Genomic DNA, 54,776 nt, shown 5'->3' with positions numbered 1-54,776 from the left:
GGCGCGCAGGCGGCGGTCCTGCTCGTGCAGGTCCAGCCTTTCGCGGGCGACGGCAAAGGCGGTCTCGATGCGCTCGACCAGATGCGCCTGGCGGAAGGGCTTTTCCAGGAAATCGACGGCGCCGGCCTTGATCGCCTGCACCGATTCCGGCACCCCGCCATGGCCGGTGATGAAGATCACCGGAATGGTCGCGCCAAGCACGTTCAGGTGCCGCTGCAGCTCCAGCCCGTTCATCCCGGGCATGCCATAGTCGAGCAGCAGGCAGCCCTGCCGCGCCGGATCATAGGCCGCCAGGAACGACGCGGCCGAGGCATGGCTCTCGACCGCGTAGCCGCGTTTTTCCAGCGCCCGCTGCAAGGAGCGGCGGATGCCCTCGTCGTCGTCGATCAGAAAGACGGTCAGCGGGGAATCGGTCATGGCGGGCCTGCCTGCAAGAACGGAATACCGGGGGAGGGCCTGGCCATCACGCCACCTTCTGGCTGACGGGCAGGGTAAAGACGAAGCGCGCGCCGCCGCTCGGCCGGCTTTCGTGCCACAGCGCGCCGCCGTTCGCGGCCAGCATCGAGCGGCAGATCGACAGGCCAAGGCCCATGCCGCCGGGCTTGCTGGTCTCGAACTGCGAAAACAGGCTGATGCCGGGGGCGATGCCGGGGCCGGTGTCCTCGATGCTGATGCGCACCTGCCCGTCGTCGCGCCGGGCGGCCAGCAGGACGCGGCGGTCGGTGGCGGGATGGTCGGCCAGCGCCTCGATGGCGTTGCGCAGCAGGTTGACGATGACCTGGGCGATCTGGACGCGGTTGGCGCGCACCGGCGGCAGGCCGGGGGCCAGGTCGATCTGCACCAGCACTCGCGCCTCGGCGGCCTCGGCCTGGATCAGGTGCAGGGTCTGCTGCACCAGGTCCGACAGATCGAAGCTGGTGGCGGCGCCCTCGTCCTTGCTGATGAAGCTGCGCAGGGCGCGGATGATCTCGCCCGCGCGCAGCGACTGGCCCTCGATCTCGATCAGGACGTCGCGCAGCTCGGGGTCCTTGGCCGCCATCTGGTCCAGGATCAGCAGCGCGGTATCGGCGTTCTGGGCGATGGCGGCCAAGGGCTGGTTCAGCTCATGCGCCAGGCCCGCGGCCATCTCGCCCATGGTATTGCCGCGCGCCAGGTGCGACAGGTCGCGGTTCAGCTGCACGATCTGCGCCTCAGCGCGCTTGCCCTGGGTGATGTCGTCCATGGTCAGCACCGAATGCAGCGGCTTGCCGCTTTCGTCGCGGATCAGGATCTCGTTCAGGGTGATCCAGATGGTGCTGCCGTCCTTGCGGATGCAGCGCATCTCGCGGTTGACCGAGAAATCGCCGGCCGGGCTGTGGAAGAATGCGCCGACGAAGGTCGGGTCCTCGGGATGGACCAGGTCCGACAGCCGCATGCGCGACAGCTCGGCGGCGCTGTAGCCGGTGATGTGGCAGATGCTGGCGTTCACGCGGATGAAGCGGCCGCTGTCGGGCGCGATCTGCGCCATCCCGCGCGAGGACATGTCGAAGGTCTGGCCGTATTCGCGTTCGGTCTTGCGCCGCGCCACGATCTGCTGGACCAGCGCGTCATTGGCGCGCTCCAGCTCCTTGTAGGTCCTGGGCAGCGGCGCGTCCGGGTCCAGCTCGCCCTGCGAGACCAGCGCGGTGCGCACGGCAAAGGCCCGCACCGGGCGATAGATCGCGTCGGCTAGCGCCAGCCCCAAGAGCCCGGTCAGCCCCGCGACCAGCGCCGCGAGCCAGATGTTCAGCATGCGGTTGCGCTTCAGCGCGCCGGTGAAATCGTCCTCGGGGGCATAGACCGCGATGGTCCAGGGCAGCTTGTCGCTGATCACCGGCATGATGGTCGAGACATAGGAGGCGCCGTCATGCAGGAACTCGCCCGGCGTCTCCTGCGCCACCGGCAGGGCGCCGGCCAGCGCGGCGGGGCCGAAGGCGGCGCGGGCGATCGGGTCGCCGATCTCGCTGATGGCGGCGAAGCGCAGGCTGCCGTCGGCGTTGCGTGCCCGGATCAGGCTGCTGTCGGGATGGGCGATCACGTCGCCGTTGCGGTTGATGATCAGCGCCCGGCCGTGCTGGCCGATGTTCAGCCGCGCCAGGAATTCCGAGATCATGCTGATCTCGATATCGACGCCCACCACGCCGCGCAGCCCGCCGCCCGGCTGCTGCACCGGCGCGGCCAGCGTGATCCCCGGCTGGTGCGACGAGAAGAAGATATAGGGGTCGGTCCAGATCGTCGCGCGCTCGGCCTTGGCCTTGACATACCAGGGCCGCGCGCGCGGGTCATAGCGGTCGGCGGGATCCTCGCTGCGGGCGACCGGGGTGAAGTCGTGGTCGCGCCAGATGAACTCGACCCGGCGCTGGCCGTCGCGGACCGAGATGATCTTGCTGCGGAAATCGCCGCGCGCGCCGGGGGTGCGCATGACATAGACGAAGCTGCCGTCCTCGCGCCCGTAATAGAGCCCGGCGAATTGCGGCGCGATCTTCAGCTGCTGGAACAGGAGCTGCTCCAGCAGCGGCGTATCCTCGCTGGCGATGACGCTGTTCTGCGCCAGCTGCGCCGCCAGTTCCGCCGCGCCCTGCGCCGGGCTGAGGAAGCCGCGCGAATGCTCGATGGTGTTGATGCCGACGTCGCGCAAAAGGTCGCGGGCATGGCGGATCAGCGCCCGCTCGGAGGTCAGATAGGACGAAAACACCACCAGCAGGATGGCGAGGAATTGCAGCCCCGCCAGTCCCAGCGCCAGCGATGCGCCCAGCGATTTCTTCATCGCGGCCCGCCCGTTGCCGGACCGCCGCCCGCGCTGAGCGTCCTGATCATGCCCAAGGGCCCCCGAATCCCGGAACGCGGCCTGGCGCCGCGCCGGTGTTCCATACAACCGAAGCCCGCCCGGCAACAGCCGGGCCGGCATTTTTGCCACGGCGGCGTTGCAGCGGCGCCCTAGGCAATATTGCCTAGGCAAACACGGCCATTTCCGCGGGCCCCGCCCGGTGCGATACCCGCAGAAGGAGAAGGCGGTGTTTGCCTTTCCCGTTTCATGGTCCCGAGTTCGTCCGGTCTGGACACAGGCGCATTGACCAGCCCCGCGGAGAAATCCGTGGGGCTGGTCATTTTCAGCCGCTGGCGGCGCGGAAATCGGCCGGCCGGATGCCGTGCCGGGTCAGCTTGTCATAGAAGGTCTTGCGCGGCAGTTTCAGCCGCGCCATCGCCTGGGTCGCGTTGCCCTCGGCCATGCGCAGCGCGTCGCGGATCAGCTCGGCCTCGTAATCGGCGACCAGATCGGCCAGGCCCGGCGGCGCGGCATCGCCCCCCGCGCCGTCGAAGGCGGACAGCCCCAGCGCATGGCTTTCGGCGAATTGCTGCAATTCGCTGAGATTGCCCGGCCAGCCATAGCCGGCGAGCCGCGCCTTGACCGCTCCCGTCACCGGCGCCACCGGCAGGTTCAGCCGCTGGCAGGCCTGCAGCAGGAACTGCCGGAACAGCGCCGCCACGTCCTCGCGCCGCTGCGCCAGCGCCGGCATCTGCAGGGTCGCGGCCGAGAGGCGATAGTAGAGGTCGCCGCGGAACGTCCCCGCCTCGACCATCTGGCCCAAGTCGGCCCGGGTCGAGGCGATCAGCCGCAGGTCCAGCGGGCGCGGCGCCGCGGCGCCGGCAGGCCAGATCTCGCCCGCGTCGAGGATCGCCTGCAAGCGGGCCTGCAGGGCCGGGGCCAGCGCCTCGATCTCGTCCAGGAACAGCGTGCCGCGATGGGTCTTTTCCAGCTTGCCGGGCTGGCGCGGCTGGCGCGAGCCGGCGGGTTCCTGGCCGATGAACTCGGATTCGAACCGCGCCTCGTCCAGCGCCGCGCAAGTGATGCGGGTGAAGGCACGGCCCCGGCGCGGGCTTTGCCGGTGGATCGCCCGCGCCGCCGTGCGCTTGCCCGAGCCCTGGGGGCCGATGATCAGCACGTCGCCGCCCCGCTCGGCCAGCCGCGCGATGCTGTCGCGCAGGTGGACCATGACGGGCGAGGCGCCGGAAAGGCCGATCTCGGTCGCGGGCTCTTCGGCGGGGCGGGCGCGCAGGGCGCGGTTTTCCAGCACCAGCGCCCGCGCGGATGCGGCCCGGGCCAGCGCCGCCGCCAGGGGGCCGCCGCCGATCGGCTTGGTCAGGAAGTCATAGACGCCCTGCTTCAGCGCCGCGACCGCCATCGGCACATCGCCATGCCCGGTCAGCAGGATCACCGGCAGTTCCGGGTCCAGCGCATGGATGCGCTCGAACAGCTGGAAGCCGTCCAGCCCCGGCATCCGCACGTCCGACAGCACCACGCCGGGCCAGTCGGGGCCAAGGCCGTGCAGCGCCTCGGCCGGGTCGTCGAAGGTTTCGGCCCGGAAGCCGGCCAGCTTCAGCGCCTGCGCCTGCGCGGCCAGAAGGTCGGGGTCGTCGTCGACCAGGCGGACAAGCGGGGCCTCGGTCATGGCATCCTCGGCAGGTCGAGGTGGAAGCTGGCGCCCTGCCCCGGCTTGGAGGGCGCGGCCGTCAGCTCGCCGCCGAAGTCGCGGGCGATCTCGCGCGAGATCACCAGCCCCAGCCCCAGCCCGCTGGGCTTCGAGGTGGCGAAGGGGGTGAAAAGCGTCGCCGCGATGCCGGGCGCCAGCCCCGGCCCGTTGTCGCGGATGCTCAGCCGCACGCGGTCGGGCTGCTGGTCCAGGTCGATGCGCAATTCGGCGTCCGGGCGGCCCGAGAGCGCCTCTTGCGCGTTCTGGATCAGGTTGACGAGGATCTGCTCCAGCCGCACCCGCTCGGCCCGCACGGTCAGGCCGGGCGGGATCTGCGGCAGCAGCACGCGGATGCCCTCGGCCCGGCGGCGGCTGGCGACCAGCAGCAGCGCCGCGTCCAGCGCGTCCTTCAGCGCCACGGGCCCAAGCTCGCCGGTGGCCTTGCGGGCAAAGCCGCGCAGCTCGGTGGTGATCTGGGCGATGCGGTCGGACATGCGCAGGATCTGGTCCAGGTTGCCCGCCACATCCGGCGCCGCGCCCTCGGGCAGCATCTGTCGGCCGTTCTCGGCCAGAAGGCGGATGGTGGCGAGCGGCGTGTTCACCTCATGCGCGACGCCGGCGGTGATCTGGCCCAGCGTCGCCAGCTTGTTGGCCTGGACCATCTCGCCCTGCAACTGCGCCAGCCGCTGCTCGGCGGCGCGACGCTCGCGCATCTCGGCGGTCAGGTCGCGGGTGCGTTCGTCCACGGCACGCTCCAAGTCGGCGCGGTAACGCCGCTCGGCCTCGGCGCGGCGGGCGGCGCGGGTGCGGGCGCGCGCGGCCCAGATGCCGGCACCCAGCAGCAGCGACAAAAGGAATCCCACCGTGCCGGTCGCCAGCGCCGCCGCCTGGGCGGCCGGGGCCGAGGGCGCGCGGATCACCAGCCGCCAATCCGCCCCCGGCACCGGCAGTTCGGCCCCGACCTCGCCCGCCGCCTGCGCCGGCAGCGGGCCGAAGCGCAGCGCCGGCCGGCTCGACAGGATCACCTGCCCGGTCGCATCGGTGACCATGATCCGTTCGCCGGCCTGGGCCCAGTTCTGCTCGGTGCGGTCGAACTCGACCTTGACCACGATGACCCCGCGCGGCTGGCCGTTCACCGCCACATCATGCGACAGATACAGGCCCGGCCGCTTGCTGACCGTGCCAAGCGCGAATTGCGTCGCCTCGCCGCGCAGCAGGGCTTGGCTGAAATAGTCGCGAAAGCCGTAGTTCGAGCCGACGAAGCTGGCCGGCTGGTCCCAGTTCGAGGCGGCGATGGCCAGCCCCTCGCGGTCCAGGAGATAGATCACCGCGCTGTCGGTATCGGCGCGCAGCCGTTCCAGCTTGCGCGAGGCGCGCGCCACGGTCCCGGCGCCCGGCGCGGCCAGGGCGTCCCGCATCAGGCTGTCGTCGGCCAGCACCGCGGCCACCGCCCGCTGCTTGGCGAGCACGCTTTCCAGCGCCTGCACCCGGCTGCGCGCCGTCACCTCGAGCTGCTGGTGCAGCTCGCGCGGCGCATTGTCGCGCACCGTGACGAAGGTCAGCGCCAGAACCGCCAGCGCCGCCGCCAGAACGGCAAGCGCCAGCGCCAGCCGCCGCATCCGCGCCGAATCAGCCATGCCCGCCTTCCTCCCCGCCTTTGTGTGGAATTCCACACTAGCACGGCGGACCTATGCGGAAAACCACACATATTGCAACCCCGAACGCCGTCAAAAACCCATGATTACAACGCATTGCTGTCATGCGCCCGGCTTTTGGGCGCCGGCGCCCGCCGCCTTATCATGGCTGTCACATACCCGTCATTCGCAGGTCGGAGGAGGCCCCATGCAAATCGACACCTCGGCAGCGCCGGTCGTTCACGCGCCGCGCCCGTTCTATCGCCACCTGTATTTCCAGGTGCTGATCGCCATCGCCGCCGGCGCGCTGATCGGCCATTTCTACCCCCAGACCGGCGAGGCGCTGAAGCCCCTGGGCGACGCCTTCATCAAGCTGGTCAAGATGATCATCGCCCCGGTCATCTTCCTGACCATCGTCACCGGCCTTGCGGGCATGGGCACGCTCAGGGGCGTGGGCTCGGTCGTGGGCAAGGCCTTCGGCTATTTCCTGACCTTCTCGACCTTGGCGCTGATCGTCGGGCTGATCACCGCGAACGTCATCCAGCCGGGCGCCGGCATGAACATCGACCCGGCGACGCTGGATGCCAGCAAGGTCGCCGACTATGCCGCCAAGGCGCATGAATCGACGCTGACCGGCTTCGTCATGGACATCATCCCCACCACGATGACCTCGGCCTTCGTCGAGGGCAACATCCTGCAGGTGCTGTTCATCGCCATCCTGTTCGGCATCGGCCTGATCCTGATCGGCGACAAGGGCAAGCCGGTCGTCGCGCTGTTCGAGGCGATCAGCCATGCCGTGTTCCGCATGGTGGACATCCTGATGAAGGCCGCGCCGATCGGGGCCTTCGGCGCCTTCGCCTTCACCATCGGCAAATACGGCATCGCCTCGGTGGTGAACCTGGCGGCGCTGGTCGGCACCTTCTACCTGACCGCGGCGCTGTTCATCGTGGTGATCCTGGGCACGGTCTGCCTGCTGAACGGCTTCTCGATCTTCCGGCTGATCTCCTATCTCAAGACCGAACTGCTGCTGGTGCTGGGCACCTCGTCCTCGGAATCGGCGCTGCCCTCGCTGATGGAGAAGATGGAGAAGGCCGGCTGCAAGCGCTCGGTCGTCGGCTTGGTCGTGCCGACCGGCTACAGCTTCAACCTGGACGGCACCAACATCTACATGACGCTGGCGGCGCTGTTCATCGCCCAGGCCACCAACACCGACCTGTCGCTGCAACAGCAGGTGCTGCTCTTGCTGGTCGCCATGCTGTCCTCGAAAGGCGCGGCAGGCGTGACCGGGGCGGGCTTCATCACGCTCGCTGCGACGCTGTCGGTGGTGCCCACGGTGCCGGTCGCCGGCATGGCGCTGATCCTGGGCGTGGACCGCTTCATGTCGGAATGCCGCTCGATCACCAACTTCATCGGCAATGCCGTCGCCACCGTCGTCGTCAGCCGCTGGGAAGGCGCCCTGGACCGCGAGCAGTTCGACCGCGCCCTGAACGGCGAGGCCACCGGCGCGGCCCGTCCGATCCGCGACCTGCATCCGGCCCCCGCCGGCCTGCAACTGAACGAGGCCAGCGCCGACTGAAGGCGCCAGGACCAAGGCCGGGCCGGCGTGCTGGAGACGGCGCGCCGGCCTTTCCCTGTTCTCAGCCGTGCAGAAGGCGGTGGGCGGCCTCGCGCAGCACGCCCGCCACCTCGGGATGCACCACCGCCGCCCGGTCCTGATAGGCGCGCGCCGTCTCATGCTCGCGCCCGGGCCGCAACAGCGGCGTGCTGAGCAGCAGGTCCATCAGAAAGGCCCGCATCGCATCCCTGTCGCCGTCTTCCGCCTTCATCGCTTCCTCCCATGCCTGCGCCCCATCCTGACCCGGTCCGGCGGCGATGGGCAGGCAAAGAAACCGCAAGGCTATTTCAAGCGTTGCTGCACAATCGCCGGTTCCCGGGGCGCTGACCAAGGCGCTGGCCCTGCCGGCCGGTCTGCGGCAGCATCGCCGCCACGCAAGAACGGGGAAACAGCCATGACCAAGACCATTCTCGGCCTCAGCGGCAGCCTGCGCCGCGCCTCCTTCAACAGCGGGCTGCTGCGCGCCGCCGCCGATGCCGCGCCCGAGGGCACGACCATCCGGATCGGCTCGATCCGCGAGGTGCCGCTCTACGACGGCGACCTGGAAGCCGCCGCGGGCCTGCCGGGCGCGGTGCAGGCGCTTCAGGCCCAGCTTGCCGCCGCCGACGGGCTGCTGCTGGTGACGCCGGAATACAACAACGGCGTGCCGGGCGTGTTCAAGAACGCCATCGACTGGATGTCGCGCGGCGACGGGCTGGGCCTGTTCGTCGGCAAGCCGGTGGCGCTGATCGGCGCCTCGCCCGGCGGTTTCGGCACGATCCTGGCGCAGAGCCACTGGTTGCCGGTGCTGCGCACGCTGAAGACGCGGCTGTGGACCGAGGGCCGGCTGATGGTGTCGCGCGCGGGCAGCGTCTTCGACGACCAGGGCAACCTGACCGACGACAAGACGCGCGGGCAGCTGCGCGACTATCTGGCCGGCTTCGCGTCCAGCCTCTAGGGGTCCTCGCCGGGCTTCGTGGTGAACAGCGGCGCCCATTCGGGATGCCGGGCATATTGGCCGCGCACGAAGGGGCAGCGCGGGACGATGCGAAAGCCGTGCGCGCGCGCGTCCTGCAGCATGAAGTCCAGCAGCGCCCGCGCCACGCCCTTGCCGGCCATGCTGTCCGGAACGCCGGTATGGTCGGCGCTGATGACGCCCGGCCCTTCGACGGTGAAGGTGATCTCGCCCTCGCCCGCGATACCGGGAATGCGAGCGACATAGCGGCCCGGCTCCTTGCCCAGTTCGATCCCGTCGGCGCCGCTCATCCCGATACCCCGGGGGCGAAGGTCTTGCGGAACCAGTCCTGGATCAGCAGCTTGTCATGGACGAAGCGGCGGCTGTCGCCCTTGCCGCGCGGGTCCCACAGGTAGTTCATGTCGTGAAGCCGCGCGTCGCCCTGGCGGATCACCTTGCCGCCCTGTTCCAGCTGCCAGCGCATGTGGATGCGCGGCGGCGTGGTGTCGCGCAGGAAGCGCACGTCCTGCCAGCCGGTGCGCCACGGCTCGAAATCGCCGGCAAGGTCCATCTCCAGCACCTCGATCCGCAGGCTCTGCCCGCTGGGCAGGTAGCGCGCGCCCAGTTCGGCAAACCAGCGATCAAACTCGGCGAGGGCCGAGGCGCGGCTGCGCGCCTGTCGGAACTCGCGGTCCCGGAACGTCTCGGGCGCGACATAGGTCACGCCGACCGGTCCCGCCGCCATGGCCTCCACTGGCGCGGCCATGGCCAGCATCATCGTCAATCCCAGGGTTTTCGCGACTGCGCCGCGCATGGCTCGTCCTCCGCATATCCAAGCCCCATGCGCAAGGATATGGGCAGGCCGGGACACGAAGTCAAAGCATCGCCCGGCTGCGCCGGTGGCGCCGTTCCAGCAGATCGGTCATGCGCGCCACCAGATCGTCCGCCGCACCACCGGATTCCCAGGCGTAAAGCGCCACCACCATGGCCGGCTCGGTCCCGAAGGCGGCGCAGCGCCGCAGCCCGGCGCCTTCGGCCGCGGCCAGGGGCAGCAGGGTGATGCCCAGCCCGCGCTCGACGCCCAGCAGCACGCTGTGCAGGCTGCTGCCGGAAAAGGCGACATACCAGCGCCGACCCTCGCGTTCGATGCGCTGGAACATTACGTCGCGGTAAAGCCCGCCGGGCGGGAACACCACCAGCGGCACCGGATCGGCCCAGTCCCGCGCCAGCATGGCACTTTCGAACCAGCCCATCGCCTCGGCAAAGCTGGCGCGGCAGTCGCGGGCGGCGGCCTGTTCCTTGACGACCACGATGTCGAGCTCGCCCGCGCGATAGCGCCGCATCAGCTCGCGGCTGAGACCCACCGTCACGTCCAGCCGGATTTGCGGGCAGCGCGCGGCGAAGTCGCGAAAGATGTCGCACATCGCCGGGTTGAAGATGTCCTCGGGCAGGCCCAGCCGCAGGGCGCTGCTGCCGGCGGGATCGCCAAGCGCCACCGCCGCCGCCTCGTGCAGTGCCAGGATGCGGCGGGCATAGCCCAAGAGCCGCTCGCCCTGCGGCGTCGGCAGCACCGGCCGCGCCTCGCGCGCGACCAGCGGCTGGCCCGCGGCCTGTTCCAGCCGCGACAGCTGCTGGCTGATCGTCGATTGCGTCATGTTCAACTGGCCGGCGGCGCGGGTGAAGCTGCCGGTCTCGACGATGGCGACGAAGGCGCGCAGCAGGCGGGGATCGAGCATGGATTCCTCATTCGATTTCGAAATGATTATCATGCCGACATTTAATTTCCAGATGATAGGCCCCGGCCCTATCCTCCGAGGCGACCCGATTCCTGACCGGAGATCCCCATGCAGCCCCTGTCCCACCCAAGCCGCCGCACCTTCCTGGGCGCCGGCGGCGGAATGCTCGCCGCCTCGTCCCTGTTGGGCGCCGGCGCCGCCGCGGCCGCCACGCCCGAAGCCACCGCGACCGCCATCGACAACCCGCATTACCACCTGACCGAGGTCCGGCTCGAGGACGGCTTCACGCATGAGGGCGAGTATGTCGCCGCCACCCGCACGGCGCTTTACACGCTGGAGATCCGCGACGGCGCCATTGTCGCGATCCACGCGACGGATGCCGCGCTGGATGCCTCGGTCCCGCGCTATTCGGCGGGCGGCGCGCTGGCGCTGCCGGCCTTTCGCGATATGCATATCCACCTGGACAAGACCTTCTACGGCGGGCCCTGGCAGGCGCCGCTGCCGCGCCAGGGCAAGACGATCATGGATATGATTGCGCGCGAGGAGGTGCTGCTGCCGAAACTGCTGCCGACCTCGCAGCAGCGGGCCGAGGCGCTGATCGAGTTGCTGTTGTCGCAGGGCACCACCATGGCGCGCAGCCATTGCAACATCGACCCGGTCAGCGGGCTGAAAAGCCTCGAGCACCTGCAGGCCGCGCTGCAGAAGAACCGCGACCGCTTCGACTGCGAGATCGTGGCCTTTCCGCAGCACGGGCTGCTGCATTCCAAGGTCGACGGGCTGATGCGCGAGGCCATGGCCCTGGGCATCGATTTCGTCGGCGGGCTGGACCCGACCAATGTCGACGGCGACATGAAGGCCTCGATCGATGCGATGTTCGCCATCGCGCTGGACCACGGCAAGGGCGTGGACATCCATATCCACGAAACCACACCGGCCGGCGCCGAGGCGATCCGCTACATGGTCGAGACGGTCGCGCGCACGCCCGAGCTGAAGGGCAAGCTGAACCTCAGCCACGCCTTTGCCCTGGCCACCCTGCCCGAGTCCGAGCTGGACCCGCTGGCCGAGCGCATGGCCGAGCATGGCGTCACGGTGATCTCGACCGTGCCCATCGGGTCGCTGGTCATGCCGCTGCCCCGGCTGCGCGAGAAGGGCGTGACGCTGATGTCGGGCACCGACAGCGTCATCGACCACTGGTCGCCCTTCGGCACAGGCGACATGCTGGAAAAGGCCAACCTGCTGGCCCAAGTCTATGGCGGGCGGGACGAATTCGCCCTGACCCGGGCGCTGGCCATCGCCACCGGCGACGTGCTGCCGCTGGACCAGGACGGCAATCGCGCCTGGCCCCGGCCCGGCGACGCGGCGGAATTCGCGCTGGCTGATTGCAGTTGCTCGGCCGAGGCGGTGGCGCGGCGTTCGCCCCGGGTCGCGACCTTCCACAAGGGCCGGCTGGTGCATGGCGCGGTCGCCCGCGCCTGACCCTGTGCAAGTGCCGGGCGCGCGGCTATGCTGCCGCCCGGACAATGCAAGGAGCAGGCGATGGAACAGCGCAAACTGGGCGCGACGCTGACGGTCTCGGCCATCGGGCTGGGCTGCATGGGGCTGAGCCAGGCCTATGGCCACCAGGACGAATCCGCCTCGGTCGCGACGCTGGAGCGCGCGGTCGATCTGGGCGTGACCTTCTTCGACACCGCCGAGGTCTATGGCGTGCATCACAACGAGCAGCTGCTGGGCCGGGCGCTGAAGCCGTTCCGCGACCGGCTGGTGATCGCGACGAAGTTCGGTTTCACCTACAGCCGCGACGCCAACGGCTTTGGCGAGATCACCGGCACCGACGGCACGCCGAAGAATGCCCGCGCCGTGGCCGAGGCCTCGCTGAAGCGGCTGCAGACCGATGTGATCGACCTTTACTACCTGCACCGCGCCGACCCGGCCGTGCCGATCGAGGACACCGTCGGCGCCATGGCCGCGCTGGTGGCCGAAGGGAAAGTCCGCGCGCTCGGCCTGTCCGAGGTCTCGGCCGAGACGCTGCGCCGCGCCCATGCCACGCATCCGATCACCGCGCTGCAAAGCGAATATTCGCTGTGGACGCGGGACGTGGAAACCAACGGCGTGCTGGCCGCCTGCCGCGAGCTGGGCGTGGGCTTCGTGCCCTTCAGCCCGCTGGGCCGCGGCTTCCTGACCGGCCAGGTGCAGACCGAAACCCTGGGCCAGGACGATTTCCGCCGCCGCCTGCCGCGCTTCCAGCCCGAACATGCCGAGACGAACCGCAAGCTGGTCGCGGTGGTCGAGGGCGTCGCCCAGGCCAAGGGCGTCAGCGCGGCGCAGGTGGCGCTGGCCTGGGTGCTGGCGCAGGGCCAGGACATCGTGCCGATCCCCGGCGCCAAGCGCATCCCCAACCTGGAGCAGAACGTCGCCGCGACCGGCATCACCCTGACCGCGGCCGAGCGCGAGACGCTGGAACGCGCCTTTGCGCCCGAAAACGTCTCGGGCGGGCGCTATCCGGCCAGCTTCTCGGCCATGTCGGAACGCTAGTCCGGCGGCTTGCCGGCCGGGCGGCGATCCGCTAGCCCTTTGCGGCGCAACAGGACGAAGCCGATGCCGACCACGACCGAACCCCGCCCGCTGCTGGCCGCCGCCTGGATGATGGGCGCGGTCGCGGCCTTCACGCTGATGGCCGTGGCCGGGCGCATGGTCCAGGGTGAGCTCGACACGTTCGAGATCCTGGCCTGGCGCTCGCTGATCGGGATGGCGATCATCGCCGCCGTGCTGAGCCTGCGGGGCGACTGGGGTGCGGTAAACCTGCGCCGGCCCGGGCTGCACCTGGCGCGCAACGTCACGCATTTCGTCGCGCAGAACCTGTGGTTCCACGCCCTGTTCACCATCCCGCTGGCGCAGGTCTTTGCGCTGGAATTCACCGCGCCCCTGTGGGTGCTGATCCTGGCGCCGTTTCTTCTGGGCGAGCGCCTGACGCGGGCGCGGGCGCTGTCGGCGGGCCTGGGTTTCCTTGGCATCCTGGTGATCGTGCAGCCGGGCGCGGCCGGGATCTCGGCCGGGGCTTTGGCCGGGGTCGGGGCGGCGGCGCTGGCGGCGGTGGGCTTCGGGCTGACCTATGTCTGCACCAAGATGCTGACCGGCGTGGCCGGGGCGTCCTGCATCCTGTGGTGGATGTCGCTCAGCCAGGCGCTGATGGGGCTGGCCTGCGCCGGGCTCGACGGCGGCATCGCCCTGCCTTCGGCGGCGGCGGCGCCCTGGGTGCTGGTGCTAGGCCTGACCGGGCTCGGGGCGCATTTCTGCATCACCAGGGCGCTGGGGCTGGCGCCGGCGACGCTGGTCATGCCCTTCGACTTCCTGCGCCTGCCGGTGATCGCCGTGGTCGGGCTGCTGCTTTACGCCGAGCCGGTCGGGCTGGCCGTGGTCCTCGGCTCGGCGCTGATCCTGGCCGGCAACTATCTCAACATCCGTGCCGCCGGCCGGCCCGCCGCCGAGGCTCCCGCATGAGCACCGCCACCCCCGCGACCCGCTTCCTGCAAGCCAAGGGCGTCGGCTTTCGCCCGGTCGAATACCGCTATGACCCCGGCTCGGACCGGGTGGCGCTGCAGGCGGCCGAGGCCATCGGCCTGCCGCCCGAGCGCCTGCTCAAGACGCTGATGGTCGAGGTGGACGGCCGGCCCGCCTGCGCCGTGGTGCCGGGCGACCGGGTGCTGTCGATGAAGCGCGTGGCCGCGGCCTTTGGTGGCAAGTCGGCGGCGATGATGCCGCCCGCCAAGGCCGAGCGGCTGACCGGCTATCACACCGGCGGCATCAGCCCCTTCGGCCAGCGCCGCCCCGCGCCGGTGCTTTTCGAGGCCGCCGCCCTGACCACGCCCGAGGTCGCGATCAACGGCGGCAAGCGCGGGCTGTTGCTGCTGCTGGACCCGCAGGCGGCCATGGCGGCGCTGGAGGCCGGGGCCGCGGCGCTCTGCGCCGACTAGCCCGACCGACCGGGGCCGGGCCCATGGTCCCGGCATGGGAAAACGGCGGCCGAGCATCCCGACCGCCGCCTTATTGATGCGTTCCCGGTGCTTTCAGCGCGCCCGGACCGGCGCGACGACCGAAACAATGCGGTGGCTTTTCTTGTCCACCAGCACCAGATGGTCGGCGATCACGCGGTATTCCTGCCCCCGGGGCGCCTTCGCCATGCGGCTGTCGCGCGGCGGCGTCCAGGGTCGGCCGGCGCGGGCATCCTCGCCGACATGCGGCGCCGGGCGACCGTCGCGGCGGGTCTCGTTCCGGGCCTCGCGGCGGTGCTCGGGCTTGGCCTGCTTGTCCTGCGGCGGCGGGGCGGGGCATTTGCGATCCTGCTGCCGGCATGCGGGCGGCTGGCCCTCGGGACGGCTCTCGGCCAGGGCGCCCTGCGCGGACAGGACCAGGGCGGCCATGGCGCCCATCATCAGAAGACGACGCATCGCGTTATCCTTTCGGTTTCGTGGAAATTCGAGGGGATCAGCCGGCGCGGTCCGGCCGCTCGGGGCCCTGCGGCCCGGGTTGGCTTTCGACCAGCCGTGCCAGTTGCTCGGGCTGCAAGGCGCCACGCAGGGCGGTGGTCGCCACCAGCAGCGCCTGCGCCTTGTCGGCCCGGGCCAGCACCGCCTGCGCCATGCGCTCGGCCATGAGCTGGCCGGCCTCGGGTCCGGGCGGCGGTTCGGGCTGCATGAAGCCGATCAGCGCCTGGCAATAATCGCGCCAAGGTTCTTGTTGTTCAGGGGTGATGCCGAGATAGGTCTCGGTGGCCGACAGATGCGCGGCAAGGTCCAGCCCGCCCGCCATCCGCCCCGGGGCCGGCATCGGCAGAGCCATCGGGCCGGCCGCATGGGGGGCATGGGGCACCGGGGCCTCGGCCCGAGGTTGGGGCTGGGGCTGGGGCTGGGCCTTTTGCGCCTGCACGGCCACCGGCGCGCTCAGCAGGGCGAGCAGGCTGGCGGCCAGCATGGTCTTGATCGGGAATCGCTGCATCAGCGGGGCTCCTTGCGGTTTCGATGCCCTAAGGCTAGCGCCCGCCCGTGTCCGGCTTAGGTCCGCCGCGTGACGAATGCTTGCCGGAGCGGGCCGGATTTGCAACCCGATGTTGCTGCACCGCCGCCCAGCAATGTTTCGTTACACGGGCGGCATCATGCCCCGCTTGCGAACATCGGCCCGCCGCGCCAGCGCGGAAAGCCGTAGCCGTGGATTTCCACCAGGTCGATGGCGGCGGGGCTTTCGGCGATGCCTTCCGCCAGGATGGCGCGGCCCTCGGCGGCCATCTCGGCCACCAGGGTCGCCGCGATCTCGGGCCCGGTTATGGCGGCGCCGGCGGTGACGGCGGGCGCCAGCAGCGCCGCCACCGTGGGCGAGACCTGCGGCTGACGCTCGCCCGGCGCATAATCGTACCAGCCACCGCCGGTCTTCTGGCCCTTGCGGCCTGCGCGGACCAGGATGTCGCCCAGCGTCTCGGGCACGTCCTGCCCGGCCGCGCGCGCGCCCTCGCGTTGCAGATGGGCGATGTCGAGCCCGCCCAGGTCCTGCGCCTGGAACGGCCCCATGGCAAAGCCATAGCCGCGCATCGCGGCGTCGATCCGGTCGATCGGCACGCCCTGCCGCACCAGCGCCTCGGCCGCGGCGCGATAGCGTTTCAGGATGCGGTTGCCGATGAACCCCTCGCAGATGCCGGACTGCACCGGGATCTTCTTCAAGAGCCGCGCCAGGGCAAAGCCGGTCGCCAGCGTGCGCGGCGCGGTCTCGGGGACCGGCACGATTTCCAGCAGTTTCATCACATTGGCCGGGCTGAAGAAATGCAGCCCGATGAAGCGGCCGGGATTTGCCAGCCCTTCGGCGATCAGCCGCGGATCGAGATAGGAGGTGTTCGTGGCCAGCACCGCATCCCCCCGGCAGACCCGGCCGAGTTGGTCGAAGACGGCGCGCTTGACGGCGATGTCCTCGAACACCGCCTCGATGACCAGATCGGCCTCGGCCAGGCTGGCGTAGTCGGTGCTGCCGGTCACGCCCTGGCGCAGCGCCGCAACCCGCTCGGGCGTCAGCTTGCCGCGCCTGGCGGCGCCGTCGAAGATGGCGGCGACATTGGCGAGCCCGCGCTCGACGGCCTCGGCGTCGCGCTCGATCAGGGCGACGGGCAGGCCGGCCTCGCGCAGGGCGGCGACGATGCCCGCGCCCATGGTGCCGCCGCCGATCACCGCGACGCGGGCCAGCGGCAGCGGGTCGATGTCGCGCAGCGCGGCGGGACGCGGCGCGGCGCGCTCGGCAAAGAACACATGCCGCAGCGCCGCCGCCTGCGTTGAGCCGCGCAGATCGAGGAAGGTCTCGCGTTCGAAGGCCATGGCCTGGTCGAAGGACACCTCGGCCGCCTTGCGCAGGCAGGCCAGCGCGCGCAGCGGCGCGGCGGCGCCCTTGGCCGCCTTGGCCGTGGCCTGTTCGGCACGGTCCCAGAAGCCCGGCTCGGGCGCCGCCACCGCGCGCGCGGACAGCGGCGCGGGCAAGGGCCGGGTCAGCGCCTCGGCGGCAAAGGCCAGGGCGCCGGGCAGCAGATCGCCTTCGATCACCGCATCGACCAGCCCCAGCGCCTGGGCGCGGGCGGCGCGGACCGGCTTGCCGGTGGTGACCAGATCCACCGCCGCCTCGACGCCCACCAGGCGCGGTGTCCTGACCGTGCCGCCGGCACCGGGGACGATGCCAAGCGTCACCTCGGGCAGCCCCAGCGAGGCGTCGGCCGCGGCGACGCGGAACCGGCACCCCAGCGCCACCTCCAGCCCCCCGCCCAGGGCCGAGCCGTGGATGGCTGCGACCCAGGGCTTGGCCGCCGCCTCGATCCGGGCGACCAGGTCGGGCAGGTGCGGCGGCACCGGCGGCTTGCCGAATTCGGTCACATCCGCCCCGGCGATGAAGGTGCGGCCGGCGCAGGCCAGCACCACCGCCCGCACGCCGGGATCGGCGTCGAGCGCCTCGGCCGCATCCCAAAGCCCCTGCCGCAGCGCCTGGCTCAGCGCGTTGACCGGCGGGTTGTCCACGGTGACGACGGCGATGTCGCCCTGCTTTTCGATGCTGACGACAGTCATGGTCAAATCCCCAGATAGGCTTCGCGGATGCGCGGGTCGGCGATCAGTTCGGCGGCCGGGCCGGTCATGGTGATGCGGCCCGTCTCCATCACATAGCCGCGGTCGGCGATCTTCAAGGCGCCGAAAGCGTTCTGTTCCACCAGAAGCACGGTGACGCCAAGCGCCTTGAGCCCGCTGACCACGTCGAAGATCTGTTGCACGATGATCGGCGCCAGCCCCATCGACGGCTCGTCCAAAAGCAAGCAGGCCGGCCGGCCCATCAGCGCCCGCGCCATGGCCAGCATCTGCTGCTGGCCGCCTGACAGCCCGCCCGCCGCCAGGTTGCGCTTTTCCCGCAGGATCGGGAACATGGCGAAGGCATCCTGCATGTCCTTGTCCACCCGGTCGTCGCTGAACAGGAAGGCGCCGAGCCGCAGGTTCTCCTCGACCGTCAGGTTGGTAAAGATCTGCCGGCCCTCGGGCGATTGCGCCAGGCCGCGCGACAGCCGGCGGTGCGCCGGCACCGTGGTCAGCCCCTCGCCGCGAAAGGTGATGGCCCCGGCCGAGACCGGCTGCACCCCCGACAGGCAGCGCAGCAGCGTGGTCTTGCCGGCGCCATTGGCGCCGACCACGGTCACGATCTCGCCCGATTCCACCGCCAGGTCGATGCCGTGCAGCACCTCGATGCGGCCATAGCGCGAGCGCAGCCCCTCAACCGTCAGCATGGGTGGCCTCCTCGGTTCCCAGATAGGCGGCGATGACCGCCGGGTTGCGGCTGACCTCCAGCGGCGCGCCCTCGGCGATCTTTTCGCCATGGTCCAGCACGACGATGTGGTTCGAGATGCGCATGACCATCTTCATGTCATGCTCGACCAGCAGGATGGCGGTGCCGGATGCGGCGACCTCGGCGATCAGGCGGTCGATCTCCTCGGTCTCGACGGCGTTGCAGCCGGCGGCGGGTTCGTCCAGCAGCAGCACCTTGGGCTGCAGGGCCAGCGCCCGGGCGATTTCCAGCCGCTTCAGCGAGCCATAGGACAGGTTGCCGGCCTGCCGGTCGGCCGCCCGCTCCAGGCCCACGCGGGCCAGCAGGGCGCGGGCGCCCGCCTCGGCCGCGCGGGCGCGGCGGCGGGCGCCGGGCAGGTTCAAGAGGTCGGCCAGCACCGGCCCGCGTTCGCGCAGGTGAAAGCCGGAGGCCGCGTTTTCCAGCACCGTCATGTTCTGGAAGATCTGAAGGTTCTGGAAGGTGCGCGACATGCCGCGCGCGGCCAGGCGGAACGGCTCCATCCCGGTCACGTCCTGGCCGTCCAGCACCACCCGCCCCGCGCCGGGCTGGTAGACGCCCGAGATCATATTGAACAGCGTGGTCTTGCCGGCGCCGTTCGGACCGATGACCGAGACGATTTCGCCCGGCTCGACCTTGAAGCTGACGTCCTGCACCGCCTTGAGCCCGCCGAAGCTGATGCCCAGGCCCTGGATTTCCAACAGGCTCATTCGTCCTTCCCCCTTAGCTTGCGCAGGACGGACGGCACCAGCCCCTGCGGCAGGAAGATCATCACCAGCATCATCACCAGCCCCAGAATGACCTGTTCGTAATCGGCGAAGACCGTCAGCACCTGCGGCAGCAGCGTCAGGATGCCGGCGCCGATCACCGCGCCCGGGACCGAGCCGACGCCGCCCAGAACCGCCATGGTCACCATCTCGATCGAGTGCATGAAGCCCGCGACATCGGGGGTGATGAACTTGTTCTGCAGCGCCAGCAGCGAGCCCGCGACCGAGGCATAGACCGCCGAGATCACGAAGGCCTGCAACTTGACCCGCGCCACGTCGATGCCCACCGTGCCGGCCGCGACCTCGGAGCCATGCAGCGCGCGCAGCGCCCGGCCCGTGGGGCTGTGATAGAGGTTCAGCGCCAGCCATGCCCCCACCAGCAGCGCGATGCCGGTCAGGCCATACCAGAACTCGCCGTTCGACAGGTCCAGGCCCACGTCTTTCAACAGCCCGCGCAGGCCCAGGTCCGGCACCTCGATCCCGTCCGGGCCCTTGGTCAGCCAGCGTTCGTTGTTCAGCACCATGGCGACCAGGATGCCGAAGCCCAGCGAGGCCACGCCCAGGTAATAGCCCTTGAGCCGCAGGATCGGCCGGCCGACGAGCCAGGCCAGCACGGCCGAGATCGCCGCGCCCAGGACCACGGCCAGCGCCGGGGGCAGGCACCAATGCACCGGCGCCAGCGCGCAGGCATAGCCGCCGATGCCGGCGAAACCGGCGTGGCCCAGGCTGATCTGGCCGGCATATCCGGTCAGGATGACGATGCCGGTCACCGCCAGCGCGTTAACGAACATCAAGGCGCCGATGCGGTAGTAATAGCCCGAGGGAAAGAACAGCGGCGACAGCGCGATCAGCGCCGCCAGCACCAGGAGCGTTGCATGTTTCTGCGACATCACACCCGCTCCGTCGATTTGCGGCCGAACAGGCCCTGCGGCATGAAGAACAGCACCGCCAGGATGACGACAAAGGCCGCCGCGTCCTTGTATTGCGACGAAAGATACCCCGCCGTCAGCGATTCCAGCAGCCCCAGCATCAGCCCGCCGACGAAGGCGCCCTTGGGGTTGCCCATGCCGCCCAGCATGGCGCCGGCAAAGCCCTTGAGCGCCAGCGCCAGCCCGACGTCATAAGAGGTCAGCGTGATCGGCGTCACCAGCACGCCGCCGAAGGCGCCGATGGCGGCCGAGAGCGCAAAGCTCAGCGTCATGATGAAGCGGGTGTTGATGCCGACGAGCTGCGCCGCCAGCCGGTTGTTCGAGGTGGCAAGCACCGCCCGGCCCAGCAGCGTGCGGGTGAAGAACAGCCACAGCCCGGCAAAGACCGCGAAGGCGCCGCCGATCACCCACAGGCTTTGCGACTGGATGGTCGCGCCCAGCACATGGATCGGCTCGGTGCCCGAAAAGGCCGGGAAGCTGTGGATCTGCTTGTCGAAGACCAGCTGCGCCGCGCCCCGGATGAAGATCGAGGCGCCGATGGTGATGATGATCAAGGACACCACCGGGGCGCCGCGCGCCGGCTCGATGGCCAGCTGGTTCAGCGCCACGCCCACCCCCGCCGTCACCGCGATGGCGATCAGCGCGGCCAGCGGCAACGGCAGGCCGGCGGCATGGGCAAAGACGGTGATCATGCCGCCCAGCATGACGAATTCGCCCTGCGCGAAATTCACCACGCCAGAGGCGTTGAAGATGATGGTGAAGCCCAGGGCGACAAGCGCATAGACCGCGCCGACCGTCAGCCCCGAAAACAGGAATTGCAACAGTTCAGACATGATGAGGCTTTCAGGCTGGCTATGCCCTTGTCGGGCGGGAACGGCCCCCTGCCGGGGGCCGCGGCGGCCTTACTCGACGATGGTCCACTTGCCGTCCTTGACCTGCAGCATGCGGAAGGCCGACAGGTCGAGGCCCAGGTGATCCTCGGGCGTCATGGTATAGATGCCGGTGGTGCCGGCCAGCGCCTTGGTCGCCTCCAGCGCATCGCGGATCGCCTGCGGCTCGGTCGAGCCGGCGCGGGTCACGGCGTCGGTGAGCAGCGCGAAACCGTCATGGGCATAGCCGCCGAAGGTGCTGACCGGCTGCTTGAACTTGCCCTCATAGGCGGCCTTGTAGGCGGTCACGACCGGCTTTTGCGCATCGCCCTCGGCCAGCAGCGCGGCCACCAGCAGCGCGGTGCCGGGCAGGCGCACGCCCTCGGCCGCATCCGCGCCCGCCAGCTCGATGAACCCGTCCGAGGCGACGCCGTGCGACTGATACAGCGGCAGGTCGATCGCCAGCTGCTTGTAGTTGCGGGTCACGATGGACGGGCCCTGGCCGAAGCCCGGGTTCAGCACCGCCTGCACGCCCTCGGCGTTCTTGATCTTGGTCAGCTGCGCCGTCATGTCGGCGTCCTTCGGATCATAGGTCTCGTCCGCGACGACCTCGATGCCGTAATCCGCGACCACGTCCTTGCATTGCGCCTGCATCGAGGCGCCGAACCCGTCGGTGCCCGAGATCATGCCGATCCTGGCGATGCCCTGCTTCTTCATGTCCTCGAAGATCTTCTGGCAGGCCATGCGGTCGGTGTGCGGGGTCTTGAAGGTCCAGGGCTTGACCGGCTGGATGATGTCGATGGCGCCGGCCAGCGAGATGAAGGGCACCTCGGCATCCTCGGCCACGGCCAGGATCGACATGCTGGTGCCGGTGGTGGTGCCGCCGATGATGGCCTGGACCTCGTCATCCTCGATCAGGCGGGTGGCGAAGGTGCGCGCCTTGTTGGCGTCGCCGCCGTCGTCGTAAAGCACCAGCTCGACCGGCTCGCCGTTGATGCCGCCCTTGGCGTTCAGTTCTTCGACCAGCATTTCCAGGGTCTTGGCCTCGGGGTCGCCCAGGAACGCGGCCGGGCCGGTGGCCGAGATCGAGGCGCCGATCTTCAATTCGGCGCTGGCGGCCGTGGCTAGGCCAAGCGCGATCAGGGCGGCCGGGGCGGCCGTCTTCAGGGTCGTCTTCATGGTTTTCTCCTCCCAGAGATTCTTGGTTCAGGCCGCCACCGGCCGCCGCCACATGGCGCGGCGGAAGCGGTTGGCGACGAAGGCGGTGTCGGTCAGGCTGGCATTGCCGGCCGGATTGGCTCCGGTGACGTGGAAGTCGCTGAAGGCCGCCGACTGGTTGACGAAGATATTGCCGGTCAGGTTCACCGACAGGTTGACGCCCGCCGCGACAAAGGCACGGGCGGCGCGGGCGATGCGGCTTTCATCGGTGTCGTAAAGCGCGGCGGTGATGGCGCCCTTGCGTCGGGCCAGGTCGGCGGCGCGACGGATGCCCGCATCGGCATCCGGCACGGCGATGACGAAACCGATGGGGCCGAAGCATTCCTCCTCGGCCAAGGGGTCGCCGTCGTTCAGCGCCAGCAGCAGCGGCGTCGCGGTGCGCCCCTGTCCCAGCGGCGCCGAATCGCGCAGGATGCGGCCGCGCGCCCGGGTCTCGGCGATGCGGGCCAGCGTGGCCGGGTTGGCGACGGCGCCGCAGACGCCGGCGGCGCGGGCCGGGTCCGACAGCAGCGCGTCCACCGCCGCCGCCAGGGCACGGCCGACCTCGTCGAAGCTGCGGTTCCCCTGGTCGGTGTCGATGCCGGCCTCGGGCACATAGATGTTCTGCGGCGCCGTGCACATCTGGCCGGAATAGAGCGCCAGCGAGAACGCCAGATTGGCGCACATGCCGGCAAAGTCGTCCGTGGCGGCGATGGTGACGGTATTGACCCCGGCCTCTTCGGCAAAGATCTGCGCCTGCGTCGCATGGCTGCGCAGCCAGGCCCCGAAGGCGCCCGAGCCGGTATAGTCGATCAGCCGCACCGCCGGATCGGTGGCGAGCCGCGTGGTGATCTCGGCGCCCTTGCGGTCCACGGCCAGCAGCACCGAATCGGCGGGCAGCCCGGCCTCGGCCAGCACCGCGCGCAGGGTGCGCACGGCCAGCGCCAGCGGCAGCACCGCCGCCGGATGCGGCTTCACGATCACCGGATTGCCGGTGGCGAGGCTGGCGAACATGCCCGAATAGCTGTTCCAGGTCGGGAAGGTATTGCAGCCGATGGCCAGCGAAAGCCCGGCCGGCACCAGCGACCAGTGCTTTTCCAGCACGATGGGCGCGGCCTTGCCCTGCGGCTTTTCCCAGCGCGCGGCGGGGGCGAATCGGGTCATCTCGTCCCAGGCCATCGCCACGGCCTCCAGCCCCCGGTCCTGGGCATGCGGCCCGCCTGCCTGGAATGCCATGGCAAAGGGCTGGCCGGTGGTGTGCATCACCGCATGGCCCATCAGGAAACTGTCGCGGTTGAGCCGCACCAGCGCCTCGAGGCAGGCACCCACGCGGGTCTCGGGCGCGGCTTCGGCCAGCGCCGGGGCGGCCGCCTGCGCCGCGGCGATCAGCGCGGCCGCATCCGCCGCCGGATAGGTGATTCCCAAGGCGCCGCCAAAGGGCGAGACCTCGGCTCCGATCCAGTCCGTGCCTGGATGGCCGGGCAGGTCCAGCCGCGAATCACGCAAGGCCGCGAAACCCGCCGCACCGTCCTCGCGCGCGGTTTCGCCATAGACCTTGCCGCTCGGCACCTCGGGGAAGGGCGTCCAGAACGCGCGCGAACGAGCCGCCGCCAGCGCGGCATCCAGCATGTCCCGATGGCGTTCGAAAAGCTCGTCCAAAGCGTCCTCCCTCGCTTGCTCCGATTTATCATTGACCGGCCGGTCGGTTTATGCAACAAAAATTTTCAGAGGCCCGGAGGGAGTGGGCCTGGGAGCAACTCATGACGGAAACGGTCCTGACGGCCTTGGCCGATGGCGTGTTGGTTCTGACGCTGAACCGCCCCGAGAAACTGAATGCCTTCAACGTGGACATGCACCTGGCCTTGCACGCCGGGCTGAAGCGCGCCCATGACGACGCGGCGGTGCGTGCCGTGCTGCTGACCGGCGCCGGGCGCGGCTTCTGCGCCGGGCAGGACCTGGGCGACCGCGATCCGTCCAAGGCGACCGAGGCACCGGACCTGGGCCAGACGCTGGAAAACTACTACAATCCGACGATCCGGCTGATCCGCGCGCTGGAAAAGCCGGTGGTCTGCGCGGTGAACGGCGTGGCGGCGGGCGCCGGCGCCAATATCGCGCTGGCCTGCGACATCGTGCTGGCGGCACAATCGGCGAAATTCGTGCAGGCGTTCTCGAAAATCGGGCTGGTGCCGGATGCCGGCGGCTCGTGGTCGCTGTCCCGCATCCTGGGCGAGCCCCGTGCCAAGGCGCTGGCGCTGACCGCCGAGCCGCTGCCGGCCGCAAAGGCCGCCGACTGGGGCCTGATCTGGAAGGCCGTCGAGGACGCCCAGCTGATGGACGAGGCCATGGCGCTCGCCAAGGCCCTGGCGGCCGGGCCGACGCTGGGCCTGGGGCTGACCAAGCAGCTGATCCAGGCCGCCGCCGACAACAGCCTGGACCGGCAGCTGGACCTGGAACGCGACGGCCAGCGCCGCGCCGGCCGCAGCGCCGATTATGCCGAAGGCGTCAGCGCCTTCCTGCAGAAACGCAAGCCGGAGTTCCGTGGCCAATGAAACCCGCAGCCGAAATGACCCCGCAGGAACTGGCCGAGGCCAGCGCCCGTGCCATGTGGAACGACGACAGCGCCAGCCAGCGCCTGGACATGAGCCTGGACCACATCGCTCCGGGCGCGGCGACGCTGTCCATGACCATCACGGCCGCCATGTCGAACGGCCACGGCAATTGCCACGGCGGCTATATCTTCACGCTGGCCGACAGCGCCTTCGCCTTTGCCTGCAACAGCTACAACCAGCTGACCGTGGCGCAACACTGCGCGATCACCTATCTTGTTCCCGGCCGGATCGGAGACCGGCTGACGGCCACGGCACGCGAGGTTTCGCGGCGCGGCCGCTCGGGGATCTACGACATACGCATCACCAACCAGACGGGCGAGCATGTCGCCGAATTCCGCGGCCATTCGCGCACCGTCAAGGGAACCCACCTGCCGGGCTGACCCCCCGGACGCCGCTTTGCATAGGGAGGAAGCCATGCAAGACCTGTCCCCGAACCGCAAGGAACTGGACCCGATCGAAACCGCCTCGCGCGACGAGATCGAGGCGCTGCAGTTCCACCGCATGAAGCGTTCGCTGAAGCACGCCTTCGAGAACTCGCCCTTCTACCGCAACCGCTTCATCCAGGCGGATGTGCATCCCGAGGATCTGAAGTCGCTCAAGGACATCGCGAAATTCCCCTTCACGGTGAAGCAGGACCTGCGCGACACCTATCCCTTCGGCATGTTCGCGGTGCCGCAGACCAAGCTGGTGCGCATCCACGGCTCGTCCGGGACCACCGGCAAGCCGACCGTGGTGGGCTATACGCAAGCCGACATCGACCATTGGGCGAACCTGATCGCGCGCTCGATCCGCGCGGCGGGCGGCCGGGCCGGCGACATGCTGCACAACGCCTATGGCTACGGGCTGTTCACCGGCGGCATCGGCGCGCATTACGGCGCCGAGCGGCTGGGCTGCACCGTGGTGCCGATGTCGGGCGGCATGACCGAGCGGCAGGTGACGCTGATCCACGACTTCAAGCCGCGCATCATCATGGTCACGCCCAGCTACATGCTGTCGATCCTGGACGAATTCCGCCGCCAGGGCCTCGACCCGCGCGAAAGCTCGCTGGAGATCGGCATCTTCGGCGCCGAGCCCTGGACCAACGCCATGCGCCAGGAAATCGAGGAAGCCTTCGACATGCACGCCGTCGACATCTACGGCCTTTCCGAGATCATGGGCCCCGGCGTCGCCATGGAATGCGTCGAGACCAAGGACGGGCTGCATATCTGGGAGGATCACTTCTTTCCCGAGATCATCGACCCGGTCACCGGCGCGGTGCTGCCCGACGGCGAGATGGGCGAGCTGGTCTTTACCACGCTGACCAAGGAAGCCCTGCCGATGGTGCGCTACCGCACCCGCGACCTGACCCGCATCCTGCCCGGCACCGCGCGCTCGATGCGGCGGATCGAGAAGATCACCGGCCGCAGCGACGACATGATCATCCTGCGCGGCGTCAATGTCTTCCCGACCCAGATCGAGGAGCAGATCCTGAAATGCGCGGGCTTGGCGCCGCATTTCCAGATCGAGCTGACGCGCGCCGGCCGCATGGACAACATGACCGTGCATGTCGAATGCGCCGAGGCGATGGCCGATGCCGACGCCCGCGCCAAATCCGCCAAGGAGCTGGCGCATCACATCAAGTCGGTGGTCGGCGTCTCGACCAGGATCGAGGTCAGGGATCCGAACGGCATCGCCCGCTCGGAAGGCAAGGCCAAGCGGGTGATCGACAACCGGCCGAAGGGTTGAGCCGCCCGCGACACCGCGACGCCGGGCCGGGCATGACAGCGGCGGGAAAACCCGCTAAAGCGGCGGGGGGGCCGGTCGGGCCCCTGTGCCATTCGCGCCCCGGCGCGTCGAAAGACCAGAAGACATGAGGACGGCATGGCTCGGACACGGGCGACGGATTTCGAGGAAAAGCAGCGCGGATTGCTGGACAGCGCGGCCGAGGTCTTTGCCGAACTGGGCATGGAAAAGGCCTCGATGGCGCAGATCGCGGCCCATGCCCATGTCTCCAAGGCCCTGCTTTATCACTATTATCCCAGCAAGGACGCGCTGATCTTCGCCATCATCGTCACCCATCTGGAGGAACTGGACGAGGCCATCGAACAGGCCGACGACGCCACCCTGGCACCCGAGCAGCGGCTGCGCAAGCTGGTCGGCACGGTGCTGGAATGCTATCGCGGCGCCGACAACCAGCACAAGGTGCAGCTCAATGCCACCTCGGCGCTGTCGGACGAGCAGAAGGCCGAGATCCTGGCGCTGGAACGCCGCATCGTCAAGCATTTCGCGCTGGTGCTGCGGCAGATCAACCCCGACCTCGACGACCCGCAGCGCCCGCTGCTGACGCCGGTCACCATGTCGCTCTTTGGCATGATGAACTGGGTCTACATGTGGTTCCGCGACGGCGGCCGCATCACGCGCGAGGATTACGCCGACGTGGCGACCACCCTGATCCTGGAAGGCATCAAGGCGGTGCGCTAGGGCCTCAGGCCGCCAGCGCCGGCACGAAACCGGCGCTTGCGGCGGCCTCGGCAAAGGACTGCCGCGCCGCGCCGACCGGGACAAGGCAGTTCATCGCCGCCTCGACCTGGCGCAGCGCCTGGCCGCGGGCCGGGTCGGCCACCGGCCATTTGCGGCACAGCCAATAATGGGCCTGCTCGATGGTGCTGAATTTCTGCACGTCGCCCTGTGGCGAGACGACGAAGCTCAGGGGCGTGCCCCAGTGAATCTCGATCATGGTGTTTCCTTGATGAAAAATGCTGCCCCGACCGCGCGGGGCCGCCGGTCGGGCAAAAAGAAAGGCGGGGCCGACATCGCCGGCCCCGCCTTCATGCAATGTCGGTTGGCTTATGCCAGCGCCAGGTTCGTCGCCGATTCGCGACCGTTGCGGTCACGCTCCAGGTCGAAGGTCACCGCCTGGCCGTCGTTCAGACCGCGCAGGCCGGCACGCTCCAGCGCCGAGATATGGACGAAAACGTCCTTCGAACCGCCTTCGGGGGCGATGAAGCCGAAACCCTTGGTGGCGTTGAACCATTTCACGGTGCCATTGGCCATCGTGTCATTCCTTATATAGATGCCGCTCGCGACATGCAGCGGCCCGGCAAAGCTGAAGATCGAAAGCTGAGCCGAAAGGAATCAGGTCCGAACATAGGTATGCCGCCCCTATATAGCGCAGCATGACCCGGTTTTCGAGGGGGAAGGTGAAAATTATCGCCCCTCACGCCCTTTTCTTTTCGAGCGCGCCGCGGGAGAGCCGGTCGAGCAGCAGGGCGATGGCGACGATGGCAAGGCCGGCGCGCAGGCCAAGGCCCATCTCCATCCGCGTCAGGCCGCGCGTGACCTCGGCGCCAAGACCGCCGGCGCCGACCAGCCCCGCCAGCACCACCATGGCCAGCGACAGAAGGATGCATTGGTTCAGCCCGACCAGCAGCGTGGGCGTCGCGGCCGGGAACTCGATCTTCCACAGGATGGTGCCGGGCTTCGCGCCGATGGCCTCGCCCAGTTCCTTGAGGTCCGTCGGCACGCCGCGAAAGGCCAGCGTGGTCAGGCGCAGCATCGGCGGGATGCCATAGACGATGGTGGCGATGATCGCCGGCACCTTGCCCAGGCTGAAGATCATCACCGCCGGGATCAGATAGACCCAGGGCGGCACCGTCTGCATCACGTCGAGGATCGGGCGCAGCGCCGCCTCGACCCGCGGCCGGCGCGCGGCCAGGATGCCCAGCGGAAAGGCGATGGCGACGGCGATCAACACCGCGACCACCACCAGCGCGATGGTCTGCATCGCGCCGGTCCACAGGCCCATCAGCCAGCAGAACCCCAGGCAGCAGGCCGACAGCACCGCGACCCGGCGCCCGGCGGCAAAGAAGGCCGCCAACGCGACCAGCGCAATCAGCGCCCAGGGCGGCAGTACCAGCAGCGCGCCCTCGATGGCGCCCAGCACGGCCTCGATGACCCGGGTGATCACCGCGAAGAAGCCGTGGAAATTGGCGTTCAGCCAGTCGACGACGGGGGCGAGAAAGGCTCCGGGATTAAAGGTCATTTCGTCCTCGCAAGGCTTTGGGTGACGCGGTCCAGCACCATGGTCAGCACCACGATGGCGATCGAGGCGTTGATGGATGTCGCGATGTCCAGCGTGCGGATGGCGCCGTAGATCGTCTCGCCAAGCCCGCCCGAGCCGACGATGCCGGCGATCACCACCATGCCGAAGGCCATCATCAGGCTCTGGTTCACGCCCGCCATGATCGAGGGCAGCGCAAAGGGCAGCCGGATCTTCCAGAACATCTGCGCCGGCGTCACGCCCGTGGCCTGGCCCAGCTCGATGAACTCGTGCGGGGTCTGGCGGATGCCGAGGCTGGTCAGCCGGATCGCCGGCGGCATGGCCACGATCACCGTGGCGACCAGCGCCGTGGCCGGGCCAAAGCCCAGCAGCGCGATCGAGGGCAGCAGGTAGATATAGGGCGGCATGGTCTGGATCAGGTCCAGCACCGGCACCAGCGCCCGGTCCAGCCGCGGCATCAGCCCGGCCATCACCCCCAAGGGCAGGCTGACCGCCAGCGCGATGACGGTGGCGGCGATGACCAGCGCCAGCGTGGCCATGGTCTCGGACCACAGCCCCATCGCGGCGCAGGCCGCCAGCGCGACGGCGGTGGCGATGCCGGCCCCCAGGCCCAGCACCCGCCAGGCCAAAAGCCCGACCAGCGCCGCGGTCACGTAGAAGGGCGGCAGCAGCAACAGCCATTGCACGGCGTCGAACAGCCCCTCGAGCAGCGCGCGGGCGCCGTCGAAGATGAAGGCGGCATGGTCGGTCAGCCAGAACAGCGCGTTATCGACGGTGCTGTCGAAGGTGGTGACGAAATCCTCCATGACGCCCCCTCAATGCGCGGCGGCGGCGGCATCGCCGCGCACGCCCAGCAGCAGGTTGCGGGTGGTGACGACGCCAAGGACGCGGCCGTCCTCCTCGACCGCGATGGCATCGCTGCCGGTCGCGGTGATCTGGCCGATCAGCGCGTCGATGTCGGCCTCGGGCGAGCAGCGCGGCAGGCCGTCCACCGGGCCGGTCGCGGGCACCATCACCGAATGCGCCTTGACCAGGTGCAGCCGCGAGATGCCGGCGACGAAATCGGCGACATACTGGTCGGCCGGGTTCATCACGATCTCCTCGGCGGTGCCGGTCTGGATGATCACCCCGTCCTTCATGATGGCGATGCGGTCGCCGATGCGGATCGCCTCGTCGAGGTCGTGGGTGATGAAGACCGCCGACTTGCCCAGCTCCTTGGTCAGCTGGCGGAACTCGTCCTGCAACTGCCGGCGGATCAGCGGGTCCAGCGCGGAAAACGGCTCGTCCATCAGGATGATCTCGGGGTCCGAGGTCAGCGCCCGCGCCAGCCCGACCCGCTGCTGCATGCCGCCCGACAGCTCGGACGGATAGCGCAGCATCCAGTCCGACAGGCCCACCTTGGCCAGCGCGGCCTCGGCGGCGCGGTTGCGTTCGTCGCGCGGCACCCCCTGCACCTCAAGGCCGAAACCGGCGTTTTCCAGCACGTTGCGCTGCGGCAGCAGGGCGACGGACTGGAAGACCATGCCGATATGGCGGGCGCGGGTCTCGCGCAGGGTGGCGGCGTCCATGGCGGCGATGTCGCGGCCCTTGACCAGGACCTGGCCCAGGCTCGGCTCGATCAGCCGGTTGAGCAGCCGGATCAGCGTCGACTTGCCGGAGCCCGACAGGCCCATGATGCAGAAGATCTCGCCGCGCCGCACCTCGATCGAGGCATCCGAGACGCCGACCACGCAGCCGAATTCCTTCAGCACCTCCTGCTTGCCCAGGCCCCGGCCGGTGATCGCCCCGATCGCCTCGCGCGAACGGTCGCCGAAGACCTTCCAGACCGACCGGCAGTCGATCAGAATATCCGTTTGTTCCATGTGCTTCCCTGTCGGTCCTGATTTGGCTTGGGCGGCCCCGCCCGGGGGCCGGGCCGCCCGGCGGGATCAATAGGACTTGATGTTTTCCCAGCGCTTCAGCCGGTCCTCGTGTTCGGTGATCCAGCCGGCGATGGCCTCGTCCATGGTCTTGCCGTCATTGACGACGGCATTGATCTGGGCCACCTCGTTGATCGGCACGAAGACGCTGCCGATGATCTCGCGCGCTTCCGGATTCGCCTCGGCAAAGCCCTTCTGCGCGATCCAGTAATAGGACTGCGGCGGCGCAAAGATGCCCTTGGGATCGGCCAGGAACTTGGTGTCGAACTTCAACGCCATCCAGGTCGGCTCCCACAGGGTGACGGCGATCCAGTCCTGGCGGTCGACGGCGGATTTCAGCGCCGCGGTCATGCCGGCGGTCGAGCCCTCGACCAGCTGCAGCTTCATGTCATAGGCATCGACCGCATCGGCCGCCTCGCGCATCAGCCCGGCGCCCGGCTCGATGCCGATGATCTTGCCGCCGAACTTGTCGGCATTCTCGTTCAACTGCTCGATCGAATCGATCGGCAGGTATTTCGGCACCGCGATGCCCTGGTAAAGCCCATGCGAGACCGGCGACAGCTTCTCCAGACGGTTCTTGTTGCGGTTCCAGTAATCCTGCGCCACGTAATCGGTCTGGCTGGCCAAGATCTGCACGTCGCCCTTGGTCAGTGCGGCATAGGCGATGCCCCATTCGGAAAACTCGGTCAGCTCAACCGTGTAGCCCTTGTCCTCCAGCACCTTCTTGGTGATGCCCGAGATCGGCGTCAGGTCCTCCCAGTCCATGGTGCCCATCTTGATGACCTTGTCCTGCGCCAGCACGGGCGAGGCAAGCCCCAGCGCCACAGCGCCGGCAAGGATGGCCTTGAAAATTCTAAGCATGTTTTTTTCCTCCTCTGTCCGATGATCTTGCAGGCCCGGGATGCAGCAGCCATGGCTGGCCACGCGCCGCGACAGGCATCGCGGCGGCCCGGGCCCGTCCTGCGACGGGGCATGCTAGGGAAAGGAAGGCACGTCTCGGGGACGCCCCGTCATCCTTGACAAGGGATTTATCCCGTGCACTCCGATTCCGGGCAAACGAGAATTTGCTTCGGTGGGGCATTAGTCATTCTGGCCCAGCCCGGGGCTTCTTTCTTGGGGAAATATCCCGGGGGAGTCCCGCAGGGACGGGGGCAGAGCCCCCTACCCCGCCTCGCGCACCGCGGCCAGCACATGGGCGACGAAACCCGCCAGCGCCGGCCGCTCCAGCGCGCGCTGCTTGCAGTTCAGGAAATTGCCGCGCCCGGCGGTCAGCGGCGCCGGATGGGCAAAGACCAGCCGGCCGCGGGCGATGGGCTCGCGCACCATGTGGTGCCAGCCCAGCATCACCCCCTCGCCCGCCATGGCGGCCGCCATCAGCAGGCTGACCTTGTTCGTGGACAGGCTGGCGGGCGCCTTGGCCCATTGCGCGCCTTGGGCGCGGAACCATTCCGCCCAGCCCAGCGGCTGCCAGCCGATGGCATCGGCGCTCCAATGCCGGTCGTGCAAATGCAGCAGGTTGACCCGGTTCAGGCTGTCGGGATCCTCGAACGGGCCGTGCCGGGCCAGGAACTCGGGTGAACAGACCGGCTGGGCGGTCTCGGGGAACAGGAAATGCATCTCCTCGCCGACCTCGCAGCGTTCGTTGCCGCACAGGAAGGCGACGTCGACATCGGCATAGTTGCGCAAGGTGTCGTCGGCGTCCGAGGCCAGCACCACGAAGCCCACCTCGGGATGCAGGGCGCGATAGCTGTCGATCAGCGGCTGCAGCCAGAACAGCGCCATGCCGTCGGTGGCCGAGACGGTGATGGTCTGCGGCCCCTCGTCCCCCGCCAGCACCGAGACCGCGGCGCTGATCGTGTCGAGCCCGGCGGTCACCGCGGAAAACAGGCTCGCCCCCTCGGGCGTCAGCTCCAGCGCATTGTGCTTGCGGATGAACAGCGCCACCTCCAGCGCCCGCTCCAGCAGGCGGATCTGCTGGCTGACCGCGCCCTGCGTCACGTTCAGCTCGCGCGCCGCCAGGGTAAAGCTCAGATGCTTGGCCGCGACCTCGAAGGTGGCAAAGGCACCCAAGGACGGCAGATGACGACGCCGGATCGGCGGCATGGGCGGCTCCTGATCTTCCCTTGGGACCATTCTAGCCGGAACCGATCGCCTTTCCAGCACGCTTGCCGCCCGGGCCATAGTTTTTCTAATGCGACCGTAAAGCACATTCTCCTTTGCGGCGAATCCGCTCCCGGCCCTAGCAAAGCGGTCATACCGTCCCCGCAGCAAGGAGGCCGCGACATGGCGCAACGCATGGTCCTGGAAGGCATTTACACCCCTGTTATCACCCCTTTCGACTCCGCTGGGGGGATTGACTACGACGCGCTGGCCGATCTGGTTGAGCGGCTGGTCTCGGCCGGGGTGCACGGGTTGATCTCGGGCGGCTCGACGGGTGAGAACTATGCCGAGACCGTCGAGGAACGCCTGGAATTGGCCCGCTTCATCACCGAGCGCAGCGCCGGCCGGCTGCCGGTCATCGTCGGCACCGGCGCCATGCGCACCCCCGACAGCATCGCGCTGGCCCAGGGCGCGCGCGAGATGGGCGCCGATGCCATCCTGCTGGCCACGCCGCCCTATTCGGTGCCGACCGAGGCCGAGAACGCCGCCAACGCGCTGGAGATCGACCGCGCCGCCGGCCTGCCGATCATCCTCTACAACTACCCCGGCCGGATGGGCGTCAGCATGGGGCGCGAATTCCTCGACATCGTCGGCGCCTCGGAAAACGTCATCGGCATCAAGGAAAGCTCGGGCGACGTGAACCGCATCCACACGCTGGCCTGCGACTATCCGAACATCCAGCTGAGCTGCGGCATGGACGATCAGGCGCTGGAATTCTTCGCCTGGGGCGCGCGCAGCTGGATCTGCGCCGGCTCGAACTTCCTGCCCGAGGAGCATGTCGCGCTGTATGAAGCCTGCGCCGTGCGCGGCGATTTCGCCACCGGCCGCCGGATCATGACCGCGATGATGCCGCTGATGGGCGTGCTGGAGCAGGGCGGCAAGTTCATCCAATGCGTCAAGCACGGGGTCGAGACCACCGGGTTGCGCGCCGGGCCGATGCGCCCGCCGCTGCAGGGGCTGAACGCCGATGAAAAGGCCGAGCTGGAAGCCGTGATCGCGACGCTGAAGACCGCCGTCGCCGCCATCATCGAGGGGGAATGACATGACCGATCTGCTGAGCGCCGAGGACTACAAGGCCATCGCCGCCGGGCTGGCTTTCCCGACGCAGGCCTTCATCGACGGCGGCTTCCGCCCGGCGCTGTCGGGCCGGACCTTCACCAGCACCAACCCGGCGACGGGCGAGGCGCTGGCCGAGATCGCCGCCTGCGACGCGCAGGATGTCGACGCCGCCGTCGCGGCCGCCCGCGCCGCCTTCGAGGACGGGCGCTGGTCGCGCCTGCATCCGGCCGAGCGCAAGCAGGTCCTGCTGCGCCTGGCCGCGCTGATGGAGGACCACGCCCGCGAACTGGCGGTGCTGGAAAGCCTGGACGCCGGCAAGACCATCTTCGACTGCGAAACCGTGGACGTGCCGGAAACCATCCATGTCCTGCGCTGGCACGCGGAGCTTATCGACAAGATCTACGACCAGGTCTCGCCGGCCTCGGACAACCACATCGCCATGGTGGTGCGCGAGCCGGTCGGCGTCGTGGGCCTGGTGCTGCCCTGGAACTTCCCGCTGCTGATGCTGGCCTGGAAGATCGGCCCGGCGCTGGCCGCGGGCTGTTCGGTGGTGCTGAAGCCGGCGGCGGAGACCACGCTCAGCACGCTGCGCGTCGCGGAACTGGCGGCCGAAGCCGGGCTGCCGGCCGGGGTGCTGAACATCGTCACCGGCTCGGGCTCCGCGGTGGGCGAGCCGCTGGGCCGGCACCCCGACGTCGACATGGTCAGCTTCACCGGCTCGACCGTGACCGGGCGGCGCTTCCTGCATTACTCGGCCGACAGCAACCTCAAGGAGGTGGTGCTGGAGCTGGGCGGCAAGAACCCCTGCGTGGTGCTGGACGATGCCGAAGACCTGGACGCGGTGGCGGCGCATGTCGTCAACGGCGCCTTCTGGAACATGGGGCAGAACTGCTCGGCCGGCTCGCGGCTGATCGTGCAGCGGGGCATCAGGGACCGGCTGCTGGAAAAGGTCCGGGCCGAGGCCGCGACCTGGCGGGTGGGCGATCCGCTGGACCCGGCCAACCGCGTCGGCGCCCTGGTCAGCCAGGCGCATTTCGACAAGGTCAGCGGCTATCTGGACGCCGCCCGCAGCGAGACCGTGCTGATGGGCGGCAACATCGTGAAGCCCGGCTTCATCGAGCCGACCGTGGTCGAGGCCGCACGCGACTCGAAGCTTGCGGTCGAGGAGATCTTCGGCCCGATCCTGACCGTGGTGGTGGTGGACAGCATGGACGAGGCCATCGCCGTGGCCAATGACACCGAATATGGGCTCGCCGCCTCGATCTTCTCGGCCAATGGCAAGACGGCGCTGCGCGGCGCCCGCGCCCTGCGCGCCGGCACGGTGACCGTCAACAGCTTCGGCGAGGGCGACATCACCACCCCCTTCGGCGGCTACAAGCAGTCCGGCTTCGGCGGGCGCGACAACTCGATCCATGCCCATGACCAGTATACCCAGCTCAAGACGATCTGGATCGACCTGACCCTGCCCGCGGCGGAGACCGACTGAGATGGCGGTCCACCAAGCCCTGCAAACCCCGGTCTTCAACGGACCCGCGGGCTGGCGCGCCATCCTGCCCCCGGTGCCGCCGCGCCCGCGGCTGCAGGGGGATGCGGGCTGCGACGTGGCGATCGTCGGGGCCGGCTTCGCCGGCCTCGCGGCCGCGCGGCGGCTGCGCCAGCTGGACCCGGCGCTGGAGGTGGTGATCCTCGAGGCCGCCCGGGTCTCCGAAGGCGGCACCGGGCGCAACTCGGGCTTCATGATCGACCTGCCGCATGAGCTGACCTCGTCGGACTACGCCGGCTCGGGCGACAGCCACGACCGCCAGCTGACGGCACTGAACCGACAGGCCATCGCCTTCGCCGCCTCGGCGGTCGAGGAATACGGCATCCCCGCCGGCTGGTTCCAGCGCGCGGGCAAGATCAACGCCGCCGCCTCGGCCACCGGCATGGCCGCGAACGAAAGCTACGCCCGCCACCTGCACGACCTGGGCGAACCGCACGAGATGCTGGACGCCCAGGCCATGCGCGAGATCACCGGCTCGGCCTATTACCAGGGCGGGCTTTTCACCCCGGGCACGGCGATGATCCAGCCGGCCGGCTATGTCCAGGGCCTGGCTGCCGGGCTGGAAGGCCAGGGCGTGCGCATCCACGAGGATTCGGCCGTGCTGCGCATCGAATCGGATGCGCAGGGCTGGCGGCTGGCGACGGCGCAGGGCAGCCTACGCGCGCCGCGGGTGATCCTGGCCAACAACGGCCACCTGGAAAGCTTCGGCTTCCTGCGCGGCCGGCTGATGCACATCATGCTGAACGCCTGCATGACCGAAGAGCTGCCGGCCGAGGCGATGCGCGCGCTTGGCGGTCACGAATGCTGGGGCGCCACCCCGGCCGACCCGATGGGCACCACCGTGCGCCGCATCGGCCCCGCGCAGGGCGGCAACCGCATCGTCATCCGCCAGGGCGGCTATTACCGGCCGAACATGCAGACCAGCGCGCATGACCTGTCGCGACTGGTCGGGATCATGCGGGAAAAGTTCGACGCGCGTTTCCCGATGCTGAAGGGCCTGCGCTTCGAATACAGCTGGTCGGGGCACCTGTGCCTGTCGAAGAACGCCGTTTCGGTCATGCGCCAGCTGGAGCCCGGGCTTTACGCCGCCTGCGTCGACAACGGCCTGGGCACCACGCGCAGCACGCTGACCGGCATCGGCGCGGCCGAATTGCTCTGCGGGCGCACCAGCGCGGTGACGGCCTTCTTCGCCGCCGAGGCCGAGCCCAGCCGCCTGCCGCCGCATCCCTTAGACACCATCGGCGCAAACGCCTATATGCGCTGGAAGGAATGGCAGGCGCGGCAGGAGTAAACCCCTGGCTATCCGCTAGCGGGCGAAGCCGCTGACATGGGGCAGCCAGGTCGACATTGCCGGCACGAAGGTCAGGATCAGCAGGGCCGCCATCGCCGCGACGAAGAAGGGCGGCAACTCGCGGATCAGCGCCGAAGGCCGCTGCTTGGTGGCCGAGGCGACCACGAAGATCAGGCTGCCGACCGGCGGCGTCATCAGCCCGAAGGTCAGGTTGACGATGACGATGATCGCGAAATGATCCGCGGCGATGCCCAGGCTATGCGCGATGGGCGCCAGGATCGGGACCAGGATCATCACCCCCGGCAGCGGGTCCATGAACATGCCGAAGACCAGCAGCAGCACGTTCACCATCAGCAGGAAGGCGATCGGCGACAGGTCCATCGCGATCACGGCATCGGCCATGGCCTGCGGCACGCCCTCGATGATCAGCACCCAGGCAAAGGCGCGGGCGGCGGCCAGGATCATCAGCACCGCGACCGACATGATCGCCGAGCGCAGGAAGGCGCCCCACAGGTCCGCCCAGCTGAACCCGCGATAGACGAAGGCCGAGACCGCGATGGCATAGAACACCGCCACGACCGAGGCCTCGGTCGGCGTGAACAGCCCGGCGCGGATGCCGCCGACGATCAGCACGATCAGCAGCAGCGCCGGCAGCGCCGCGCCGGTGTTGATCAGCATCTGCCGGACCGGCGGGCGCGGCTCCAGGCTGCGATAGTCGCGCTTGCGGCTGATCCACCAGTTCACCAGCGCGATCAGCCCCGAAATCAGCAGCCCGGGCAGCAGGCCGGCCATGAACAGCGATCCGACCGAGACATTGCGGTCCTGCAGCGCATAGATGATCATGGTGATCGAGGGCGGAATGATCGGATCGACCACCGAGACCGAGATGGTCAGCGCCCCGGCATAGCCCTTGGAATAGCCCGACCGCTCCATCATCCGCGCCATCATCGCCCCCGGACCGGCGGCCGAGGCCAGGGCCGAACCCGAGATGCCCGCGAACAGCGTCCCGGTCAGGATATTGGCATAGCCCAAGCCCCCGCGCAGGTGGCCGACGAATTGCGAGGCAAAGCGCAAGAGCATGCGCGAGATCGCCCCGGTGGACATGATCTCGGCCGCGAGGATGAAGAAGGGCACCGCCAGCAGCGGAAAGCTGTCCAGGCCGGTGAACATCTCCTTGACGACCACGACCATGGGATAGCGCCCGCCGATCGCCACGGCGGCAAAGGCCGACATCGCCAGCGCGAAGGCGACGGGCACCCCGATCACCATGAGGATCAGGAAGGCGGCGACCAGGATCTCAACCAACGGCGGCCTCGTCCGAATGCTCAAGCCCCGCGCGCAGATAGCGCGGCGCGATCAGCGCCAGATGCACGATCAGCAGCGCGAATCCCGCGGGCATCGCGGCATAGACCCATTTCATCGGCACGCGCAGCGCCGCAGATTTCTGCACCGACATCCGGCCCATGTAATCCAGCCCGACCCAGACCATGAAGCCGAAGAAGCCGAACAGCAGCAGCAGGATGATCCCCCGCAACACGCGCTGGCCCTGCGTCGGCAGCGCCTCTTGCGCATTGGTGATGGCGGCATGCGCCCCCTCGCGCAGCGCCAGCCCCGCGCCCAGGAAGGTCACCCAGATCATGGCGTAGCGCGCCACCTCGTCCGCCCAGGTCAGCGAGTTGCCGGTCAGGTAGCGGCCGGCGACGTTCCAGCCCAGGATCAGGGTCATCGCCATCAGCGCAAGCACCAGCACGGCACCGTTGACAGCGACGAAGGCGCGTTCGACCTGGCGCATGGCCGCCTACTCGACCGCGCTGATGCGGTCCATCAGCTCCTTGCCGAACTGGGCCTCGTAGGATTTGTAGGGCTCGGTCAGCGCCGCGCGGAACGCCGCCTTCTGCTCGGGCGTCAACTCGTTCACGGTCATGCCTTGTTCCTGCATCGACGCCACGCCCGAGGCATCGACCTCGTCGACATAGGCGCGCATGGCGACCACCGCGTCCTTGGCGGCCTTCTGGAAGGCGGCCTGCTGCGTCTCGTCCAGCCCGCCCCAGAGCGAGGGCGACACCAGGATGATGGTCGAGGAATAGACGTGCCCGTCCAGCGTCAGGTTCTTCTGGACCTCGTTCAGCTTGGCCGAGACGATCACCGACAGCGGGTTTTCCTGGCCGTCGATGGCGCCCTGTTCCAGCGCGCCGATCACCTCGGGCCAGGCCATCGGCGTGGGCGCGGCGCCAAGCGCGCGGAAGGCCTCGATATGGATCGGGTTCTCCATGGTGCGGATCTTGAGCCCGGCCATGTCCGCCGGGGTCTCGATCGCGCCGCGGTTCGAGGTGATGTGGCGGAAGCCCTGCTCGCCCCAGGCCAGCGCATGCAGGCCGGCATCGTCGAATTTCGCCAGCATTTCCTGGCCGATCTCGCCGTCCAGAACCTTGCGGGCATGGTCCTTGTCGCGCAGCAGGAAGGGAATGCCCAGCACGCCGACCTCGGGCACGAAATTCGTCAGCGTGCCGTCCGAGGCGATGGTCATCTCGACCGTGCCCAGTTGCAACCCTTCGAGCACCTCGCGCTCGCCGCCCAGGCCGGACGAGGGGAAATGCCGGAAGGTGAAGGCATCGCCGAGGCTTTCCTTGAGGGAGGCTTCGAAAGCCTTGGCGCCGGCGCCGTAATGGCTGTCCTCGGCCAGCGCATAGCCGATCTTGATCTCTTGCGCGGCTGCGGGCAGGGCGAATATGGCACCGAGCAGCGATGCAACCAGAACATGTTTCATTGCGAGCTTCCTCCCAGGGTCGGGCCGGGGTCTAGCGCGATACCGTGACTTGGCGCAATCCCAAAGCCGCCGTGGCGCGGTTCCGCGCAGGATGCTTTTGCGGGCGTCGCTTCACGGATGCGCGGCGGGCGGGAGCGCCGCCGGTTCGACCCGAATGCGGCGGCGCTTGGCGTCGGTCTCCGGCGGCAGGCCGGCGTGAAAGGCAAGCTCGGGCAGGACGGCCCCCATCTGCCCGGCCAGTGCGGCCAGGCTGGCGCGCAGCGCCGCCTCGGCCCCCGGCGCGGCGCCGTCCAGCCACAGGTGCAGCACCCTGCCGCGCTGGATGATGCGATAGTCTCGCAGGCTTTGCGGCAGGCAGGCGATGGCGGTGCGGATCGCCTCGGAGGGAACCATGCGCGGTCCCGCGGCCGCGGCCCACCACAGCATGTCGTCCTCGCGCCCCTCGATCCGGGCGAGGCGCTGGCTGGCGCAGCCGCAGGGGCACGGCCGGGGATCGGGGATCAGCACGTCGTTCAGGCGATAATTCAGGATCGGCAGGCTCTCGCGGGTGAAGTCGTGGATGATCGGGCAGAAGGCCCCCGTCGCCGGGTCGATGACCTCGCGGTCGATCCGCAGCCAGCGCTCGTTCAGATGCAGGCTGCCGGCATGGCAGGTCATGGCCAGCACGCCCTCGGTCGCCTGATAGACCTGATCGACGCGGAGGCCGAAGGCGGCCTCGATCAGCGCCGCATCCTCGGGCGACAGCGTCTCGGCGACCGAGATCACCCGGCGCGGCGCCAGCCGGATCCGGCCCGCCGCCTGCCGCTCGGCCAGCATGGCCAGCACCCGCGCCGGCGCGATCAGGACCGAGGGGGCCAGTTCCGCCAGCCGGGGCATCTGCGCATCCAGCGGCGCCAGCAGGTCGAAGAAGGCAAAGCGGACCAGCGGGTTCGACAGCCCGCGATACAGCGCATTGTCGGCGCGCATGAAGAACGCGATGCGCTGGCGCCGCCACAGCTCGGGCCAATAGCGCCCCAGCATGATCGCGGCCCAGAGCCGCCTTTCGCGCGGCGTGGCCAGGAACAGCCCGCGCTGGCCCGAGGTGCCGGTGGACAGCCCGACCGAGACATCGCCGATCAGCGGGCGGAAATCGCGGCTGGTCTCGGCGCGGATGGCGATGCGCATCGCGCGTCGCGGTCGATGCCGCAGGTGTTGATGGCCGAGACTTCCGCCATCAGCCGGGCCTTGTCCATGCGCGGCAGATCAGCCAGCGGCAGGTCCGCCATCGCGCGATAGAAGGGCGAACGCGGGATGACCCGGGCGCGAAAGCGGCGGAAGCCGGCGGCGTGATGCGCCTCGATCGCGGCGCGCGAGGCAAAGCCGCCGCCATAGCGGCTGTGCAGGAATGCGGTCGGGCTCATCTTGCGGTCTCGGGACAATGCGAGGGGTCGATGGTGATGTCGGGGCGGCGCAGCATCAGCGCGCGCAGCCGGGCAAAGGTCCGGCGATAGGCATGGGCATCACCCAGCCGGGCCAGCACCGGGCCGGGCGGCAGCCGGTTGGCGCGCAACGGCGCCTGGCCATAGGCGGCGTCGGCGACCAGGAAGCGGGCGGCCTCGGGCAGCCACAGGCCCATCTGCCCGGTGCCGTGGCCCGGCAGCGGCACCGCGATCAGGCGGCCATCGCCCAGCAGGTCGCGGCCCTGCGGAAACTCGGGCTGCGCGCAGGCCGCGACCGGCTGCGGATCGCGGGCCCGGATCGCGTCGCGCAAGCGGGCCGGGCAGCCGGCACGCAGGCTGGCAAGGTCTCCGGGCGCATGCAGCGCCGCGATGGCCTCGGCCGAGGCCATGACCGGAATGCCGGCCGGCAGGTCGATCAGCCCGGCGCTGTGGTCGGCATGCATATGGGTCAGGAACACCCGGTCCGGCAGGCGCGGCAACTGCCGCGGCAACCGCTCGCCGTCCGGCAGGCGAACCGGCGTCAGCCAGCGATAAAGCCGCGCCGGAAAGCCGCGCGTCGCGGCGAAGAACGCCGGCCCATAGCCGCAATCGACCAGCACGCAGGCGCTTTCGGTCTCGACCAGCGTCGCCAGGGCTGGAAAGGTCGCGAAGCCCGCACCCGGCAGGCCCGCGCCCCAGGCCGGGGCGCGGCATGCGCCGACCTTCAGCGTGGTCAGGCGAAGCATTCCGCCACCCCCTGCCGGAACCCGACCTGCGGACGATAGCCCAGCTCGCGCCGCGCGGCCGAGATGTCCAGCGTCAGGCTGCTGCCCAGCGAGGCCACGGCCTGCCGCGTCAGCCGCGGCTCGGCCCCGCCGCGCGCGCGGGCCACGGCCTCGGAGGCGCCGGCCAGCCAGCGCGCCAGCGCATAGGGCAAGGGCAGCCCGCGCAGCCGCAGCCCGCTTTCGCGCGCGATCATCGCGGCCAGCTCGCGAAAGCGGATGGCCTCGCCCGAGGTGATGTTCCAGACCCCGCCGCGCGGGCCCGAGGCGGCCAGGATCATCCCCCGCGCCGCGTCGTGCCGATGCGTCAGGTCGATCAGCGCCTGCCCGCCCCGGATCATCGGCACCCGGCCCTGCCGCATGGCCAGGATCACCCGCGGCAGCAGCGCCCGGTCGTGGCGGCCATAGATGGCGCGCGGCCGGATCGCGGTGCAGGCCATGGCGCCGGCGTGGTCCAGCACCATCCGCTCGGCGATCCGCTTGCTCTCGGCGTAAAGCGATAGCGGCCGGGCCGGCAGCGGCGCATCCTCGGCCAGGTCCAGCCTGTCGGTGCCATCGGCATAGATGCTGGGCGACGAGGCAAGGACGAAGCGCCTGACCCCTGCCCGCTCGGCCGCGTCCAGCAAGCGCCGGGTCGCCAGCACATTGGCGGCGTGGAATTCGTCCCGCGTGCCCCAGGCGGAACTGCGCGCGGCGCAATGGAACACGACGTCGGCTGCTGGCGCGGGCCGAGGTCTATGTCACCTTCATGCTGGACCGCCGCGCGGTCTGGCGCGCGCTGTTCGAGGGGCCGCGCATCTCGAACACCTTCCCCGATTGGTACCTGGCGCAGATCGACGGGCTGATCGGCCGCATCACCCAGCCGGTCGCGGCGCTGCAGCCCGAGGGCGACCCGCGCCTGCTGGCCGAGCAATTGCTGCTGTCGGTGCATGGCATCGTCGCGCTGGCCGCCATCGACCGGCTGGACCTGATCACCCGGCAGAAGCCGATGGTGCTGGCCCATGCGGCGGTCGAGCGCATGATCGCCGCCATCCGCGCCGGGACCGAGTAAGCGCCATGCGCGGCGCGCTGATCCTGGGCTCGGCCCGCTGCGGCTCGACCCTGGTGTCGCAGATCCTGAACGCGCATCCGGCGGTGCTGTCGGTGTCGGAACTGTTTGCCGCCGTCGGGCACAACGCCTTCCGCCCGGCGCATCCGGACGGCGCGCGGTTCTGGGCGCATCTGGCGACGCCCTCGCGCGCCATGGCCCAGGTGGCCAATCCCGATGCCGCGCCGTCCGAGTTCCTCTATGGCCGGGTCGCCGCGCCCGCGCATGACCCGTGGCATTGCCCGCCGATCCTGGCCGTGACGCTGCCGCATCTGACCGACGCGCCCGATGCCCTGTTCGACGCGCTGGCCGAAGCGATGCGCGCGCGGCCCCCGGCCCCGCTGGCCGCGCATTACCGCGCGCTTTTCGCGGCCATGGCGGACCGGCTCGGCCCCCGCGAGATCTGGGTCGAGCGCTCCGGCGGCTCGCTGGTGGCCTCGGCCACGCTGCGCGCGATGTTTCCCGATGCGGCGCTGGTGCTGCTGGCGCGCGGCGGGCCGGACACGGCCCTGTCGATGCGTGACTATCCCGCCGCGCGGCTGGCGATCTGGTGCTGGCGCAGGCTGGGGCCGCTGGGCCTGGACCTGCTGCACCCGCAACGGCATTTCGGGCGCGGCGCAGCCTGGAGCGTGGTCGCCGCGCTTGGCGGAGGCCGGGCGATCCGGCGCATCGTCGCGCGCCGCCCCAGCCTGGCGGAGGCCGGCGCCTTCTGGTCGGCGCTGACGATCCGCGGCCTGCAGGGCCTGGGCGACGCCCGGCCGATGGTCCTGCGCCACGAGGACCTGTGCCGCAATCCGCGCGAGAACATCGAACGGCTGGGCCGGCACCTGGGCATCGACACCCCGCCAGACTGGCTGGAGCGAGCCGCCGCCATGCCGCAACGGCGCCCGTCGCGCCTCGACGCCCTTTCGCATGCCGAGCGGGACGAGATCGAACGCGCCTGCGCACCCGGCGAGGCGGCTGTTGCCGCGACCCTGGCGGCCTTGCCGGCGCGCTGATCCCGGGGACCCTTGCAGGCATGGACCGCAAGCGGCGTCGCGGCCGATCTCGGAAATTCTTTCGCCACCGCGGGAACATTTCCCGGAAACCCGCATCCAATCCGGCATGAGCCCTGGTGACGGGCTCGGATCGGAAAGGAAACGACATGCGTATCATCGTCCCGCTCGTCTTTGCCGCTTTTGCCACCGCGGGCATGGCCTGGGCTGACACGGCCTCGACCACCGCGCCGCCGGCGGCGCCCTTTGCCCAGGTCAGCAAGCTGGTCGCGCTGCCCGACTTCATCCCCGGCCTCGGCACGCTTTACGTCGATCCGGCCAGCCTGCCCGCCGGGCCGTTCCTGGCCTATGACCATGACGGCAAGCTTTCGGCGACGGTCTATATGGTGCCGCTGGACGACCTGAAAAATGGCAGCGATTTCAACGATCTGCCGTTGGGCGAGGATAGGGTGACCAGCATCGACATCTATTACAACGCCGGCCATCCGGGCGTCGAGAAGCCCCATGCCCATGTCGTGCTGTATCACGACGCGGGCGCGCGCGACAGGCTGGCGCAATGAGGCTCAGCCGCCGCCATCTGCTGGTCCTGGGCGGCGGTCTCGCCACCCTTGGCCCGCTTGCCGGCGCCGGCAAGGCCGCGGGACCCGAGGGGATCGCCATGCGCGGCACCCCGCGCGGTGAAAGGGTCTGGTTCTCGCCCCAGGGGCTGGCGGTGGCGCCGGGCGCGGTCCTGCGCTTCGTGAACCGCGATCCGGGCAACAGCCATACCGCCACCGCCTATCACCCGGCCGTATTCGACCGCCAACGCCGCATTCCGGCCGGCGCCCGGCCCTGGGACAGCGGTTTGCTGTTGCCGGATCAGGCGTTCGAGGTCACGCTGACCCTGCCCGGCGTCTACGACTATTATTGCCAGCCGCATGAAATGGCCGCGATGGTCGGGCGGATCGTGGTGGGCCGGCCCGGCGACCCGGGGTGGGAGGGCATGGCGGCGGACAGCGAGGATCTGATGCCCGAGGTTCTGGCAGCTTTCCCAAGCCTCGACGCGATCCTCGCCAGCGGCCGGACCGAGGCGGAGGGCGCGACATGATCCGCGCCCGCCCCCTTGCCAAGGCGCAGGACGACCCCGACTGGCAGTTGGTCGCCGCCGCCCGCGCCCGTGACGAGGCGGCGATCCGCGAGTTGGTGCGGCGGATGAACCCGCGCCTGTTTCGCATTGCCCGCGGCATCCTGCCCTCGGACGCCGAGGCCGAGGAGGCGGTGCAAGAGGCCTATCTTGCCGCCTTCGCCCATCTGGACGGCTTTCGCGGCGAGGCGCGCTTTTCCACCTGGATCAGCCGTATCACCATCAATGCCGCCCGGATGCAGGCCCGCCGCCGGCGCCCCGACAAGGACCACAGCGTGAGTGATGAGACCAGCCTCCAGGCCGATGTGCTGGCATTCCCCGGCGCCGAGACCGCCGAGACCGGCGCCGCCCGCCACCAGATCCGCGGCCTGCTCGAAGAGGCGCTGAGCCGCCTGCCGCCCGAACTGCGGCTGCCCTTCCTGCTGCACGAGGTCGAGGGCCAGCCGATCCCGAGCATCGCCCGCGAGCTGGGCCTGAACCCGATCACCGTGCGCACGCGGCTGTTTCGCGCCCGTCGCCGGCTGCGCCAGGCATTGGAGACGCGGCTGCGCGGCGGTTTCGATACGGTCTTTCCCTTCGACGGCGCCCGTTGCACCCGCATGGCAGATCGGGTGATCGCGGGTCTGCGGGGTCGCTGACCGGGGAAAGCACCAAGGCAAACGAGGTCTGGCCCCATCCATGAAGTCCGCGCTTCCGCCGGCCCGGATTCCCGGCCTTGCCAGCGCGGGCGCGGACGCTATGGCGAAGCGTCGGTTTCCGCAGGGAATTGAAAGGGAATCCGTCGGGGTCAAGGCTCGCGCTGGTGGCCGCGCTGGCGCGGATGGCGGGCGGCGGCACGGGGCTGCGCGGCGCAGGCGTCATCATCCTGGCGGGTATCGCCGGCTCGCAGATGTTCAACGCGCTGACCGCGCTGATCATCGCGCAATCGGCCAGCGCCGAACAGGCGCGCGGCATCATGTTCTGGCTGCTGGGCAATCTTTCCGGCGTGCGCTGGCCGGACACCTGGCTGGCCATGCCCGTGGCGGCGCTGGGACTGTCGGTGACGCTGTGGCACGCCCGCGCGCTCGACGCCTTCACCTTCGGCGCCGAGAGCGCCGCCGCGCTTGGCATCGACCTGCGCGTCACGCAGGCGGTGCTGATCGGCACGGCGGCGCTGATCACGGCGGTCATGGTCTCGATCGCCGGGGCCATCGGCTTTGTCGGGCTGGTCGTGCCGCATGCCATGCGCTTCCTCGTCGGCAGCCGCCATGCCCGGCTGGTCCCGGCGACGGCGCTGGCGGGCGCGGTGTTCCTGGTGCTGTCCGACGTGGCGTCCCGCGTCGTCCTGCCCGGCCAGGTGCTGCCCATCGGCGTCATCACCGCGCTGGTCGGCGCGCCCGCCTTTGCCGTGGTCATGGTCCGGGGCAGGCAGCGATGACGCCGGTGCTGGAGGTCGCCCGCGCCCGCCGCCGCGTCGCCGGCCGCGACATCGTCGCCGATGTCAGCCTGGCCCTGCGCCCGGGCGAGATGCTGGGCCTGGTCAGACCCAACGGCTCGGGCAAGTCGACGCTGCTCAGCCTGATGGCCGGGCTGGTCCGCCCCGACAGCGGCGAGATCCGGCTGCAGGGCCAGCCGATGGCGCGGCTGCGCCGCCGCCAGATCGCGCAGCGCTTGGCGCTGGTGGCGCAGTCGGCCGAGACCGGCGACCGCCTCTCGGTCCGGGATGCGGTCGGGCTGGGCCGCACCCCCTGGCTTGGACCGCTGCGGCCCTGGGGGCCCGGGGACGACGCGGCGGTTGCCGCCGCGCTCAAGGCGGTCGGCATGGCGCATCTGGCCGCGCGCGACTGGTCCACGCTGTCGGGCGGCGAGCGCCAGCGCGTCCATATCGCCCGCGCCCATGCGCAGCAGCCGCGCATCCTGCTGCTGGACGAGCCGACGAACCACCTGGATATCCACCACCAGCTTGGCATCCTCGACCTGGTCGCGGGGCTGTCCGTCACCACGGTGATCGCGCTGCACGACCTGCACCACGCGCTGCGCTGCGACCGGGTGCTGGTGATGCAGGCCGGCCGCTGCGTGGCGCTGGGACCGCCCGCCGAAATCCTGACCCCGGCGCTGATCCGTCGGATCTTCGGGGTCGAGGCCGAACTGATCCCCCATCCCGGCGGCGGCCGCCCGGTCTTCGCCTTCCAGCGTCTGTCGTGAAAGGACAAACCATGCTGCTGCGTGCCGCCCTGCTGGCCTGCCTGCTTCCCGCCGCCGCCCTGGCCGAGACCCATGAGGTCAGGATGCTGAACCGCAACGCCACCGGCCCGATGCCCTTCGAGCCCGAATACCTGGTGATCCAGCCCGGCGACACGGTGAAGTTCCTGGCCACCGATCCCGGCCACAACGCCGCCAGCATCGCCGACATGATCCCCGAGGGCGGCGCGAAGTTCATCGGCAAGATCGATGAGGAAATCGAGGTCACGCTGGATGCGCCCGGCATCTGGGGCATCAAATGCTCGCCGCATTACACCATGGGGATGGCGATGCTGATCCAGGTCGGCGACACCCCGGCGACCAAGGCCGACCTGCCCGAAGACCTGCCCGATGCCGCCCGCCAGAGGATGCTGGACATCCTCGCGCGCCGGAAGTGACGCATCGGACCAGCGGCGCGCACCATGGCGGAAAACCGCATCGCCAAGCGACGATGCCACTGCAGCCACGGTTGATGTTCGGCGCCATCCTCTACATCTTGGGACCAGGCAGCGACAGGAGAAGTCATGAGCGACGACTATGCCCCGCCCAGGGTCTGGACATGGGACAAGGACAACGGCGGCCAGTTCGCCAGCATCAACCGGCCCGTTGCCGGGCCGACGCATGACAAGGACCTGCCGGTCGGCAAGCATCCCTTGCAGCTCTATTCGCTGGCCACGCCCAACGGGCAGAAGGTCACGATCATGCTGGAGGAGCTGCTGGAAGCCGGCTGCGATGCCGAATACGACGCCTGGCTGATCCGCATCGGCGATGGCGACCAGTTCGGCAGCGGCTTCGTCGCGGTGAACCCGAATTCCAAGATCCCGGCGCTGATGGACCATTCGGTCACGCCGCCGCGGCGGGTGTTCGAATCCGGCTCGATCCTGCTTTATCTGGCCGAGAAGTTCGGCGCCTTCCTGCCCCGTGATCCGGCGGCGCGGACCGAGGCGCTGAACTGGCTGTTCTGGCAGATGGGCTCGGCCCCCTTCCTGGGCGGCGGCTTCGGGCATTTCTATGCCTATGCCCCGGTCAAGATCGAATATGCCATCGACCGCTACACGATGGAGGCGAAGCGCCAGCTCGACGTGCTGAACCGGCACCTGTCCGATCACCGCTTCATGGCCGGCGAGGACTATTCCATCGCCGACATGGCGATCTGGCCCTGGTATGGCCAGGTCATCGCGGGCAAGGTCTATGGCGACGCGGCGACCTTCCTCGATGCCGGGATCTATGGCCACGTCCGGCGCTGGTATGACGAGATCGCCGCGCGTCCCGCCGTTCGGCGCGGCATCATGGTCAACAAGACCTCGGGCGAGCCTGCCGAGCAGCTCTGGGAGCGCCATGATGCCTCGGATTTCCTGACCAGGACGCAGGACAAGATCGGCGAAAAGGCCGAAGGCTGATCTCAATGCGAAGCCCGGCCTGCGCCGGGCTTTCCCAAGACACGCCAAGGCGAACGTCCAGCTTGCGGCGTGCGAATCCGCCCGGCTCCCGGCTGGGCAAAGATGATCCAACGACGATCGCCCCGCCGCGCAGATGATTTTCCGCGCGCATGGCGCTTCCCGAGGGGACCGCCAGCCAGCCGTCACGACCAAAAAACCCGCTCTGGCGCGAAATTGGCGTTTATGTCAGAAACCAAGAGCCTTCATGCTCAATGACTCTGTTGCTATGACCGCCCCCGACGGCATCTGTGTGCCCAGGTGGGTCTGCAATGATCCACAAAGGAGAGCGGTCATGTCGGAGATTATCACGGTCGGACTCGATTTGGCGAAGAATGTGTTTCAGGTTCACGGGGCCGAGGCTGCGGGCCGGGCGGTGCTGCGCCAGAAGCTGAGAAGAGACCAGGTCCTGGCATTCTTCGGACAGCTTCCGGCCTGCGTTGTCGCGATGGAAGCCTGCGGCGGTGCCCATTTTTGGGGCCGCGAGATCGGCAAGCTGGGCCATGAGGTGCGGCTGATCCCGCCTGCCTATGTGAAGCCCTTCGTAAAGCGCCAGAAGAACGATGCCGCCGATGCAGAGGCCATCTGCGAGGCGGCAATGCGCCCGACGACGCGCTTTGTTCCGGTCAAGAGCGAGGAGACCCAAGGCGCGGCAATGGTCTTCCGCGTGCGCGAGCTGCTGATCCGGCAGCGCACGCAGGCGATCAACGCCTTGCGCGGCCATCTGGCCGAATTCGGCCAGATCGTGCCACAAGGCACCCAATACCACGCGGCTGATCGCGATCGTGGAAGATCCGGATGGCATTCTGCCTGCCGATGCCATCCCCACGCTGAAGACTTTGATCGCGGCACTTGCGCATCTGGAGGCAGAGGTGGCTCCGGAAATCTGAACAGCCGGGATAAGTGGATTTTCCGCGTATGAGCCGGGCCAGAAATTGATCCAGTGGATCAATTTCCCGGCGATTGGGCAGCATGATGTTGCGAGCGAGGAGAAGACCATGGGAAGACGACCGCGCCGGAACCACACCCGGCCTTCAAGGCGAAAGTGGCGGCAGCTGCGATCAAGGGCGAGAAGACGCTGATCGAGCTGGCGCAGGATTTCGACGTGCATCCGAACCAGATCAAGCAGTGGCGTGACCAGCTGCTCGAGGGCGCGACCGGGGTGTTCGGCGAAGCCGCGAAAGCTGAGCCAGAACCGATCGTCGATGTGAAGACCCTGCATGCAAAGATCGGAGAGCTGACGCTGGAGAACGATTTTTTGTCCGGCGCGCTCGGCAAGGCGGGTCTGTTGCCGAGCGCAAAAAGATGATCGATCCCTCGGCCAAGCTGAGCGTCAGCCGACAGGCCATCGTGCTGGGGATCAGCCGGGGCAGCGTCTACTACAAGCCCCGCCCGGTGTCGGACGCGGACCTGAAGCTGATGCACCGCATCGACAAGCTGCACATGGAATTCCCCTTCGCGGGCAGCCGGATGCTGCAGGGCCTGCTGATCCAGGAAGGGTTCAAGGTCGGGCGGCTGCACGTTGCCACGCTGATGAAGCGCATGGGCATCGAGGCGCTCTACCCGACCTAACACCTCGAAGCCAGCGCCGGGGGCACAAGATCTACCCCTATCTGCTCAGGAAGCTGCCGATCACCCGCCCCAATCAGGTCTGGGCGATGGACATCACCTACATTCCCATGGCCCGCGGGTTCATCTATCTGGCTGCCGTGCTCGACTGGTTCACCGAAGCCGTGTCCTGGCATGCCGGGTGTCGATCACGCTGGAGGCCGAGTTCTGCAAGGAAGCCGTCGCGGAGGTACTGGCACGTCACGGCACGCCCGAGCTATTCAACACGGCTCAGGGAAGCCAGTTTACGTCCATCGACTTCATCAAGGTTCTGGCCGCCCGAGAGATCAAGTCCACATGGATGGCAAAGGCGCCTGGCGCGACAACGTCTTCGTCGAGCGTCTGTGGCGGACGGTCAAATACGAGGAGGTCTACCTGCGGGCCTATGCCAGCGTGTCTGAGCCCCGCGCCGGGATCGGCCGCTATCTCGGCTTTTACAACAGCCGCCGTCCGCATTCATCGCTTGACGGGAAAACGCCCGATCAGGCCTACTTCACCCCGCCAATGCCCGAAGCGGCAGCGGCATAACCGAGGCAGAAAACCACTTGGAAATCGCCCAGAACCTGTTCAGATCAATCGAACCACCTCTGTTTGGCGCAACGGTCGTGAGACGGGATCGGGAAAACCAGGGTGCAACAGAGTGCCTATGAGCACGCGGCTTTGATCTGGACCCGACCTTCGGACACCATACGGGCCCTGCGGCATGTATCGCGCCGCATCATGAGGCCGGACACATGTCAGCACCCGATGACGCGCCAAAATCAGCTTCAAAAAAACCCCCTTGCGCTTGGGGCGGTTACACATGTTGCACAGATCGGCTGGGGAGATTCATCCTGAGAATCCAGCGTAATAGCTGGGCTGCATGAGCAGACCCATACCGCCGACCTGCAAGACCAGGAACTGGCCAAGCTGCAACAAGGCGCTCAAGCGCCGCGGTTCGCTGGCGATCTGGTTCGATCCCGCCATGACGTGGGAGGCCGCGCCGACCGGCAGGCGCGGGCGACAATGTGACTATAGCGCTGCCGCGATCCAGACCTGCCGACGATGCAAGTGCTGTTTGGGATGGCACTCAGGCAGATCGAGCCATGTTGCGCCACGGGTTCGAGCAACCATGGCGAGGCGGCTTCGTCGAGAGCCTGTTGCGGCCGGCCTGGACTGGGACGTGCCGGACTTCAGCACGCTGTCGCGGCGCCAGAAAACCTTGAAGGTCAACATCCCCTCGCGGTTCAGACGGCCCATTGCACCTGCTGGTCGACAGCACCGGGATCAAGGTCGAGGGTGAAGGCGAGTGGACTGAGGAGGGTCAGCAAACAGTCCGGGGGACTGTTTGCCCGACGAAGGCGCAAGCATGGTGGCACGAAGCGGCGCATCTGGCGCAAGATCCACATTGGCATCGACGAAAAATCCCTGGAAATCCGTGCGGCCAAGTTCACCACCAGCGACATGGGCGATGCACCCATGCTGCCCGAGTTGCTCGACCAGATCCCGCCCGATCAGGAGATCGCCAGCGTCACCGCCGACGGTGCCTTCGACACGCGCAAGTGCCACGATGCCATCGCCGCCCGTGGCGCCGCGGCAATCATCCCACCCCGCAAGAACGCCAAACCGTGGACACTCGATACCGCCGGTGCCATCGCCCGCAACGACATCCTGCGACCATCAAGGCGCGTCGGGCGAACGATCTGGCGACGATGGAGCGGCTATCATCGCCGAAGCCGCGCCGAGACCAAGATGCACTGCGTCAAACTCTTGCGGCAGCGCCTGTCCGCCAGGAACTTCGACCGTCAGGTCGCCGAGTTCCAGCTCCGTGTCGCCGTGCGCAATGGCTTCACCGGGCTCGGCATCCCCGTCACGGAAGCCGTGGGACGAGGCTGTCTCGGGAAAGGGCTACTCCGACCCTCAGCCGATTTGCGCAACATGTGTAACCGCCCCAAGCGCAAGGGGGTTTTTGAAGCTGATTTTGGCGCGTCATCGGGTGCTGACATGTGTCCGGCCTCGTGATGCGGCGCGATACATGCCGCAGGGCCCGTATGGTGTCCGAAGGTCGGGTCCAGATCAAAGCCGCGTGCTCATAGGCACTCTGTTGCACCCTGGTTTTCCCGATCCCGTCTCACGATCGTTGCGCCAAACTGCTCCTTGCCCTCTTCCGCTCCGACGTCCTCGCGATCTGCGGCGGCTTACGCTGCCGCGACCGGAGACTGGCAGATGCCGCCCCGAGCCATCAGGGCCCAGACCATGCGCGCCATCTTGTTCGCCAATGCTACCCGCACCAGCATCGGTGGCTTGCGCAACAGCAGGCTGCCCAGCCATGTTCCGGGCTGCGCTTCCTTGTGAACGTTACGTTTGATCACCACGTTGTTGGCGCCGATGATCAGCAGGCGTCGCAAGGATCGTTCGCCCGTTCTGGTCGTCGCGCCGAGACGTTGCTTGCCCGTCGAATGTTGCCGGGGCGTCAGACCCAGCCAGGCGGCAAAGTCACGTGCCTTGCGGAACGTCTCGGGTGGCGGAGCCAGAGCAGCAATGGCCGTGGCGATCAGCGCCCCGATGCCGGGCACCGTCATCAGACGCCGGGCTACGTCATTCTCCTTGGCGCGACGGGCGATCTCCGCATCGAGCTTCCTGATCTCTGCCTCCAGATGCGCAAGTGCCGCGATCAAAGTCTTCAGCGTGGGGATGGCATCGGCAGGCAGAATGCCATCCGGATCTTCCACGATCGCGATCAGCCGCGTGGCATCGGGTGCCCCTTGTGGCACGATCTGGCCGAATTCGGCCAGATGGCCGCGCAAGGCGTTGATCGCCTGCGTGCGCTGCCGGATCAGCAGCTCGCGCACGCGGAAGACCATTGCCGCGCCTTGGGTCTCCTCGCTCTTGACCGGAACAAAGCGCATCGTCGGGCGCATTGCCGCCTCGCAGATGGCCTCTGCATCGGCGGCATCGTTCTTCTGGCGCTTTACGAAGGGCTTCACATAGGCAGGCGGGATCGGCCGCACCTCATGGCCCAGCTTGCCGATCTCGCGGCCCCAAAAATGGGCACCGCCACAGGCTTCCATCGCGACAACGCAGGCCGGAAGCTGTCCGAAGAATTGCTGGTCTCTTCTCAGCTTCTGGCGCAGCACCGCCCGGCCCGCAGCCTCGGCCTCGTGAACCTGAAACACATTCTTCGCCAAATCGAATCCGACCGTGATAATCTCCGACATGACCGCTCTCCTTTGTGGATCATTGCAGACCCACCTTGGCACACAGATGCCGTCGGGGGCGGTCACAGCATCAGAGCCGTCCAGCGCGTTGTACCGATGATGCCCTTCCATCGGAGCGCCGTCGCAGGTTGGCGTCCGTCCCGCCAGAATGTCGGCGCTGCTGTGCAGACCAGTTCCGGCTACCTGTCCCACGGGCGCGCAACGCCTGCCTTTCCTGTGCCCAGAACCTGCTCACCCCCGGTTGCGCCGATTGTTGAAACGGCGGTCCCAGTCCAGATGCTGATAGTCATCGCGCGTCGCGGTACGGGCGTTGATCCTTGCCTGAATGGCCGCTCGTCAACACCATCGGGTTCTGGCGAGAAATATTGCAGCGGCGATGCGGTCGCCATGTCGGGCTATCATGGATTTGGGCGATAACTACCTAAGTCTACCCAATCGCTCTCCCCGACCAGATCGTAGCGAAAAAGAGGCCATGAGCCATCCGCTGCTCCTCTGGATCTGTCGACGTCCCAATGGTACGGTTTTGCGCGAGGCCTGCAAATTCACCGACCATATCCGCATGTCGCGGTCTCTCCTTTCATCAATCGCATTTGGTTTTGTCAGACCGCGTCGGCACCAAGGGTCGTGGGATCAAATACTGCCAGGCGCATCTCATGCGCGACACCGCAGGGATAGAATCCCGCCTTGTATACGGAAAATATTCCCTCAAGGAGCGGGACTCCGCCACAAACATATCTGCCGACGGCGATACCCTTGAGGATTTCCAGGCTATCATAGGCAACCGTCAGCCAGAACTCTTCCTTCGCGGTGATTGTCTTGCGAATCCTTTTCTTGCGCAACTCGCGTTCGAAATCCTCCATGGCATTCCATTGCTCATCGGCAGCGGCGTCGACAAGGTTCCGGCCTTCTCGGGCTTCGGGGGTCGACCAGAACTCGGCGAGCGTCTGTTCGACGACATCATGCCAGATCCGATAGCCAGGCGGCGGATCCTGATCGTTTTCCAAAGTCATGGCCTCGGCAAGATCGCGAATGATCGCCGAGCCGGCGGGCAGCAACTCCGGTTTGGCGCCGGAAAAAAGCTGTTTTCTGCCGAAAAACCGAACCGGCTCAAGCACAAAATCAGTGTTCATGGCAAAAGCATCCCGTTGGAGCCCGCTTGAATCGAAAGCGATAACGGCTAGTCGATGCGCGGTATCGTGGATCGAGCTTGTCGGATCAGATTCTGCACGACGACTGGCCCTGCGGCCAGAACCGGCGAGAAACGTGCGTAGTCATCCGAAGTAGCGTTTCTTACGCTGTCATCGCCATCATAAAGCGTACCGCCGTCAAGATGGAAACAAAGCTCCCTGTCCCGCTCGTTCAGCGGCGAATGTCCGATAACAGTCCAGATTTTCTTGATGCTTGGATAAAGAACCCTGACATCAGCATTGCCCATTTTCATTGCCAGATATTCCCCTTCAACAGGTCGGACCTGCTCGGGGTCTTCGAACCAGCCAGGATATATTAC

55 protein-coding genes and 4 pseudogenes (1 of these 59 running past the window's edge) are annotated in these 54,776 nt (G+C 68.6%); 25 read left to right on the top strand and 34 right to left on the bottom strand.

Going from position 1 to position 54,776, the window contains the following annotated elements; all coding sequences use genetic code 11:
- The 4 genes from ASV56_RS20960 to ASV56_RS20945 form a co-directional block, all read right to left on the bottom strand.
- Window positions 1–417 carry the 5' portion of a response regulator transcription factor gene (locus tag ASV56_RS20960; protein ID WP_062563906.1) on the bottom strand. 195 nt of this gene lie to the left of the window's left edge, so the window shows 417 of its 612 coding nt (coding positions 1–417); the start codon lies at window positions 415–417; its stop codon lies beyond the left edge, outside the window.
- A gap of 46 nt (window positions 418–463) precedes the next feature.
- Entirely contained in the window at window positions 464–2,785 is a 2,322-nt protein-coding gene (locus tag ASV56_RS20955) for an ATP-binding protein (protein WP_062563905.1), read from the bottom strand.
- A 343-nt stretch (window positions 2,786–3,128) separates the two neighbouring features.
- Window positions 3,129–4,469, bottom strand: a complete 1,341-nt coding sequence (locus tag ASV56_RS20950; RefSeq protein WP_062563904.1) for a sigma-54-dependent transcriptional regulator — start codon at window positions 4,467–4,469, stop codon at window positions 3,129–3,131.
- Complete coding sequence (locus ASV56_RS20945; RefSeq protein ID WP_062563903.1) at window positions 4,466–6,127, bottom strand: sensor histidine kinase; 1,662 nt, start codon at window positions 6,125–6,127, stop codon at window positions 4,466–4,468. Before ASV56_RS20945 ends, ASV56_RS20950 begins: the two co-directional genes overlap by 4 nt.
- A gap of 205 nt (window positions 6,128–6,332) precedes the next feature.
- Between ASV56_RS20945 and ASV56_RS20940 the strand changes: the two genes are divergently transcribed.
- A complete protein-coding gene (locus ASV56_RS20940; RefSeq protein WP_062563902.1) occupies window positions 6,333–7,700 on the top strand; it encodes a dicarboxylate/amino acid:cation symporter in 1,368 nt (455 codons plus the stop codon).
- A 61-nt stretch (window positions 7,701–7,761) separates the two neighbouring features.
- Here the strand turns inward: ASV56_RS20940 and ASV56_RS20935 are convergent, their stop codons facing one another.
- Window positions 7,762–7,950: a hypothetical protein gene (locus ASV56_RS20935; protein ID WP_062563901.1), complete on the bottom strand. Its 189-nt coding sequence runs from the start codon at window positions 7,948–7,950 to the stop codon at window positions 7,762–7,764.
- Window positions 7,951–8,133: 183 nt separating this feature from the next.
- Between ASV56_RS20935 and ASV56_RS20930 the strand changes: the two genes are divergently transcribed.
- Complete coding sequence (locus ASV56_RS20930) at window positions 8,134–8,676, top strand: NADPH-dependent FMN reductase (protein WP_062563900.1); 543 nt, start codon at window positions 8,134–8,136, stop codon at window positions 8,674–8,676.
- Here the strand turns inward: ASV56_RS20930 and ASV56_RS20925 are convergent.
- From ASV56_RS20925 to ASV56_RS20915, 3 genes are all read right to left on the bottom strand, one after another.
- Window positions 8,673–8,984, bottom strand: a complete 312-nt coding sequence (locus tag ASV56_RS20925) for a GNAT family N-acetyltransferase (RefSeq protein ID WP_062563899.1) — start codon at window positions 8,982–8,984, stop codon at window positions 8,673–8,675. The genes ASV56_RS20930 and ASV56_RS20925 overlap by 4 nt on opposite strands.
- The gene (locus ASV56_RS20920; RefSeq protein WP_253880203.1) at window positions 8,981–9,487 is read right to left on the bottom strand and encodes a DUF3016 domain-containing protein; all 507 of its coding nucleotides are present in this window, start codon (window positions 9,485–9,487) and stop codon (window positions 8,981–8,983) included. Before ASV56_RS20920 ends, ASV56_RS20925 begins: the two co-directional genes overlap by 4 nt.
- A 61-nt stretch (window positions 9,488–9,548) precedes the next feature.
- Window positions 9,549–10,409, bottom strand: coding sequence for a LysR family transcriptional regulator (locus tag ASV56_RS20915; protein ID WP_062563898.1), 861 nt, complete (start codon window positions 10,407–10,409; stop codon window positions 9,549–9,551).
- A gap of 108 nt (window positions 10,410–10,517) precedes the next feature.
- Between ASV56_RS20915 and ASV56_RS20910 the strand changes: the two genes are divergently transcribed.
- The 4 genes from ASV56_RS20910 to ASV56_RS20895 all read left to right on the top strand — a co-directional run bounded on the left by ASV56_RS20910 (window position 10,518) and on the right by ASV56_RS20895 (window position 14,380).
- Window positions 10,518–11,885 carry an amidohydrolase family protein gene (locus ASV56_RS20910; protein ID WP_062563897.1) on the top strand — a complete coding sequence of 456 codons (1,368 nt, stop codon included), beginning with the start codon at window positions 10,518–10,520 and terminating at the stop codon, window positions 11,883–11,885.
- Between the two features lie 60 nt (window positions 11,886–11,945).
- The gene (locus tag ASV56_RS20905; RefSeq protein WP_062563896.1) at window positions 11,946–12,941 is read left to right on the top strand and encodes an aldo/keto reductase; all 996 of its coding nucleotides are present in this window, start codon (window positions 11,946–11,948) and stop codon (window positions 12,939–12,941) included.
- Between the two features lie 63 nt (window positions 12,942–13,004).
- Window positions 13,005–13,907 (top strand): DMT family transporter, encoded by a 903-nt coding sequence (locus ASV56_RS20900; RefSeq protein ID WP_062563895.1) that lies wholly within the window; start codon window positions 13,005–13,007, stop codon window positions 13,905–13,907.
- Window positions 13,904–14,380, top strand: a complete 477-nt coding sequence (locus ASV56_RS20895) for an aminoacyl-tRNA deacylase (protein WP_062563894.1) — start codon at window positions 13,904–13,906, stop codon at window positions 14,378–14,380. Before ASV56_RS20900 ends, ASV56_RS20895 begins: the two co-directional genes overlap by 4 nt.
- A 93-nt stretch (window positions 14,381–14,473) precedes the next feature.
- Here the strand turns inward: ASV56_RS20895 and ASV56_RS20890 are convergent, their stop codons facing one another.
- From ASV56_RS20890 to paaN, 9 genes are all read right to left on the bottom strand, one after another.
- Complete coding sequence (locus ASV56_RS20890; RefSeq protein ID WP_062563893.1) at window positions 14,474–14,854, bottom strand: hypothetical protein; 381 nt, start codon at window positions 14,852–14,854, stop codon at window positions 14,474–14,476.
- Window positions 14,855–14,891: 37 nt separating this feature from the next.
- Entirely contained in the window at window positions 14,892–15,401 is a 510-nt protein-coding gene (locus ASV56_RS20885) for a hypothetical protein (protein ID WP_062563892.1), read from the bottom strand.
- 155 nt (window positions 15,402–15,556) lie between these two features.
- Window positions 15,557–17,494 (bottom strand): 3-hydroxyacyl-CoA dehydrogenase NAD-binding domain-containing protein, encoded by a 1,938-nt coding sequence (locus ASV56_RS20880; RefSeq protein ID WP_062563891.1) that lies wholly within the window; start codon window positions 17,492–17,494, stop codon window positions 15,557–15,559.
- 2 nt (window positions 17,495–17,496) lie between these two features.
- Window positions 17,497–18,198, bottom strand: coding sequence for an ABC transporter ATP-binding protein (locus ASV56_RS20875; protein WP_062563890.1), 702 nt, complete (start codon window positions 18,196–18,198; stop codon window positions 17,497–17,499).
- The gene (locus ASV56_RS20870; RefSeq protein ID WP_062563889.1) at window positions 18,185–18,964 is read right to left on the bottom strand and encodes an ABC transporter ATP-binding protein; all 780 of its coding nucleotides are present in this window, start codon (window positions 18,962–18,964) and stop codon (window positions 18,185–18,187) included. Before ASV56_RS20870 ends, ASV56_RS20875 begins: the two co-directional genes overlap by 14 nt.
- Entirely contained in the window at window positions 18,961–19,911 is a 951-nt protein-coding gene (locus ASV56_RS20865; RefSeq protein ID WP_062563888.1) for a branched-chain amino acid ABC transporter permease, read from the bottom strand. Before ASV56_RS20865 ends, ASV56_RS20870 begins: the two co-directional genes overlap by 4 nt.
- Window positions 19,911–20,783 carry a branched-chain amino acid ABC transporter permease gene (locus ASV56_RS20860; RefSeq protein WP_062563887.1) on the bottom strand — a complete coding sequence of 291 codons (873 nt, stop codon included), beginning with the start codon at window positions 20,781–20,783 and terminating at the stop codon, window positions 19,911–19,913. Before ASV56_RS20860 ends, ASV56_RS20865 begins: the two co-directional genes overlap by 1 nt.
- Window positions 20,784–20,852: 69 nt before the next feature.
- Window positions 20,853–21,998: an ABC transporter substrate-binding protein gene (locus ASV56_RS20855; RefSeq protein ID WP_062563886.1), complete on the bottom strand. Its 1,146-nt coding sequence runs from the start codon at window positions 21,996–21,998 to the stop codon at window positions 20,853–20,855.
- 27 nt (window positions 21,999–22,025) lie between these two features.
- Window positions 22,026–23,675, bottom strand: coding sequence for a phenylacetic acid degradation protein PaaN (gene paaN, locus ASV56_RS20850; protein ID WP_062563885.1), 1,650 nt, complete (start codon window positions 23,673–23,675; stop codon window positions 22,026–22,028).
- A gap of 101 nt (window positions 23,676–23,776) precedes the next feature.
- Between paaN and paaG the strand changes: the two genes are divergently transcribed.
- From paaG to ASV56_RS20830, 4 genes are all read left to right on the top strand, one after another.
- A complete protein-coding gene (paaG, locus tag ASV56_RS20845) occupies window positions 23,777–24,565 on the top strand; it encodes a 2-(1,2-epoxy-1,2-dihydrophenyl)acetyl-CoA isomerase PaaG (RefSeq protein ID WP_062563884.1) in 789 nt (262 codons plus the stop codon).
- 14 nt (window positions 24,566–24,579) lie between these two features.
- Window positions 24,580–25,005 (top strand): hydroxyphenylacetyl-CoA thioesterase PaaI, encoded by a 426-nt coding sequence (gene paaI / locus ASV56_RS20840; RefSeq protein WP_216635427.1) that lies wholly within the window; start codon window positions 24,580–24,582, stop codon window positions 25,003–25,005.
- 34 nt (window positions 25,006–25,039) lie between these two features.
- Window positions 25,040–26,350: a phenylacetate--CoA ligase PaaK gene (paaK, locus tag ASV56_RS20835; protein WP_062563882.1), complete on the top strand. Its 1,311-nt coding sequence runs from the start codon at window positions 25,040–25,042 to the stop codon at window positions 26,348–26,350.
- Window positions 26,351–26,485: 135 nt separating this feature from the next.
- Window positions 26,486–27,085: a TetR/AcrR family transcriptional regulator gene (locus tag ASV56_RS20830; RefSeq protein ID WP_062563881.1), complete on the top strand. Its 600-nt coding sequence runs from the start codon at window positions 26,486–26,488 to the stop codon at window positions 27,083–27,085.
- A gap of 4 nt (window positions 27,086–27,089) precedes the next feature.
- Here ASV56_RS20830 and ASV56_RS20825 read toward each other — a convergent pair whose 3' ends face one another.
- From ASV56_RS20825 to ASV56_RS20795, 7 genes are all read right to left on the bottom strand, one after another.
- Complete coding sequence (locus tag ASV56_RS20825; RefSeq protein ID WP_156429267.1) at window positions 27,090–27,341, bottom strand: DUF982 domain-containing protein; 252 nt, start codon at window positions 27,339–27,341, stop codon at window positions 27,090–27,092.
- Window positions 27,342–27,451: 110 nt separating this feature from the next.
- A complete protein-coding gene (locus ASV56_RS20820) occupies window positions 27,452–27,658 on the bottom strand; it encodes a cold-shock protein (protein ID WP_018001583.1) in 207 nt (68 codons plus the stop codon).
- Between the two features lie 163 nt (window positions 27,659–27,821).
- Window positions 27,822–28,646: an ABC transporter permease gene (locus tag ASV56_RS20815; RefSeq protein ID WP_062563880.1), complete on the bottom strand. Its 825-nt coding sequence runs from the start codon at window positions 28,644–28,646 to the stop codon at window positions 27,822–27,824.
- Window positions 28,643–29,470, bottom strand: a complete 828-nt coding sequence (locus tag ASV56_RS20810; RefSeq protein WP_062563879.1) for an ABC transporter permease — start codon at window positions 29,468–29,470, stop codon at window positions 28,643–28,645. The genes ASV56_RS20815 and ASV56_RS20810 overlap by 4 nt, the downstream gene beginning before the upstream one ends.
- 9 nt (window positions 29,471–29,479) lie before the next feature.
- Window positions 29,480–30,526, bottom strand: coding sequence for a quaternary amine ABC transporter ATP-binding protein (locus tag ASV56_RS20805; protein ID WP_062563878.1), 1,047 nt, complete (start codon window positions 30,524–30,526; stop codon window positions 29,480–29,482).
- Window positions 30,527–30,592: 66 nt separating this feature from the next.
- Complete coding sequence (locus ASV56_RS20800; RefSeq protein WP_062564058.1) at window positions 30,593–31,444, bottom strand: glycine betaine ABC transporter substrate-binding protein; 852 nt, start codon at window positions 31,442–31,444, stop codon at window positions 30,593–30,595.
- Window positions 31,445–31,744: 300 nt separating this feature from the next.
- Window positions 31,745–32,686, bottom strand: a complete 942-nt coding sequence (locus ASV56_RS20795; protein WP_062563877.1) for a LysR substrate-binding domain-containing protein — start codon at window positions 32,684–32,686, stop codon at window positions 31,745–31,747.
- A 192-nt stretch (window positions 32,687–32,878) separates the two neighbouring features.
- Between ASV56_RS20795 and ASV56_RS20790 the strand changes: the two genes are divergently transcribed.
- Genes ASV56_RS20790 through ASV56_RS20780 form a run of 3 tightly spaced genes read left to right on the top strand, consistent with a single transcriptional unit; the run spans window position 32,879 to window position 36,636 of the window.
- A complete protein-coding gene (locus ASV56_RS20790; protein WP_062564057.1) occupies window positions 32,879–33,784 on the top strand; it encodes a dihydrodipicolinate synthase family protein in 906 nt (301 codons plus the stop codon).
- A 1-nt stretch (window position 33,785) separates the two neighbouring features.
- The gene (locus ASV56_RS20785) at window positions 33,786–35,288 is read left to right on the top strand and encodes an aldehyde dehydrogenase (RefSeq protein ID WP_062563876.1); all 1,503 of its coding nucleotides are present in this window, start codon (window positions 33,786–33,788) and stop codon (window positions 35,286–35,288) included.
- A gap of 1 nt (window position 35,289) precedes the next feature.
- Entirely contained in the window at window positions 35,290–36,636 is a 1,347-nt protein-coding gene (locus tag ASV56_RS20780; protein ID WP_062563875.1) for an NAD(P)/FAD-dependent oxidoreductase, read from the top strand.
- 15 nt (window positions 36,637–36,651) lie between these two features.
- On the opposite strand, the gene ASV56_RS20775 is transcribed toward ASV56_RS20780, so the two are convergent.
- The 7 genes from ASV56_RS20775 to ASV56_RS20750 all read right to left on the bottom strand — a co-directional run bounded on the left by ASV56_RS20775 (window position 36,652) and on the right by ASV56_RS20750 (window position 42,310).
- Complete coding sequence (locus ASV56_RS20775) at window positions 36,652–37,941, bottom strand: TRAP transporter large permease (RefSeq protein ID WP_062563874.1); 1,290 nt, start codon at window positions 37,939–37,941, stop codon at window positions 36,652–36,654.
- Window positions 37,934–38,428, bottom strand: coding sequence for a TRAP transporter small permease (locus tag ASV56_RS20770; protein WP_062563873.1), 495 nt, complete (start codon window positions 38,426–38,428; stop codon window positions 37,934–37,936). Before ASV56_RS20770 ends, ASV56_RS20775 begins: the two co-directional genes overlap by 8 nt.
- Window positions 38,429–38,434: 6 nt before the next feature.
- The gene (locus tag ASV56_RS20765; RefSeq protein ID WP_062563872.1) at window positions 38,435–39,403 is read right to left on the bottom strand and encodes a TRAP transporter substrate-binding protein; all 969 of its coding nucleotides are present in this window, start codon (window positions 39,401–39,403) and stop codon (window positions 38,435–38,437) included.
- Window positions 39,404–39,514: 111 nt separating this feature from the next.
- On the bottom strand, window positions 39,515–40,567 hold the full coding sequence (locus tag ASV56_RS20760) for a F390 synthetase-related protein (protein ID WP_253880200.1): 1,053 nt from the start codon (window positions 40,565–40,567) through the stop codon (window positions 39,515–39,517).
- Window positions 40,519–40,803 carry a hypothetical protein gene (locus tag ASV56_RS24690; RefSeq protein WP_253880198.1) on the bottom strand — a complete coding sequence of 95 codons (285 nt, stop codon included), beginning with the start codon at window positions 40,801–40,803 and terminating at the stop codon, window positions 40,519–40,521. Before ASV56_RS24690 ends, ASV56_RS20760 begins: the two co-directional genes overlap by 49 nt.
- Window positions 40,800–41,567, bottom strand: a complete 768-nt coding sequence (locus ASV56_RS20755) for an MBL fold metallo-hydrolase (RefSeq protein WP_062563871.1) — start codon at window positions 41,565–41,567, stop codon at window positions 40,800–40,802. Before ASV56_RS20755 ends, ASV56_RS24690 begins: the two co-directional genes overlap by 4 nt.
- Window positions 41,555–42,310: an NAD-dependent epimerase/dehydratase family protein gene (locus tag ASV56_RS20750; protein WP_082724958.1), complete on the bottom strand. Its 756-nt coding sequence runs from the start codon at window positions 42,308–42,310 to the stop codon at window positions 41,555–41,557. Before ASV56_RS20750 ends, ASV56_RS20755 begins: the two co-directional genes overlap by 13 nt.
- A gap of 41 nt (window positions 42,311–42,351) precedes the next feature.
- Between ASV56_RS20750 and ASV56_RS20745 the strand changes: the two genes are divergently transcribed.
- The 12 genes and pseudogenes from ASV56_RS20745 to ASV56_RS23185 form a co-directional block, all read left to right on the top strand.
- Complete coding sequence (locus ASV56_RS20745; protein WP_253880196.1) at window positions 42,352–42,654, top strand: hypothetical protein; 303 nt, start codon at window positions 42,352–42,354, stop codon at window positions 42,652–42,654.
- 5 nt (window positions 42,655–42,659) lie between these two features.
- Window positions 42,660–43,688, top strand: a complete 1,029-nt coding sequence (locus ASV56_RS20740; protein ID WP_062563870.1) for a sulfotransferase — start codon at window positions 42,660–42,662, stop codon at window positions 43,686–43,688.
- Window positions 43,689–43,834: 146 nt separating this feature from the next.
- Window positions 43,835–44,245, top strand: coding sequence for a hypothetical protein (locus ASV56_RS20735; RefSeq protein ID WP_062563869.1), 411 nt, complete (start codon window positions 43,835–43,837; stop codon window positions 44,243–44,245).
- A complete protein-coding gene (locus tag ASV56_RS20730; RefSeq protein WP_062563868.1) occupies window positions 44,242–44,772 on the top strand; it encodes a cupredoxin domain-containing protein in 531 nt (176 codons plus the stop codon). The genes ASV56_RS20735 and ASV56_RS20730 overlap by 4 nt, the downstream gene beginning before the upstream one ends.
- Window positions 44,769–45,446, top strand: a complete 678-nt coding sequence (locus tag ASV56_RS20725; protein WP_062563867.1) for an RNA polymerase sigma factor — start codon at window positions 44,769–44,771, stop codon at window positions 45,444–45,446. Before ASV56_RS20730 ends, ASV56_RS20725 begins: the two co-directional genes overlap by 4 nt.
- Before the next feature lie 158 nt (window positions 45,447–45,604).
- Window positions 45,605–46,225, top strand: a pseudogene (locus ASV56_RS20720) (FecCD family ABC transporter permease); the annotation flags it as partial.
- Window positions 46,222–46,992: an ABC transporter ATP-binding protein gene (locus ASV56_RS20715; protein ID WP_062563866.1), complete on the top strand. Its 771-nt coding sequence runs from the start codon at window positions 46,222–46,224 to the stop codon at window positions 46,990–46,992. The pseudogene ASV56_RS20720 and the gene ASV56_RS20715, both read left to right, overlap by 4 nt.
- An 11-nt stretch (window positions 46,993–47,003) precedes the next feature.
- Window positions 47,004–47,426, top strand: a complete 423-nt coding sequence (locus tag ASV56_RS20710) for a pseudoazurin (RefSeq protein WP_062563865.1) — start codon at window positions 47,004–47,006, stop codon at window positions 47,424–47,426.
- A 126-nt stretch (window positions 47,427–47,552) separates the two neighbouring features.
- Entirely contained in the window at window positions 47,553–48,428 is an 876-nt protein-coding gene (yghU, locus tag ASV56_RS20705) for a glutathione-dependent disulfide-bond oxidoreductase (RefSeq protein ID WP_062563864.1), read from the top strand.
- A 331-nt stretch (window positions 48,429–48,759) separates the two neighbouring features.
- Window positions 48,760–49,342: pseudogene (locus ASV56_RS20700) on the top strand (IS110 family transposase); the annotation flags it as partial.
- Between the two features lie 120 nt (window positions 49,343–49,462).
- Window positions 49,463–50,600: pseudogene (locus ASV56_RS20690) on the top strand (IS3 family transposase).
- Between the two features lie 334 nt (window positions 50,601–50,934).
- Window positions 50,935–51,938 (top strand): annotated as a pseudogene (locus tag ASV56_RS23185) (IS5 family transposase); the annotation flags it as partial.
- Window positions 51,939–52,249: 311 nt separating this feature from the next.
- On the opposite strand, the gene ASV56_RS20675 reads toward ASV56_RS23185, so the two are convergent.
- The 3 genes from ASV56_RS20675 to ASV56_RS23810 form a co-directional block, all read right to left on the bottom strand.
- Window positions 52,250–53,269, bottom strand: a complete 1,020-nt coding sequence (locus tag ASV56_RS20675) for an IS110 family RNA-guided transposase (RefSeq protein WP_062561105.1) — start codon at window positions 53,267–53,269, stop codon at window positions 52,250–52,252.
- A gap of 599 nt (window positions 53,270–53,868) precedes the next feature.
- The gene (locus ASV56_RS20670) at window positions 53,869–54,399 is read right to left on the bottom strand and encodes a hypothetical protein (protein WP_062563862.1); all 531 of its coding nucleotides are present in this window, start codon (window positions 54,397–54,399) and stop codon (window positions 53,869–53,871) included.
- A gap of 47 nt (window positions 54,400–54,446) precedes the next feature.
- Window positions 54,447–54,776 (bottom strand): hypothetical protein (locus ASV56_RS23810; RefSeq protein ID WP_216635425.1); only part of this gene is annotated, 330 nt, incomplete at its 5' end.

The organism is Paracoccus aminovorans (assembly GCF_001546115.1).
In the GTDB taxonomy this organism is placed as follows: Bacteria; Pseudomonadota; Alphaproteobacteria; order Rhodobacterales; family Rhodobacteraceae; genus Paracoccus; species Paracoccus aminovorans_B.
The sequence above is the reverse complement of the archived record's forward strand: the minus strand, read 5'-3'. Positions and strand labels throughout refer to the sequence as shown.

Excerpts from the sequence above, each read along its gene's own strand:
- ASV56_RS20955 (WP_062563905.1), bottom strand. The coding sequence starts at position 2,785 with ATGAAGAAATCGCTGGGCGCATCGCTGGCGCTGGGACTGGCGGGGCTG.
- ASV56_RS20950 (WP_062563904.1), bottom strand. The coding sequence starts at position 4,469 with ATGACCGAGGCCCCGCTTGTCCGCCTGGTCGACGACGACCCCGACCTT.
- ASV56_RS20945 (WP_062563903.1), bottom strand. The coding sequence starts at position 6,127 with ATGGCTGATTCGGCGCGGATGCGGCGGCTGGCGCTGGCGCTTGCCGTT.
- ASV56_RS20940 (WP_062563902.1), top strand. The coding sequence starts at position 6,333 with ATGCAAATCGACACCTCGGCAGCGCCGGTCGTTCACGCGCCGCGCCCG.
- ASV56_RS20935 (WP_062563901.1), bottom strand. The coding sequence starts at position 7,950 with ATGAAGGCGGAAGACGGCGACAGGGATGCGATGCGGGCCTTTCTGATG.
- ASV56_RS20930 (WP_062563900.1), top strand. The coding sequence starts at position 8,134 with ATGACCAAGACCATTCTCGGCCTCAGCGGCAGCCTGCGCCGCGCCTCC.
- ASV56_RS20925 (WP_062563899.1), bottom strand. The coding sequence starts at position 8,984 with ATGAGCGGCGCCGACGGGATCGAACTGGGCAAGGAGCCGGGCCGCTAT.
- ASV56_RS20920 (WP_253880203.1), bottom strand. The coding sequence starts at position 9,487 with ATGCGCGGCGCAGTCGCGAAAACCCTGGGATTGACGATGATGCTGGCC.
- ASV56_RS20915 (WP_062563898.1), bottom strand. The coding sequence starts at position 10,409 with ATGCTCGATCCCCGCCTGCTGCGCGCCTTCGTCGCCATCGTCGAGACC.
- ASV56_RS20910 (WP_062563897.1), top strand. The coding sequence starts at position 10,518 with ATGCAGCCCCTGTCCCACCCAAGCCGCCGCACCTTCCTGGGCGCCGGC.
- ASV56_RS20905 (WP_062563896.1), top strand. The coding sequence starts at position 11,946 with ATGGAACAGCGCAAACTGGGCGCGACGCTGACGGTCTCGGCCATCGGG.
- ASV56_RS20900 (WP_062563895.1), top strand. The coding sequence starts at position 13,005 with ATGCCGACCACGACCGAACCCCGCCCGCTGCTGGCCGCCGCCTGGATG.
- ASV56_RS20895 (WP_062563894.1), top strand. The coding sequence starts at position 13,904 with ATGAGCACCGCCACCCCCGCGACCCGCTTCCTGCAAGCCAAGGGCGTC.
- ASV56_RS20890 (WP_062563893.1), bottom strand. The coding sequence starts at position 14,854 with ATGCGTCGTCTTCTGATGATGGGCGCCATGGCCGCCCTGGTCCTGTCC.
- ASV56_RS20885 (WP_062563892.1), bottom strand. The coding sequence starts at position 15,401 with ATGCAGCGATTCCCGATCAAGACCATGCTGGCCGCCAGCCTGCTCGCC.
- ASV56_RS20880 (WP_062563891.1), bottom strand. The coding sequence starts at position 17,494 with ATGACTGTCGTCAGCATCGAAAAGCAGGGCGACATCGCCGTCGTCACC.
- ASV56_RS20875 (WP_062563890.1), bottom strand. The coding sequence starts at position 18,198 with ATGCTGACGGTTGAGGGGCTGCGCTCGCGCTATGGCCGCATCGAGGTG.
- ASV56_RS20870 (WP_062563889.1), bottom strand. The coding sequence starts at position 18,964 with ATGAGCCTGTTGGAAATCCAGGGCCTGGGCATCAGCTTCGGCGGGCTC.
- ASV56_RS20865 (WP_062563888.1), bottom strand. The coding sequence starts at position 19,911 with ATGTCGCAGAAACATGCAACGCTCCTGGTGCTGGCGGCGCTGATCGCG.
- ASV56_RS20860 (WP_062563887.1), bottom strand. The coding sequence starts at position 20,783 with ATGTCTGAACTGTTGCAATTCCTGTTTTCGGGGCTGACGGTCGGCGCG.
- ASV56_RS20855 (WP_062563886.1), bottom strand. The coding sequence starts at position 21,998 with ATGAAGACGACCCTGAAGACGGCCGCCCCGGCCGCCCTGATCGCGCTT.
- paaG (WP_062563884.1), top strand. The coding sequence starts at position 23,777 with ATGACGGAAACGGTCCTGACGGCCTTGGCCGATGGCGTGTTGGTTCTG.
- paaI (WP_216635427.1), top strand. The coding sequence starts at position 24,580 with ATGACCCCGCAGGAACTGGCCGAGGCCAGCGCCCGTGCCATGTGGAAC.
- paaK (WP_062563882.1), top strand. The coding sequence starts at position 25,040 with ATGCAAGACCTGTCCCCGAACCGCAAGGAACTGGACCCGATCGAAACC.
- ASV56_RS20830 (WP_062563881.1), top strand. The coding sequence starts at position 26,486 with ATGGCTCGGACACGGGCGACGGATTTCGAGGAAAAGCAGCGCGGATTG.
- ASV56_RS20825 (WP_156429267.1), bottom strand. The coding sequence starts at position 27,341 with ATGATCGAGATTCACTGGGGCACGCCCCTGAGCTTCGTCGTCTCGCCA.
- ASV56_RS20820 (WP_018001583.1), bottom strand. The coding sequence starts at position 27,658 with ATGGCCAATGGCACCGTGAAATGGTTCAACGCCACCAAGGGTTTCGGC.
- ASV56_RS20815 (WP_062563880.1), bottom strand. The coding sequence starts at position 28,646 with ATGACCTTTAATCCCGGAGCCTTTCTCGCCCCCGTCGTCGACTGGCTG.
- ASV56_RS20810 (WP_062563879.1), bottom strand. The coding sequence starts at position 29,470 with ATGGAGGATTTCGTCACCACCTTCGACAGCACCGTCGATAACGCGCTG.
- ASV56_RS20805 (WP_062563878.1), bottom strand. The coding sequence starts at position 30,526 with ATGGAACAAACGGATATTCTGATCGACTGCCGGTCGGTCTGGAAGGTC.
- ASV56_RS20800 (WP_062564058.1), bottom strand. The coding sequence starts at position 31,444 with ATGCTTAGAATTTTCAAGGCCATCCTTGCCGGCGCTGTGGCGCTGGGG.
- ASV56_RS20795 (WP_062563877.1), bottom strand. The coding sequence starts at position 32,686 with ATGCCGCCGATCCGGCGTCGTCATCTGCCGTCCTTGGGTGCCTTTGCC.
- ASV56_RS20790 (WP_062564057.1), top strand. The coding sequence starts at position 32,879 with ATGGTCCTGGAAGGCATTTACACCCCTGTTATCACCCCTTTCGACTCC.
- ASV56_RS20785 (WP_062563876.1), top strand. The coding sequence starts at position 33,786 with ATGACCGATCTGCTGAGCGCCGAGGACTACAAGGCCATCGCCGCCGGG.
- ASV56_RS20780 (WP_062563875.1), top strand. The coding sequence starts at position 35,290 with ATGGCGGTCCACCAAGCCCTGCAAACCCCGGTCTTCAACGGACCCGCG.
- ASV56_RS20770 (WP_062563873.1), bottom strand. The coding sequence starts at position 38,428 with ATGCGCCAGGTCGAACGCGCCTTCGTCGCTGTCAACGGTGCCGTGCTG.
- ASV56_RS20765 (WP_062563872.1), bottom strand. The coding sequence starts at position 39,403 with ATGAAACATGTTCTGGTTGCATCGCTGCTCGGTGCCATATTCGCCCTG.
- ASV56_RS20760 (WP_253880200.1), bottom strand. The coding sequence starts at position 40,567 with ATGCGCATCGCCATCCGCGCCGAGACCAGCCGCGATTTCCGCCCGCTG.
- ASV56_RS24690 (WP_253880198.1), bottom strand. The coding sequence starts at position 40,803 with ATGAGCCCGACCGCATTCCTGCACAGCCGCTATGGCGGCGGCTTTGCC.
- ASV56_RS20755 (WP_062563871.1), bottom strand. The coding sequence starts at position 41,567 with ATGCTTCGCCTGACCACGCTGAAGGTCGGCGCATGCCGCGCCCCGGCC.
- ASV56_RS20745 (WP_253880196.1), top strand. The coding sequence starts at position 42,352 with ATGCTGGACCGCCGCGCGGTCTGGCGCGCGCTGTTCGAGGGGCCGCGC.
- ASV56_RS20740 (WP_062563870.1), top strand. The coding sequence starts at position 42,660 with ATGCGCGGCGCGCTGATCCTGGGCTCGGCCCGCTGCGGCTCGACCCTG.
- ASV56_RS20735 (WP_062563869.1), top strand. The coding sequence starts at position 43,835 with ATGCGTATCATCGTCCCGCTCGTCTTTGCCGCTTTTGCCACCGCGGGC.
- ASV56_RS20730 (WP_062563868.1), top strand. The coding sequence starts at position 44,242 with ATGAGGCTCAGCCGCCGCCATCTGCTGGTCCTGGGCGGCGGTCTCGCC.
- ASV56_RS20725 (WP_062563867.1), top strand. The coding sequence starts at position 44,769 with ATGATCCGCGCCCGCCCCCTTGCCAAGGCGCAGGACGACCCCGACTGG.
- ASV56_RS20715 (WP_062563866.1), top strand. The coding sequence starts at position 46,222 with ATGACGCCGGTGCTGGAGGTCGCCCGCGCCCGCCGCCGCGTCGCCGGC.
- ASV56_RS20710 (WP_062563865.1), top strand. The coding sequence starts at position 47,004 with ATGCTGCTGCGTGCCGCCCTGCTGGCCTGCCTGCTTCCCGCCGCCGCC.
- yghU (WP_062563864.1), top strand. The coding sequence starts at position 47,553 with ATGAGCGACGACTATGCCCCGCCCAGGGTCTGGACATGGGACAAGGAC.
- ASV56_RS20675 (WP_062561105.1), bottom strand. The coding sequence starts at position 53,269 with ATGTCGGAGATTATCACGGTCGGATTCGATTTGGCGAAGAATGTGTTT.
- ASV56_RS20670 (WP_062563862.1), bottom strand. The coding sequence starts at position 54,399 with ATGAACACTGATTTTGTGCTTGAGCCGGTTCGGTTTTTCGGCAGAAAA.